The 41694-nt window shown below is 74.4% G+C and carries 38 protein-coding genes (1 of these 38 running past the window's edge); 21 read left to right on the top strand and 17 right to left on the bottom strand.

Annotation, left to right across the window (positions count from 1 at the left end):
• Positions 1–222: 222 nt before the first annotated feature.
• Genes ACRYRX_RS09120 through ACRYRX_RS09100 form a run of 5 tightly spaced genes read right to left on the bottom strand, consistent with a single transcriptional unit; the run spans position 223 to position 6195 of the window.
• The gene (locus ACRYRX_RS09120) at positions 223–1167 is read right to left on the bottom strand and encodes an ROK family protein (protein ID WP_432511535.1); all 945 of its coding nucleotides are present in this window, start codon (positions 1165–1167) and stop codon (positions 223–225) included.
• Between the two features lie 2 nt (positions 1168–1169).
• On the bottom strand, positions 1170–2963 hold the full coding sequence (locus tag ACRYRX_RS09115) for a family 20 glycosylhydrolase (RefSeq protein WP_432511534.1): 1794 nt from the start codon (positions 2961–2963) through the stop codon (positions 1170–1172).
• A gap of 30 nt (positions 2964–2993) precedes the next feature.
• Positions 2994–3899 carry a carbohydrate ABC transporter permease gene (locus tag ACRYRX_RS09110; protein WP_432511533.1) on the bottom strand — a complete coding sequence of 302 codons (906 nt, stop codon included), beginning with the start codon at positions 3897–3899 and terminating at the stop codon, positions 2994–2996.
• Entirely contained in the window at positions 3899–4861 is a 963-nt protein-coding gene (locus tag ACRYRX_RS09105; RefSeq protein ID WP_432511532.1) for a carbohydrate ABC transporter permease, read from the bottom strand. The genes ACRYRX_RS09110 and ACRYRX_RS09105 overlap by 1 nt, the downstream gene beginning before the upstream one ends.
• A 32-nt stretch (positions 4862–4893) precedes the next feature.
• Positions 4894–6195, bottom strand: coding sequence for an extracellular solute-binding protein (locus ACRYRX_RS09100; RefSeq protein WP_432511531.1), 1302 nt, complete (start codon positions 6193–6195; stop codon positions 4894–4896).
• A gap of 218 nt (positions 6196–6413) precedes the next feature.
• On the opposite strand from ACRYRX_RS09100, the gene ACRYRX_RS09095 reads away from it, so the two are divergent.
• Positions 6414–7595: an ROK family transcriptional regulator gene (locus tag ACRYRX_RS09095; RefSeq protein ID WP_432511530.1), complete on the top strand. Its 1182-nt coding sequence runs from the start codon at positions 6414–6416 to the stop codon at positions 7593–7595.
• On the opposite strand, the gene ACRYRX_RS09090 is transcribed toward ACRYRX_RS09095, so the two are convergent.
• From ACRYRX_RS09090 to ACRYRX_RS09075, 4 genes are read right to left on the bottom strand one after another with little or no spacing between them, the layout of a single operon-like run.
• A complete protein-coding gene (locus ACRYRX_RS09090; RefSeq protein ID WP_432511529.1) occupies positions 7588–8835 on the bottom strand; it encodes an FAD-dependent oxidoreductase in 1248 nt (415 codons plus the stop codon). The two genes, ACRYRX_RS09095 and ACRYRX_RS09090, sit on opposite strands and share 8 nt — an antisense overlap.
• A gap of 56 nt (positions 8836–8891) precedes the next feature.
• The gene (locus ACRYRX_RS09085; RefSeq protein WP_432511528.1) at positions 8892–9842 is read right to left on the bottom strand and encodes an LLM class flavin-dependent oxidoreductase; all 951 of its coding nucleotides are present in this window, start codon (positions 9840–9842) and stop codon (positions 8892–8894) included.
• Positions 9839–11047 carry an MFS transporter gene (locus tag ACRYRX_RS09080; RefSeq protein WP_432511527.1) on the bottom strand — a complete coding sequence of 403 codons (1209 nt, stop codon included), beginning with the start codon at positions 11045–11047 and terminating at the stop codon, positions 9839–9841. The genes ACRYRX_RS09085 and ACRYRX_RS09080 overlap by 4 nt, the downstream gene beginning before the upstream one ends.
• Positions 11044–11598, bottom strand: coding sequence for a TetR/AcrR family transcriptional regulator (locus tag ACRYRX_RS09075; RefSeq protein WP_432511526.1), 555 nt, complete (start codon positions 11596–11598; stop codon positions 11044–11046). Before ACRYRX_RS09075 ends, ACRYRX_RS09080 begins: the two co-directional genes overlap by 4 nt.
• A gap of 87 nt (positions 11599–11685) precedes the next feature.
• Here ACRYRX_RS09075 and ACRYRX_RS09070 point away from each other — a divergent pair, with 87 nt between their 5' ends.
• The 15 genes from ACRYRX_RS09070 to ACRYRX_RS09000 all read left to right on the top strand — a co-directional run bounded on the left by ACRYRX_RS09070 (position 11686) and on the right by ACRYRX_RS09000 (position 27001).
• On the top strand, positions 11686–11955 hold the full coding sequence (locus ACRYRX_RS09070; protein WP_432511525.1) for a hypothetical protein: 270 nt from the start codon (positions 11686–11688) through the stop codon (positions 11953–11955).
• A gap of 59 nt (positions 11956–12014) precedes the next feature.
• On the top strand, positions 12015–12611 hold the full coding sequence (locus ACRYRX_RS09065; RefSeq protein WP_432511524.1) for a biotin transporter BioY: 597 nt from the start codon (positions 12015–12017) through the stop codon (positions 12609–12611).
• A 4-nt stretch (positions 12612–12615) separates the two neighbouring features.
• Complete coding sequence (locus tag ACRYRX_RS09060; protein ID WP_432511522.1) at positions 12616–13290, top strand: energy-coupling factor ABC transporter ATP-binding protein; 675 nt, start codon at positions 12616–12618, stop codon at positions 13288–13290.
• Between the two features lie 28 nt (positions 13291–13318).
• Entirely contained in the window at positions 13319–13963 is a 645-nt protein-coding gene (locus ACRYRX_RS09055) for a CbiQ family ECF transporter T component (RefSeq protein ID WP_432511521.1), read from the top strand.
• A gap of 143 nt (positions 13964–14106) precedes the next feature.
• Positions 14107–14847, top strand: coding sequence for a sugar phosphate isomerase/epimerase family protein (locus tag ACRYRX_RS09050; RefSeq protein WP_432511520.1), 741 nt, complete (start codon positions 14107–14109; stop codon positions 14845–14847).
• Complete coding sequence (locus ACRYRX_RS09045) at positions 14844–15953, top strand: Gfo/Idh/MocA family protein (RefSeq protein ID WP_432511519.1); 1110 nt, start codon at positions 14844–14846, stop codon at positions 15951–15953. The genes ACRYRX_RS09050 and ACRYRX_RS09045 overlap by 4 nt, the downstream gene beginning before the upstream one ends.
• A gap of 117 nt (positions 15954–16070) precedes the next feature.
• Positions 16071–17267: a Gfo/Idh/MocA family protein gene (locus tag ACRYRX_RS09040; protein ID WP_432511518.1), complete on the top strand. Its 1197-nt coding sequence runs from the start codon at positions 16071–16073 to the stop codon at positions 17265–17267.
• Positions 17264–18271: a LacI family DNA-binding transcriptional regulator gene (locus ACRYRX_RS09035; protein ID WP_432511517.1), complete on the top strand. Its 1008-nt coding sequence runs from the start codon at positions 17264–17266 to the stop codon at positions 18269–18271. The genes ACRYRX_RS09040 and ACRYRX_RS09035 overlap by 4 nt, the downstream gene beginning before the upstream one ends.
• 125 nt (positions 18272–18396) lie before the next feature.
• Positions 18397–20004, top strand: coding sequence for a methyl-accepting chemotaxis protein (locus tag ACRYRX_RS09030; RefSeq protein ID WP_432511516.1), 1608 nt, complete (start codon positions 18397–18399; stop codon positions 20002–20004).
• Positions 20005–20278: 274 nt separating this feature from the next.
• On the top strand, positions 20279–20992 hold the full coding sequence (locus ACRYRX_RS09025; RefSeq protein ID WP_432511515.1) for a GntR family transcriptional regulator: 714 nt from the start codon (positions 20279–20281) through the stop codon (positions 20990–20992).
• Between the two features lie 67 nt (positions 20993–21059).
• A complete protein-coding gene (locus ACRYRX_RS09020) occupies positions 21060–22793 on the top strand; it encodes a GH39 family glycosyl hydrolase (protein ID WP_432511514.1) in 1734 nt (577 codons plus the stop codon).
• Between the two features lie 83 nt (positions 22794–22876).
• On the top strand, positions 22877–23662 hold the full coding sequence (locus ACRYRX_RS09015; protein WP_432511539.1) for an aldo/keto reductase: 786 nt from the start codon (positions 22877–22879) through the stop codon (positions 23660–23662).
• A 59-nt stretch (positions 23663–23721) separates the two neighbouring features.
• Positions 23722–24654 (top strand): carbohydrate ABC transporter permease, encoded by a 933-nt coding sequence (locus ACRYRX_RS09010; protein WP_432511513.1) that lies wholly within the window; start codon positions 23722–23724, stop codon positions 24652–24654.
• On the top strand, positions 24651–25517 hold the full coding sequence (locus ACRYRX_RS09005) for a carbohydrate ABC transporter permease (RefSeq protein WP_432511512.1): 867 nt from the start codon (positions 24651–24653) through the stop codon (positions 25515–25517). Before ACRYRX_RS09010 ends, ACRYRX_RS09005 begins: the two co-directional genes overlap by 4 nt.
• Positions 25518–25558: 41 nt before the next feature.
• Positions 25559–27001 (top strand): ABC transporter substrate-binding protein, encoded by a 1443-nt coding sequence (locus ACRYRX_RS09000; RefSeq protein WP_432511511.1) that lies wholly within the window; start codon positions 25559–25561, stop codon positions 26999–27001.
• Positions 27002–27029: 28 nt separating this feature from the next.
• Here the strand turns inward: ACRYRX_RS09000 and ACRYRX_RS08995 are convergent, their stop codons facing one another.
• A complete protein-coding gene (locus ACRYRX_RS08995; RefSeq protein ID WP_432511510.1) occupies positions 27030–27629 on the bottom strand; it encodes a TetR/AcrR family transcriptional regulator in 600 nt (199 codons plus the stop codon).
• Between the two features lie 22 nt (positions 27630–27651).
• On the opposite strand from ACRYRX_RS08995, the gene ACRYRX_RS08990 reads away from it, so the two are divergent.
• Positions 27652–28449, top strand: a complete 798-nt coding sequence (locus ACRYRX_RS08990; RefSeq protein WP_432511509.1) for an NAD-dependent epimerase/dehydratase family protein — start codon at positions 27652–27654, stop codon at positions 28447–28449.
• A gap of 1 nt (position 28450) precedes the next feature.
• On the opposite strand, the gene ACRYRX_RS08985 is transcribed toward ACRYRX_RS08990, so the two are convergent.
• A complete protein-coding gene (locus ACRYRX_RS08985; protein WP_432511508.1) occupies positions 28451–29512 on the bottom strand; it encodes a Gfo/Idh/MocA family protein in 1062 nt (353 codons plus the stop codon).
• A 51-nt stretch (positions 29513–29563) separates the two neighbouring features.
• Here ACRYRX_RS08985 and ACRYRX_RS08980 point away from each other — a divergent pair, with 51 nt between their 5' ends.
• Entirely contained in the window at positions 29564–30583 is a 1020-nt protein-coding gene (locus ACRYRX_RS08980) for a LacI family DNA-binding transcriptional regulator (RefSeq protein ID WP_432511507.1), read from the top strand.
• Here the strand turns inward: ACRYRX_RS08980 and ACRYRX_RS08975 are convergent, their stop codons facing one another.
• Complete coding sequence (locus ACRYRX_RS08975) at positions 30584–31198, bottom strand: LysE family translocator (RefSeq protein ID WP_432511506.1); 615 nt, start codon at positions 31196–31198, stop codon at positions 30584–30586. It lies immediately after the preceding gene.
• Between the two features lie 201 nt (positions 31199–31399).
• On the opposite strand from ACRYRX_RS08975, the gene ACRYRX_RS08970 reads away from it, so the two are divergent.
• Both ACRYRX_RS08970 and ACRYRX_RS08965 read left to right on the top strand, forming a co-directional pair.
• On the top strand, positions 31400–32368 hold the full coding sequence (locus tag ACRYRX_RS08970) for an alpha/beta hydrolase family protein (RefSeq protein ID WP_432511505.1): 969 nt from the start codon (positions 31400–31402) through the stop codon (positions 32366–32368).
• 162 nt (positions 32369–32530) lie between these two features.
• On the top strand, positions 32531–33163 hold the full coding sequence (locus tag ACRYRX_RS08965) for a TetR/AcrR family transcriptional regulator (RefSeq protein ID WP_432511504.1): 633 nt from the start codon (positions 32531–32533) through the stop codon (positions 33161–33163).
• 73 nt (positions 33164–33236) lie between these two features.
• Here the strand turns inward: ACRYRX_RS08965 and ACRYRX_RS08960 are convergent, their stop codons facing one another.
• Positions 33237–34103, bottom strand: coding sequence for a GmrSD restriction endonuclease domain-containing protein (locus tag ACRYRX_RS08960; RefSeq protein ID WP_432511503.1), 867 nt, complete (start codon positions 34101–34103; stop codon positions 33237–33239).
• A 676-nt stretch (positions 34104–34779) separates the two neighbouring features.
• On the opposite strand from ACRYRX_RS08960, the gene ACRYRX_RS08955 reads away from it, so the two are divergent.
• Positions 34780–37287: a SpoIIE family protein phosphatase gene (locus ACRYRX_RS08955; RefSeq protein WP_432511502.1), complete on the top strand. Its 2508-nt coding sequence runs from the start codon at positions 34780–34782 to the stop codon at positions 37285–37287.
• Between the two features lie 30 nt (positions 37288–37317).
• On the opposite strand, the gene ACRYRX_RS08950 is transcribed toward ACRYRX_RS08955, so the two are convergent.
• The 4 genes in view from ACRYRX_RS08950 to ACRYRX_RS08935 are tightly spaced (at most 28 nt apart) and all read right to left on the bottom strand, a layout consistent with a single transcriptional unit that may run on beyond the window.
• Positions 37318–37938 (bottom strand): TetR/AcrR family transcriptional regulator, encoded by a 621-nt coding sequence (locus ACRYRX_RS08950; RefSeq protein WP_432511501.1) that lies wholly within the window; start codon positions 37936–37938, stop codon positions 37318–37320.
• Between the two features lie 2 nt (positions 37939–37940).
• Positions 37941–38948: an agmatine deiminase family protein gene (locus tag ACRYRX_RS08945; protein WP_432511538.1), complete on the bottom strand. Its 1008-nt coding sequence runs from the start codon at positions 38946–38948 to the stop codon at positions 37941–37943.
• A gap of 28 nt (positions 38949–38976) precedes the next feature.
• Positions 38977–40593, bottom strand: a complete 1617-nt coding sequence (locus ACRYRX_RS08940; RefSeq protein WP_432511500.1) for an amidohydrolase — start codon at positions 40591–40593, stop codon at positions 38977–38979.
• Positions 40590–41694, bottom strand: the 3' portion of a protein-coding gene (locus ACRYRX_RS08935) for an APC family permease (RefSeq protein ID WP_432511499.1). Its footprint extends 341 nt past the window's final position; the window shows 1105 of its 1446 coding nt (coding positions 342–1446); the start codon falls outside the window, past its right edge — the gene reads right to left on this strand; its stop codon occupies positions 40590–40592. The genes ACRYRX_RS08940 and ACRYRX_RS08935 overlap by 4 nt, the downstream gene beginning before the upstream one ends.

The following is a 41694-nucleotide window of genomic DNA, read 5'->3' as shown; positions in this document are numbered from 1 at the left end:
ACGGCACCCCGCTGCACACCACGCACGCGCAGAACCAGCGTGACGTGACGGTGACGTTGCCGGCGAGCGGTCTGTACCGCGTCGACCTCAGCGACGACGTCCACTCCGGGTCCCAGCAGCTCACCCTGAGCATCCCCCGCCGCTGACCCGGGGGGACCGGACCACGGCGACCGCCGCCCCCGTGAGGGCGCGGCGGTCGCCGTCGTGGGTCCGGAGGTGCGTCTACGGCTGAGCGGCTGCCGCCCCGATCGCGGCCACCGGCCGCCCGGCCGGCAGCAGCCGCAGCCGCTCGTCCAGCGCGAGCCCGCGCAGGAACACCGAACCGCGGGCCTGGTCCCGCAGCGTCGTGGCGACCGCGTCCAGCAGCGGCTGCCCGACCCCGGCGACCCCACCGGCGAGGACGATGACGGCCGGGTCGAACGTCAGCGCCAGGGTGCGCACGGCCAGCGCGACCCCGCCGGCCCAGCGGGCCAGCACCGCCCCCGCGGCCCGGTCCCCGGCGGCGGCCGCGGCGAACAGGTGGTCGGCCGAGCGCCCCTCGTCGCCGTGCGGCCAGTCCCGCTGGAGGGCCGAACCGGAGGCCACCGTCTCCAGGCAGCCGCGCTGCCCGCAGTTGCACAGGTGACCCGCCGGGTCGAGGGCCAGGTGGCCGATCTCCCCGGCCGCCGACCGGGACCCGCGCAGGAGTTCCCCGCCGACCACGAGCCCGGCGGCCAGCCCGGTGCCCAGCGACAGCAGCGCGAGGTCGCCGTCGGGGGCGAGCAGCGAGTACGCGCCCAGGGCGGCGGCGTTGACGTCGTTCTCCACGACGACGGGGACGCCGCCCACGGCGACGCTGACGAGCCCGGCGAGGTCGACCGGTTCGGGCCCGAAGCCCAGGTTCACGGCGCTGCGCACGGTGCCGTCGGCGGGATCCACCAGACCGGGCACGCCGATCCCGATGCCGTCCAGCAGCGACGGGGCGCCGATCTCCTCGAGGAGCCCGGCCACCACCTCCGAGGCGGTCGTCACGACGTTCTCGACCCCGGCGGGGGTCAGGCGCCGGCCGGTGGCCAGCACCTGGTTCCCCGCCCCGAGGGCGACCCCGTCGATCTTCGTGCCGCCGATGTCCAGACCGATGCGCACGGTCGCGACCTGCGTGAGACCGAGCCCCGTGAGCACGGTCACGGTCAGCTCGCCGCGCGCAGCAGGGCGTGCCGCAGCTCACCGAACTCGGCGAGGCTGTCGGCGAGCCCGCCCGGGCGCGAGCGCAGCAGCCAGCAGGCGCGCTGCTCCTCCAGCAGCCCGTCGAGCTCGGTCAGCAGACCGGGCGCGGCGCCGGCCGCGAAGGAGCCGTCCTCGGCGCGGGCCTGCAGCACCCGCACGGCCAGTTCGCTCAGCCGCAGCGCCTGGGTCAGCTCGCGCACCACGACGTCCCCGTCGGCGGCCGCGGGCTCGGCGGTGCGCAGGTCGGCCAGGCAGGACCGCAGCGACTCCCCGACCGCGGCCAGCGCCTGCGGGGCGGGCACGGCCCACGGCTTGAGCTGGTCCGGCTCGCGCAGCACCAGGCACAGCGGGGAGGCGTTCAGCAGCGGGGTGCCGAGCTGCTGGCACACCTGCCCGGCCCGGACCAGCACGTCGCCGGTGACGCCCGTGGGGTCCAGCAGGAGCCGCTGGGAGAGCACCTCGGCGATGTCGACGTCGCGGTTGTCCTCCAGCGACCAGGACACCGCCCCGCCGAACAGGGCGGGGCCGAAGGCCACGACGGGCGGGTCCCAGTGGCCGTGGTCGCCCCAGGAGGTGTTCAGGTAGCCCTGAGCGGAGTTCTCCAGGCCGACCTCGGCGGCGTCGACCATGTTCGCGACGGCGTTGTCCCACCGGCCCAGCAGGGAGTTCCAGTTGCTGGCGCCGGGGGCCACCCAGAACGGGACGCCGGCGCCGAGCAGCAGCTTGGCGCGGTCGCGGAACCCGTCGCGCAGCGCGGTGACGTCGACGCCGAGCGAGCGCCACTCCTGCACCTGCCCGGGGGAGGCGGCGTCGACGACCTCGGCCAGCAGGGCGGGGGAGTCGTACTGCCACACGACGGGGACGGCCCCGGCGGGGACCTTGTCCATCAGCTCGGGGTGGTCGCCGAAGACGTCGGCCCAGAACTCCACGGTGTAGCCGCGGTCCAGCCAGGGCTGCATGATCGAGGTGACGTACTCGAAGTAGACGGTGCCGAGCCCGACCTCCTCGGCGCGCTGGGCGCTCTTGCCGGTGCCGAGCTCCCACGGTTCGTCGGCGCCGATGTTGACGCGCTTGGTGCGGAAGTGGGGGACGACGTCCTCCAGCAGGCCCTGCACGAACGCCGCGTTCTCCGGGGTGGGTTCCACGGTGCTCGGGGGCCGGTGCTGGCCGCGCATCGAGAACCCGTCCTCGTTCTCGGCGCGCTTGGCGTGCTCGGGGTGCTTGAGGAAGCGCTCCATGTGCCCGAGGGTGTTCTGGTTGCAGACCAGCTCGATCCCGCGGGAGGCGCAGAGGCCGTCGAGCCAGCGCAGGTCGTCGGCGGTGAGCGGGGAGGCGTCCTGCCAGACGGCCTGCTCCCCGGTGAACGCGAACGTGTGCTCGGTGTACAGCTCGAAGGAGTTGATCCGGGCCAGTTCGAGGACCTCGACCCAGCGGGCCAGCGTGCGGCGGGTCGGGACGCGGTCGCGGCTGATGTCGAGCATGAACCCGCGGACGGGGAAGTCCGGGTGGTCGCTCACGTCGTAGCCGGTGGTGGCGAAGTCGCGGTCGGCGCGCAGCTGGTCCAGCGTCGCGAGCCCGTAGCGCAGGCCGGCGGCGTCGGAGTGGGTGACGGTGGTGCCGTCCGGGGAGGTCTGGACCCGGTAGCCCTGGGGCGGGACCGAGGCGTCGAGCACGACGCGCACGGGGGCGTCGGGGGCGGGCCCGCTGCCGGTCGTCGTCGTCATCGACTTCGGGCGGGGGAACGGGGTGACAGGCACGGGGTGCTCCTGATCGTGGGGGAGGGGGTTTCAGCCCTTGACGGCGCCGGCGACCATGCCCTTGGTCATGGCGTTCTGCACGAGGACGAAGACGACGAGGACGGGGACGGCGATGAGGGTGGAACCGGCCATGACACCGGCCCAGTCGGTCTCCTGGAGGTTGGAGGAGAACGTCTGGAGCCAGACCGGCAGGGTCATGCGGTCGCCGGAGGCGAGGACGACGAACGCGAGGGTGTACTCGTTCCAGGCCACCAGGAAGCCGAACACGCCGGTGGCGACCAGGCCGGGGCCCAGCAGCGGCAGGGTGACGCGGAAGAACGCGGTGAACCGGGAGCAGCCGTCGACCGTGGCGGCCTCCTCCAGCTCCACCGGGATCCCGTCGACGAAGCCCTTGAGCATCCAGACGGTGAACGGGACGATCATGCCCATGTAGAGCAGCGACAGCCCCGCGACGGAGTTCAGCAGGCCCCAGCCGTCGAGCATCCGGTACTGGGAGATGAACAGCGCCTCGGCGGGGATCATCTGCACGATGAGCACCGCGATGAGCACGCCGCGGCGGCCGATGAAGGAGAACCGGCTGAGCGCGACGGCGCCGAACAGGGCGGCGACGACGCACACGGCGACCGACAGCAGCGAGGCGGCCAGGCTGAACCCCATGGACGTCCAGAACGCGTCGGAGGTCAGGACCTGCCCGAAGGCGCGGAAGGTCGGCTGCACCGGGGCCAGCAGCGGGGGGCTGGACCGCAGCCGGTCCTCCGGCATGAGCGCGGAGTTGACCATCCAGTAGATCGGGAAGATCCACACGAGGGCGAACACGAGCGTCAGGGCGTTCCACAGCGGCCGCCGCCGGTTCTTCGCCGAGCGGGTGCGGGTGTCGAACAGCGGGGTCCCGGTGGTGCCGGTGCCGGTCGTGGTGGTGGCGGCGGTGGTGGCCATCAGAGGTCTCCCTGCTTCATGAGCGTGCGCATGTACCGCCAGGTCAGCAGCAGGACCAGCAGCAGCATGACGGTCGCCAGCGCCGACGCGATGCCGTACTGACCGCCGCCGATGCCGACCTCGTAGACGTAGGTGCCCAGCAGGTTCGTGGCCCGGTTGTTCCCGGCGACCCCCTGCAGGACGTTGATCTGGGTGAACACCTTCAGGTCCCAGATGATCTCCAGCATCGTGACGAGCAGGATCACGGGGCGGATCATCGGCAGCACGACGTGGCGCAGCCGGGCGAGCCAGCCGGCCCCGTCGAGCTGGGAGGCCTCGACGACCTCCTCGTCGACCTGGTTGAGGGCGGCGTAGGTCATCATCGTGACGAGCGGGACCGAGGTCCAGATCACGGTGGTGGCCGCGATGGCGAAGAACGTCCACTGGTTGCCGGCCAGCCAGGAGAAGTTCTCGAAGGCGTCCAGGCCGATCGAGGTGAGGAACCAGTTCACGAAGCCGTAGCGCGGTTCGGTGAGCCAGATGTAGGAGGTCAGGGCGGAGATCGGCGGCATCGCCCAGGCCAGCACCAGGGTGATCTGGAGGGTGACCCGGAACAGCGGGGACACCTTCTGCAGCAGCAGGGCGAAGGCGATGCCGATGACCATGGTGAGGCCGGCGCTGACCGCGCAGAAGGCGACCGACCGGGCCGTGACGACCCAGAAGTAGGGGTCGGTCAGCACTTCGCGGTAGTTGGCCAGGCCGACCCACTCGGGGGGCTGCCCGAACTGCTGGGCCAGCCCGAACTCCTGGAACGACATGATGAACTGCCGGACCAGCGGGTAGCCCAGGGCCAGGCACACCAGCCCCACCGGCAGGACCAGCAGCAGGTAGGGCGCCGCGAGCGAACCCCGGCGGCGGCGGGGCCGCGCCGGTGGGGACGCCGCGGCGACTCCCGGCGGTGCGGTCGTGAGCTGCTCGGACACCACGTCTCCTCCTCCTGGTCCTGTTGCTCCGGTCAGCCCTTGTTGAGCGCGTCGGCGATGGTCGTGTCCAGCTCGGCGGCCACGGCCTTGACGTCCTCGCCGCGGGCGATGCGGGTCCAGAAGTCGCGCGGGACGTTGTTGCCGTCCAGGACGCCCCACTGCGGGGAGTTCGGGGTGAGGACGGAGTTCTCGATGATCTCCTGGGCGATGGAGCCGGTGGGGCCCTCCAGGGCCGACGTGAACGACGTCCGGCCCGGGATCCAGCCGCCGACGGCGGCCATGTCGGTCATGAACTCGTCGGAGTAGATGAGCTTCAGCAGGGCCTGCGACAACTCCAGGTTGTGGTTGTTGGCGGAGATCCCGATGCTGGACCCGCCGGAGAAGGTGTTGCCGATGCTGCCGGGGGTGAGGCCGGGCAGCGCCATGACGCCCACCTTGCCGGCGTCCCACATCGCCTGGTCGATCTTGGCGGCGGCCACGTTGAGCGCGCTGTAGATGCCGAGCTTGCCCTGGTTGAACAGCTGGTGGGCGGCCTGCACGTTGTCGTTGGAGTCCAGGGCGTACTTGGTGGCGTTGAGCATGAGGTCCTGCACCTGGGTCAGCGCCGCCTGCGACTCGGGGGTCGACAGCGTGCCCTTCCAGGTGTCGCCGTCCTGCTCGGCGTACTGCCCGCCGTGGGTGAACAGCCAGCCCTCGTTGGTGTGCGGGTCGGCGCCGGGCATGTAGATGCCGGAGAACTCCGGGGTGCCCTCGGGGTTGGCCGCGTCCAGGGCCTTGGCGGCGGCGACGAGCTCGTCGAGGCTGGTGGGGACGGCGATGCCCGCGGCGGCGAACAGGTCCTTGCGGTAGTAGTAGACGCGGGCCCCGGCGTACAGCGGGGTGGCGTAGAGCTTGCCCTCCCAGGAGCCGGCGTCGATGAAGCTCTGGATGAGGTCGCTGCCGCCGAGGGTCTCCTCCTGGTCGGAGATGTCGAGCAGGGCCCCCACGGAGGAGAACAGCGCGACCTGCGTGTTGCCGAACTCGACGACGTCGGGGCTCTCGTCCTCGCTGGCCAGGCTGGTCTGGAGCTTGGAGACGATGCCGTCCCACTGCTGCACCTCGACGGTGAGGGTGGCGCCCTCGTTCTGGCTCTCGAAGGTGGTCTTGAGCCAGTCGCGGGTCTGCTCGGGGATGGAGTCCTCCATGAACCAGATCTTCAGGTCCTTGCGGTCGCCCCCGCCCCCGCCCCCGCCGCCGCTGCTGCTGCCGGAGGAGTCGCCGCCGCAGGCGCTGAGGCCGCCGAGGAGGGCGGCGCCGGAGGCGGTGGCGAGCAGGGATCGCCGGGTGAGGTTCATGGTCGGCAGCCTTTCGGTTCGGAGTGCGGTTTCTGGTGCGGCGGGGAGGAGGTGCGGGCGTTCCGGTGGGGGACGCTCTCGACTCGGCCTTGAGTCTTCGCACCCCGATGTGCGGGTGACAAGTGTTAGGACACCTGCTTAACAGGAATGTAACCCTCCCTGCCCATCCAGGGGAAGGGGGCTTGCCGACTCATTCGTCAGTGGGGGAAACTAATGCGGTGACCGTCCCCGCCGTCCCCGCCGTCCGAGGCCCGCGACCGCACCCGACGCCGTGGCGCACCTCGACCCGGGCGCTGCGGCCCAGCGCCAAGGTGCTGCCCTCCCAGGCCCGCGCCCACAACCGCGCGGTCGTGCTGGGGCTGCTCTTCCACGAGGGGCCGGTGTCGCGGGCCGACCTGGCCCGCGCCACCGGGCTGACCCGGGTGACCGTCTCGGAGATCGTCGCCGACCTCCTGGCCGACGAGCTGGTCGCCGAGCTGGGCCTGCGCCCGGAGGGGCGGGTCGGCAAGCCCGCCATGATGGTCGGCCTGCGGACCTCCGACCACCACATCGTCGCCGTCGACCTGCAACGGCTGCCCTCGGCCCGCGTCGCGCTGCTCGACCTCACCGGCACCGTCGTCAGCGAGCAGACGGCCGACTTCTCCGGCCTGCGCGGCGAGGAGGCGCTCACCGCGCTGGAACGCCTGTGCCGCAGCACCGTCGACTCCGCGCCCGGACGGGTCGTGGGGGTCGGCATCGGGACCCCCGGCATCGTCGACGCCACCGGCGGCATCGTGGAGTCGGTCCGGCTGGGCTGGAAGTACCTCCCGCTGGGCCAGCGGCTGTCCGAGGCGCTCGGGCTGGGGGTGCACGTCGCCAACGACGGGGACGCGGCCGCGCTGGCCGAGTTCACCTACGGCGAGGCGTCGTCCTCGGGGTTCATGGCCGTCGCCGTCGGCCAGGGGGTCGGGGCCGGGATCGTCCTGGACGGGCACCTCGTGCGCGGGCACCGCCTGGCCGCGGGGGAGATCGGCCACCTCACGGTCGACCCCCGGGGCGAGGAGTGCCAGTGCGGCCGGCGCGGCTGCCTGGAGACCATCGTCGCCCCCACCTACCTCGCGCGGACGCTCCAGGGCCTCTCGCCCGTCCGCCGCCGCACCGCGCTGCGGGACGCCGGCCGGCGCCTGGGCGCGGTGCTCGCCCCGGTCGTCGCCGCCCTCGACCTGGAGGAGGTGCTGCTCATCGGCCCCGCCGACCTGCTCGACGGCCCCCTCCTCGAGGCGGCCGCCGCGACCGTCGAGGGGACCCTGCTGCCGGCCAGCGGCCCCTCGGTGCGGGTCCGGATGGGCAACCGCGGCGAGGACGGCGTGCTCCAGGGCGCCGCCGCCCTCGTGCTCGCGGGCGAGCTCGGGTTCAGCTGACCCGGGCCCACGCCGGGACGCGCTCGGGGCGCGGGCCGATCCCGATGAACGCCGCGGGCACCGCCGACAGCGCCGGGAACCGGCGCAGCAGGCGCAGCGCGCCGTCGGGGACCGCACCCGCGCGGCCGGCCAGGGCGGGGGCGACGACCCGGCGGTGCAGGACCCGCTGCACGCCCTGCACGACGACGGTGGGGAACCCGCGGCGCCGCTGCACCCGGGCCAGGAGCCGGCGCGGGCGGCGGGACGGGGCCGCGCCGCCGAACGCCCCCTCCCGCAACGGCGCGGCCAGCAGGCGGGCGGTGGCGATCGCGTCCTGCACGGCCAGGTTGATCCCCACCCCGCCCACGGGCGACATCGCGTGCGCGGCGTCGCCGATGCACAGGACGCCCGGGGCCCACCAGCGCCGCAACCGGTCCAGGCGGACGTCGAGCACCTTGACGTCGTCCAGCGACCTCAGCCCGCCCAGTTCCCCGGCCAGTTCCGGCAGCAGCCCGGCGACCCGCTCCCGCAGGTCCTCAAGCCCGCGCCGGCGCAGGTCGGCGTCGGTGCCCTTGGGGCCCAGGTAGGCGACCTGCACGTACCCCTCGCGCGGGATCGGGATGAGCGCCCCGCCCCGCCCGGCCCGCGGCACCAGCGCCTCCGGGGCCCGCCGCCCGGTCGGGACCCGGAACCACCACACGTCGAAACCCACGCCGAACGTGCGCGGCCGCAGGCCCGCGGCCCGGCGCACGACCGACCCGCGGCCGTCGCAGGCGACCACCAGGTCGGCCTCCAGGCGGCCCGGGCCGGCGGGGCCGCTGAACTCGACCCCGTGCACGCGTCCGCCCGAGCGCACCAGGGCGGTCACCTCGTGCTCGCGCAGCAGCGTGAACCCCGGCTCCCGCGCGGCCTGCCCGGCGAGCAGGTCCAGCAGGTCCCACTGCGGCACCATCGCGATGTAGGGGTGGGCCACGCGCAGCCGCCCGAAGTCGGCCAGGACGGCGGTGCCGCCCGCGCCGTCCGGCAGCGCCACCCGCTCCACCCGCGAGTGCGGCAGCGCGTCGAACCGCGCGAACAGGCCCAGGTCGTCCAGCGCGGTGAGGGTCGAGGGGTGCACGGTGTCCCCGCGGAAGTCGCGCAGGAAGTCCGCGTGCTTCTCCAGGACGGTCACCGCCACCCCGGCGCGGGCCAGCAGCAGGCCGAGCACCAGCCCGGCCGGGCCGCCGCCGACGACGGCGCAGGTGGTGCGAGCAGATTCCACCCGGCCATCGTCGCGCCGGGCGGCGCCCGGGCGCCAGGGCCGGGAGCTCGCCGCCCCTACCGTCCGGGCAGGACCGTGGCCAGGCTCGCCAGCGCCCCCAGCCGGTCGGCGCCGGTGGGGAACAGCACGACCTCGTCGAGCCCGGCCTCGCGCAGCTCGCCGATCCGGGTCCGCACCCGCTCCGCCGTCCCCGCCAGCGTCAGGTCGTCGACCCACGCGTCGGGCAGGCGGCGGGTGAACTCGACCGGGTCGCCGGCCGCGTCGCGCAGTTCCCGCAGCTCGGCGGCGTAGGGCGAGTGCGCCACGTGCACGGCGGCGTCGGGCGTCCCGACCCAGACGAGGCCCGGGCGCACGTCGGCGCGGGCGCGGGCGGGGTCGGCGTCCACGGCGGCCAGCTCGTACCCGATGAGGGCGTGGTCCGGGCCGGCGCCGATCTGCGCGCGGGCGGTGCGGGCGTACTCGGGGGTCACGGGTTCGGCCAGCAGCGTGCCGTCGGCGACCCGGCCCGAGACGGCCAGCGACTTCGGGCCGCGCACGCCGGTGACCACGCGCGGGGGAGTGCGCGGCGGGGACTCCAGCCGCACCCCGTCGAGCCGGACGTAGCGCCCCTCGACGGTCACCGTCTCCCCGTGCAGCAGGCGGCGGACGGCGTCGACGTGCTCGGCCAGCGACGTCAGCGGGCTGGCCCCCCAGGCGCCGACCTGCCGCATCCACAGCGGGACGCCGTGCCCCAGGCCGAGGGTGAACCGGCCGGGGAACTGCTCGGCCAGCGTCGCGGCCTCCATCGCGGTGAACGCCGGGTTCCGGGCCGCGGCCGGGGCGATGCCCAGCCCGACGTGGATCCGCCCGGTGACCGCCAGGGCGGCCCCGGCCTGCGCGAAACCCCCGCGGAACCCCAGGTCCTCGATGACCCACAGGCTCGAGAAACCGAGTTCCTCGGCCCGCCGGGCGAAGGGCAGGACGTCGGCGGCGGGCAGGTCGCGGGGCAGGGCCACGCCGGTGCTCACGGTCGGACCACCTCTCGGGTCGGGTTCGTTCGGGGACGGGTGACGGCGCGGGCCGAGCAGCCCGAGACGACGACCACGGCGAGCACGAGCAGGATGGCACCGCGCAGGCCGACGTGCTCACCGACCAGGCCCAGGACCGGCGGCCCGACCAGGAACGCCAAGTACCCGGCGGTGGCGACCGCGCTCACGCGGCGCGCGGCCCCGACCGGGTCGTCGCCCGCCGCCGACAGCGCGACGGGGAAACCGAGGGCTGCGCCCAGACCCCACAGCAGCACCCCGGCGACGGCGAGGGTGATCCCGGGGGCGAAGGACACCAGGGCGATCCCGGCGACGGCGGCGACCGCGGAGACGGCCACCACCGGGGCCCGGCCGCAGCGGTCCAGGACGGGGCCGCCCGCGAAGCGTCCCGCCGCCATCGCCGCGCCGAAGAACGCGTACACCAGCGCCCCGGTCGTGGCGGTGAGCCCGAAACCGTCGACGACGATCAGCGGCAGCCAGTCGCCCGCCGACCCCTCGGCCAGGGCCATGCCCAGGACCACGACCCCGATGGCCAGCGTGCGGGGCTCGCGCCACACCGACAGGAAACCCCCGACGGTCTGCCGCAGCGGGGTGCGCGCGGCGCTGCGCGGTTCCCGGCCGGTGGCGGCCGGCAGGTTCCGCACGAGCCACGCCGTGGCCGCGGCGGTGAGCGCGGCGACGGCCAGCAGGTGCACCGGGACGGGCAGGTCCGCGGCGTTGGCCGCCAGTCCCAGCAGCGCCCCGGCGCACAACCCGGCGCTGTACGCGCCGTGCAGGCTCGGCACGACGGTCCGGCCCAGGGCCGCTTCGAGCGCGACGCCGTCGACGTTCAGCGCGATCTCGCCCGAGCCCATCCCCACGCCCAGCAGCGCCAGGCCGAGGGCGACGACCGGGGCGAGCCCGAGCAGCGCGCCGACGGCCACGACGAGCGACCCGGCGGCGATGCAGGCCATGCCGGTCCGGATCACCGCCCGCGCCCCGGACCGGGCCACGTACGTCCCGCCGATCGCGATGCCGACCATCGAACCGGCCGACAGCCCGGCGATGACCAGTCCCATCCCGGCCGTGCTGGAACCGGTGAGGTCGCGGATCGCGGGGGTGCGGGACACCCACGTCGCCATCGACAGGCCGGTGCAGGCGAACGCCGTGGTCAGCGCGGCGCGGACCCGCAGGGGGGTGGTGGTCACGGGAAACCCTCCAGGGGGCCGGTGAGCCGCCGGACGGCGGCGCGGACGCGGTCGAGGTCGAAACCCTCGGTGGAGATCCAGCTGTGCAGGACCAGGCCCTCGTACAGGGCGTCGATCATCGGGGCGAGGTCGGCGGGGAAGTGGCGGGCGAGGGAACCCCGGGACCGGTGCATCCACTGCTGCACGAGTTCGCGGTACCGCTCGTCCCGAACGGCCAGGGCCCACAGCTCGGTCTGCAGCACCGTGTCGCGCCGGTGCTCCACGCCCTCCCCGGCGATGATCCGCACGACGCCCTCGCGCGGGTCGCTGCCGGGGGGGAGTTCGGCCAGGACCCGGTCGAACCGCGCGTGCATGGTGTCGGCGAGGTGGGTGAACGCGGCCAGCAGCAGGGCGTCGCGGGTGGGGAAGTGGTACGTCATCGAGCCCAGCGGCACGTCGGCCGCCGCCGCGACGGTGCGGTAGGTCGCGCCCTGGGTGCCGTGCTCGGCGATGACGTCGAGGACGGCCTCGACGATGCGGTCCCGGCGGTCGGGGTCGGTGCGGCGGGCCACGTCGAGGAAGCTATCAGAACGTCCGTACGAACTGGGGAGGACCCGGGCCGACGTGCACCGTCCCGGCGCCCCGCCGATCATGGACCGATGAGGACGCACGAGGACGGCCACTACGAGAGGGCCGGGCACGACGTGCCCAACGCCGAGGCCGAGGTGGCGGACCTGCGCCGGGCGCGCGACCCCGGTGAACCCGGCGCCCAGCACGAACCCGACGGCTACCCCGAGGAGGTCGACCCCCGGCTCGGGCCGTTGCAGGGCCGCGACCCCGGGCTGCTCGGGGACCTGCGGCACCCCGGGGCGCCCCACCGCGAGAGCCACCCCGAGGAGTCCGCCGAGGCGTCCGGGCCACCGGCCTGAGCCGCCGCGGGCCCGTCAACGGCACCGGGCCCCGGACGCGGCTCCGCTAGATTCCCCCGGTGACCTCCACGCGTGCGACGTCCACCCCGTCCGGCATCCGTCGGCCGGTCGAACGGTCCCGCGACCTGGCCCTGGTCGCGGTGTTCGCGGCCCTGGTCTGCGCGCTGGCGCTCACCCCGGGCATCCCCGTGGGGGTCCTCGCCATCCCGATCACCCTGCAGACGCTCGGCGTCATGCTGTGCGGCGCCGTCCTCGGGCCCTGGCGCGGAGCGGCCGCGGCCGCCCTCTACCTGCTCGTGGGCGCCCTCGGCATCCCCGTGTTCGCCAACGGCGCCTCCGGCCTGGCGTCGTTCGCCGGCCCCGGGGCCGGGTTCCTCCTGTCCTACCCCTTCGCGGCGTTCGTCGTCGGCTGGCTCACCCGTGCCGGGACCCGCCGCGGCCGGCCCGCCCTGGGCACCGCCCTGGGGGCCGTCGCCGGCGGCATCGGCGTCGTCTACCTCGGTGGCGTCCCGGGCATGGCGATCGCCGGGAACCTCACCCTGGCCCGCGCCGCCGTGGTCTGCGCCGCCTACCTGCCCGGCGACCTGGTCAAGGTCGTGCTCACCGTCCTCGTCGCCTCCCCGGTGCACCGCGCGTTCCCCCGGCTGAACCGCTGAACGGGTGATCCGGTGCGAAGGGGTCCGGGTCGACGCCGAGGAACGCGTCGTCCTGCACCCGCTGGACCTGGAGCTCACCGACCCCTTCACGGTGCTCGTGGGCCCCAACGGGTCCGGCAAGTCCACCCTCCTGCGCCTGTTCGACGGCCTCGTCCTGCCCTCGGCGGGGCGGGTCCTCGTCGACGGGCTCGACCCGGAGGTCTCCCTGCGCGCGCTGCGCCGGCACGTGGGGTTCGTCTTCACCGACCCCGACGCGCAACTGGTCATGCCGACGGCCGTCGAGGACGTCGCCCTGTCGTTGCGGCGCACCGGGACCCGTGACCGGACCGGCCGGGCCCGGGAACTGCTCGCCGCGGCCGGGCTGGGGGAGCTGGCCGACCGCTCCGTCCGGGACGTCTCCTCGGGGCAGCGGCAGCTGCTGGCGCTGACGACGGTCCTGGCCACCGAACCCGCCGTCCTGCTGGCCGACGAGCCCACCACCCTGCTGGACCTGCGCACCGGGCGGCGGGTCGCCGAGGTCCTGCGCCACCCGCCCGCCCACGTCGCCCAGGTCGTCGTCGCCACCCACGACCTCGACCTCGCCGCCCGCGCCGACCGCGCCCTGTGGATCGAGGACGGCCGGGTCCGCGCCGACGGCCCGGCCGCCGAGGTCGTGGACGCCTACCGGGCCTCGGCCTAGGTGGGTGCGACGTGGGTGTGACGTGGGTGTGAGGAGGGGGCTGGCCGCCCCGCCCCCGCTGCTGGGCCTGGCCGAACCCGGCACCTCGGCCCTGCACCGCGCCGGCCCGGGCGCCAAGCTGCTGGGCCTGGTCCTCGTCGGGGCGGTCGTCGGCCTCGTCCGCGGGTTCGCCCCCGGCTGGCCCGCCGCCGCGGGGTTCACCGCGCTCCTCGCGCTCCTCGCCCTCGCCGCGCGCTCGGCCCGGCTGCGGCCGGGCCTGCTGCGCGCGCAGGTCCGCCGGACGTGGTGGCTGCTGCTCGCCCTCGCCGCGCTGCAGTGGTGGCTGGCCGGCCCGGCGCTCGCCGCGACCGTCGTCACCGGCCTGCTGGGCTGCCTGTGGGCCGCGACGCTGGTGACGGCCACGACGCCCGTCCCGGACCTGCTGGAGGCCGTCGTCCGGGCCCTGGGCCCGTCGCGGCGCGTCGGGGTCGACCCCGAGCGGGTGGGGTTCGCGTTCACGCTGACCCTGACGAGCATCCCCGTCGTGGGGCGGCTGCTCGCCGAGTCGCGCGAGGCGGCCGCGGCGCGCGGGCTGTCCGGCGACCCGCGCGCCCTGCTGGTGCCGACGGTCGTGCGGACCGTCGCGCACGCCGAGCGGCTGGGCGAGGCCCTCGCCGCGCGCGGCCTCGACTGACCACCCCTCGCCGGGGAGCGGGCACCGGTGAATACCTTCCACTGGAAGGTTCGCGTGTAGGCTGGCGCCGCGTCGCGGTCGACGCCACCACTGGTGGCCGGGGCCGCCGGCGCTCCCCGTCCACGGAACGAAGGAGTCTCGAGGTGCCCCGGAAACCCTCCGTGCAGCTGTACTCGGTGCGCGACGCCGCCGAGCAGGACCTGGCCGGTGCGGTCGCCCGCCTGGCCGCGACCGGCCTGACGCAGGTGGAGCCGTACGCCTTCCACACCCGCGCCGCCGAGCTCAAGGACGCCCTCGCCGCGGCCGGGGTCACCGCCCCGTCCGGGCACGCCTCCGTCATCGACGCGCAGAACCCGCGCGAGGTCTTCGAGGCCGCGAACCTCCTCGGGATCACCACCGTCATCGACCCGTTCATCCCCGCCGAGCGGTGGCGGACCGCCGACGACGTCGCGCGGATCGCCGACCGGGTCAACGAGCTCAGCGCCCTGGCGCCCGAGTACGTCCTGGAGTTCGGTTACCACAACCACCACTGGGAGCTCCAGACCTCGATCGAGGGCCGCTCGGCCCTGGAGGTGTTCGCCGACCGGCTCGCCCCCGAGGTCGTCCTGGAGATCGACACGTTCTGGGCCACCGTCGGCGGCGCCGACACCCCGGCGCTGCTCACCGCGCTGGGCGACCGGGTGAGGTTCATCCACGTCAAGGACGGCGCCAGGAGCACCGACACCTCCACGCAGCAGCCCGCCGGCCGGGGGGAGATCGACGTCCGCGCGATCCTCGCCGCCGCCCCGCAGGCCCTGCGCGTCATCGAGTTCGACGCTTACGCGGGGGACGTCTTCGACGGCATCGCCGCTTCCTTCGAGTGGTTGCAGGAGAACGACAAGTGAGCCGTGGTTCTGGTGTGGTCGGTGTCGGGGTCATCGGGGCGGGGAACATCTCGACCCAGTACCTGGAGAACCTGACGAAGTTCCCCGACCTGGAGGTCCGGTTCGTCGCCGACATCGCCCTGGACCGCGCCGCGGCGCAGGCGCAGGCGTTCGGCGTCGCCGCGTCCGGGACGGTCGAGGAACTGCTCGCCCGCGACGACGTGGAGATCGTCGTCAACCTCACCATCCCCGCCGCGCACGCCGAGGTCGGCCGGCAGGTGCTGGCCGCCGGCAAGCACGTCTGGAGCGAGAAACCTCTCGCCCTGGACGCGGAGTCCGGGCTGGCGCTGCTGGCCGACGCCGAACGGCTGGGGCTGCGGGTGGCCTGCGCCCCCGACACCGTGCTGGGCGCCGGGATCCAGACCGCGTTGCGCGCCATCGCCCGCGGCGACATCGGGCAGCCGCTGACGGCGACCACGATGTTCCACGTGCCCGGGCCCGAGGCGTGGCACCCGAACCCCGACTTCCTCTTCGCCCACGGGGCCGGTCCGCTGTTCGACATGGGGCCGTACTACGTGACGACCCTCGTGCACGCCTTCGGGTCGGCCAGCCGCGTCCAGGCCGTGTCGTCGAAGTCCGCCGAGCGCCGCACCATCGCCTCCGGCCCGCGGGCGGGGGAGACGTTCCCAGTCGAGGTGCCCACGCACCACGCCGCCCTGCTGGAGTTCGACGGCGGGCAGTCCGCGCAGTCGACGTTCTCGTTCCAGCACGCCATGCCGCGCATGGGCCTGGTCGAGATCAACGGCACCGAGGGCACGATCTCGCTGCCGGACCCGAACACGTTCGAGGGCGACTCGACCCTGTGGCGCTACGGGCAGGACGAGCCGACGACCCTCACCGCCGTCGGGTCGACGTACGGGCGCGGCTCCGGCGTCCTGGACCTGGCCCGCGCGATCCGCACGGGCGGGACCGAGCGGGCCTCGGGGGCCGTCGCGGCCCACGTCCTGGACGTGCTGCTGGCGATCCGCGACGCCGCCGCGCAGGGTTCGGCCGTCGAGATCACCTCGAAGGTGGCGCCCGTCGCGCCGCTGCCGGAGGACTGGGACCCCGCTGCCGCCACCCTCTGATCTACCCGTGTCACCTGGCACCGGCCCCCTCGCCGCAGTCCCGTGCAGCGAGGGGGTTGTCACGTGTAGATCCGTCTGCGAGGCTCGGTTCGTCCCCGTAGAACGGAGCAGTTCTCCATGGTCACCCTCGGCATGGTCGGCGCCGGTCAGTTCGCCGGTCAGTTCGCCAAGCTCTTCAACGTCCACCCCGACGTCGACCGCGTCCTCGTCACCGACGTCCTGCCCGAACGCGCGAAGGAGCTCGCCGACCGCGAGCACCTCGCCGGCACCTTCGACAGCTTCGAGGCGATGCTCGACTCGCCCGACGTCGACGCCGTCGCGATCTTCACCCAGCGCTGGACCCACGGCCCGCTCGTCGTGCAGGCCCTGCGCGCCGGCAAGCACGTCTACTCCGCGGTGCCCATGGCGATCACCGAGGAGGAGATCACCGAGATCGTCGCCGAGGTCCGCCGCACCGGCCTGTCGTACATGATGGGCGAGACGAGCCACTACAACCCGGCCACGGTGTTCGCGCGGCAGCAGGTCGCCCGCGACGCCTTCGGCCGCGTGTTCTACGCCGAGGGCGACTACGTCCACGACATGGACCTGGGGTTCTACGCCGCCTACCAGTACTCCGGCGGCGAGGACTGGAAGCGGACCGCCAGCTACCCGCCCATGCTCTACCCGACGCACTCCATCGGCGGGGTCCTCGGCGCGATCCCCGGGCACGCCGTCAGCGTGAGCTGCCTCGGCGTCACCGACGACCGCGGCGACGGCGTCTTCGACAAGGCCGTCAGCCAGTTCGGCAACGACTTCTCCAACGCCACCGCCCTGTTCGAGCTGAACACCGGGGCCGTCATGCGCATCAACGAGATGCGCCGCGTCGGGTACCCCTCGCACCTGCGCGAGTCCCGGTTCCGGTACTTCGGGACCGAGGGGAGCTTCGAGCAGCTCGCCACGATCAGCGTGTGGCAGGACAAGCAGGGCGTCACCGACGTCAGCGACCGCATCCACACCCGGCCCTCGATGGCCCACGACGACCCGCGGCTGGCGCACGTCGCCCCCGAGCTGCGCGACGCGTTCGTCTCCGGGTACGCCGAGGTCCACGACACCGCGCGGCTGCCGAAGGAGTTCGCCGGCGTCCCCACCGGCCACGAGGGCAGCCACCACTTCCTCGTCGACGACTTCGTCCGCTCCGTCGTCGACGGCACCCTGCCGCCGGTCAACGCGTGGGTCGCGGCCCGCTACACGATGCCCGGGATCATCGCGCACCGGTCGGCCCAGCAGGGCGGGCAGCGGCTGCCCGTCCCCGACCTCGGTGACCCGCCGGCGTGAACCCGCGCGTCACCCGCGCCGACGTCGCCCGGTACGCGGGCGTGAGTTCCGCGGTCGTCAGCTACGTCGTCAACGGCGGTCCGCGCCCGGTCGCCGAGGCGACCGCGGCGCGGGTCCGCGAAGCGGTCGAACTGCTGGGGTACCGGCCCAACCCGAGCGCGCAGGCGTTGCGGCGCGGGTCGTCCCGGCTCCTCGGGCACGTCGTGCCGGACCTCGGGAACCCGCTGTGGGCGCAGTTCGCGCTCGCCGTCGAGGACGTCGCCGCGGGCCGCGGTTACGACGTGCTGCTGGCCAGCACCGACGGCGGGGCCGAGGCCGAGCACCGGCGCATCGACACCCTCGCCGCCCGCGGCGTCGAAGCGCTCATCGTCACCAGCGTCCTGGCCCGGCCCGACCTGGTGGCCCGTTCCGGCCCCCGGGTACCGCTGGTCCTGCTCAACACGTTCTTCGAGGTGCCGGGGTTCCCCAGCCTGGGGGTCGACGCCTTCGGCGGGGCGCGCGAGGGCACCGCGCACCTGCTCGGCCACGGGTACGGCCCGGTCGGCCTGGTCATCGGCGGCGAGGCGGGGGAGCTGCGCGAACAGGGCTGGCGGGCCGCCGCGCGCGACGCCGGCGCCGGGGAGGGGCCGATCGAGCGCGGGGAGTTCTCCCGGGCCGGCGGGTACGCGGCCGGGACCCGGATGTTCGCCCGGCCCGACCGCCCCCGGGCCGTGTTCGTCGCCTCCGACCTGCAGGCCGTCGGGGTCCTGCGCGCGCTGTTCGAACTCGGGCTGCGCGTCCCGCGGGACGTCGCCGTCGTCAGCTTCGACGGGACGGTCGAGACGGAGTTCACCACCCCGCAGCTGACGACGGTGCGGCAGCCGGTGGCCGCGATGGCCGCGGCCGCCGTCGCCCGCGCCCTGGCCCCGGCCGAGACGCACGACCGGCAGGTGCTGCCCGCCGAGCTCGTCGTGCGGGCGTCCTGCGGGTGCGGGTCCGCGCCCGCGGCGGCCGGCTCCCGCTGAGGAGGCCCGCCGCCCGTCGTCGAGACCGTGATCGTCCCGGCTCAGGTGGTCCCCCGCGCCGTCGATGGTCAGCAGGGAGCACTCGCTCCTGCGTGCACCCGTGCACGTCTCGAGGAGGAGCGACGATGCCTGCAGCACCCGAGAGCGGCCGCCAGCGGTCCTGGATCTCCGACCGCCCGGTCGGAGCACGCATCGGCGCCGGCGTCGCGGTGGGCGCCCTCGTCGCCCTCGCCGTCGGCGGGGTCGCCACGGCCCGCCTGGTGGAGCTGCGGGACACCACCGCGACCACCTACTCCCAGAGCGTGCAGCCGCTGGTGGACCTGGCCGCCGCCCAGCGCGGTTTCCAGGCCGCCCGCGCCCGGGTCGTGGAGTACTCCGCGGCCGGCCCCGAGGTCCGCGCCGACCTGCTGACGCAGTTCGAGGAGAAGTCCGCCGACCTCGCCGAGGGCCTGGACGCCTACGCCCCCGACGCCGCGGACCCCGAGCAGGTGCAGGCGGTGCGTGACGCGCAGGAGCAGATCGACGCCCTCTTCCACGACACCCTCGTGCCCCTGGCCGACGCCGGTGACGTCGCCGGGGCGGCGACGGCCTACCGCGAGCAGATCCTGCCGGTGGTCTCGGCCGGCAGCGACGCCATCGAGGCGGCCGGCCAGGCGGAGGAGGCGCGGGCCAAGGCGCGCACCGACGCCGCGACCGGGTCGGCCCGGTCGGCCCTGGTCCTCGTCCCCCTCGTGCTCCTGGCCGGGCTGCTGCTCGCGCTCGCGGTCGCCGTCGTCGTCGTGCGCGGCATCACCCGTCCCCTGGGGCGCGTCTCGGCCGTCCTGGACGCCGTCGCGGCCGGTGACCTCACCCAGGACGCGGGCATCGACTCCCGCGACGAGATCGGCCGGATGGCCCAGAGCCTGCGCCGCGCCACGACCAACGTGCGCGCCGTCGTGCAGTCCATCACCACCACCTCGGCGGCCCTGGCCGGGGCCAGCACCCAGCTGTCCTCCACGAGCGCCGAGCTGGCCGGCAGCGCCGACTCCGCGGCCACCCAGGCGGGGCTGGTCTCCGGTGCGGCCGAGGAGGTCTCGCGCACGGTGGCCACGCTGGCCGCCGGCAGCGAGCAGATGGGGGCCAGCATCCGCGAGATCAGCGTGAGCGCCGCCGACGCGGCCCGGGTCGCGGAGCAGGCCGTGGACACCGCCTCGGCGGCCGACGAGACGGTCAGCAAGCTCGGGGACAGCTCGCGCGAGATCGGTGACGTCGTCAAGGCGATCACCGCGATCGCCGAGCAGACGAACCTGCTGGCGCTCAACGCGACCATCGAGGCGGCCCGGGCCGGGGAGATGGGCAAGGGTTTCGCCGTCGTGGCCGGTGAGGTGAAGGAGCTGGCGCAGCAGACCGCGCGGGCGACGGAGGACATCACCCGTCGCGTCGACACCATCCAGGCCGACACCGGTCACGCGGTGAGCTCCATCGCGCAGATCCGCGAGGTCATCGCCCGCATCAGCGACTACCAGACGACGATCGCCTCGGCGGTCGAGGAGCAGACGGCGACGACCTCGGAGATGAACGGCAACGTGAGCGAGGCGGCCGGCTCCTCGCAGGACATCGCCCGCAACATCTCCGCCATCGCCGACAGCGCGGCGGCGACGACCCGGGCCGCGGGCCAGACCCGCGCGTCGTCGTCGACGCTGGCGGCGCTGTCGGCGGAGCTCGGTGAGGCGGTGGGCCGCTTCCGCGTCTGACCGTCCCGGCGCCCTCACGGCGCCCGAGGGGACCCGCCCCGCGATCGAGGGGACCCGCCACGAGCCGGGTCCAGCCGTCCTCGACCGGGGGGCGGGTTCCCGCGTCCTGGGGGAACCCGGACGATCCAGGGGGGGGAAACCCTTGACCATCGATCGTGCACGATCTACGGTCGATGACAGGCGCTCACCGCAGAGCCCCGAGGAGGTGAACCAGGTGCCACGCCCCCCGCCCGACGACTCACCGTCCCCACCGCCACCGGAAGGGCTGTCTACGATGACGCTCGTGGACCGGACGACGACGCGACGTTCCCTGGCGCCCAGCCGTCAGATGCTCGCCGACCACGTCTACGACGCCGTCCTCGACCTCCTCATCGACGGTGAGCTGAAAGCCGGTGCGGCGCTGGGGATCGACGCCCTCGCCCGGGAGTTCGGGGTCTCCCAGACCCCCGTCCGCGAGGCGCTCGCCCGGCTGGAGTCCACCGGGCTCGTCCGCCGCACGGCCCTCAAGGGCTACCGGGTCGCACCGGTGGCCACCCCCGAGGAGCTGGTCCGCCTCATGCAGGCCCGGCTCCTGCTCGAACCCGCGCTGGCCGAACTGGCCGCGCAGCAGCTGACCCCGACCGTCCTGGCCGACCTCGAGCGGGCCGTCCACGACCTCGCGACGGCCCCGCTGGGACCGTCGTTCCACGAGTTCCGGCAGTACTGGGAAGCCGACGAGCGCTTCCACCGCATCATCGCCGAGGCGACCGGGAACGAGTTCCTGATCTCCGCCTACCAGGCCCTCGGTGGCCAGATCCAGCGGTTCCGCCTCTTCGGCGGCGGCGGGGTCACCGACTCCGAGCACTGCGTCGCCGAGCACACCCGCGTCCTGCAGGGCCTGCGGACCGGGGACCCGGTCACGGCCCGCGAGGCCATGGCCGCGCACATCACCGAGGCGCGGGACCGCGCGCTCGAGGCGTACGACACGCCCGACGCCGCCCACGCCTGAACCTCCTCCACCACCCGAACCCCCGCCGACCGCACCGCCGCGGTCCCCCACGCCCGGAAGGCGAACCATGAGCACCAGCACTGCTCAGCACCCGGCCCACAACCCGGGCCTGTCCTCCGACACCAACCACTTCCCCCGCTCGGCCCCGAGCGACCCGACCGCCCCGCACGTCGAGACCGCGACGGTCGTCGTCGACGCCTCGAGCGATCGCGGGCCGCTCACCCGGCTGTGGGAGAGCATCGGATACGACGAGATCAACTGGACGTACACCCCGACCGGCCGGCAGTTGCTGAAGACCTTCGGGGAGTTCTCCCCCCGTCCGTTCCTGGTCCGCCCGCACTACGTGTTCTGCTCGGGCACCGGGTTCGGGATCCCGCACTGGGGCAACGGGAACGTCTACCACGAGGACGCCGACGGGAACCCGTTCTACGACTTCACCATCGCCGACCAGACGTACGACGCCATCGTCGAGGCCGGGCACCACGTCCTGGTCGAGCTCGCCTTCACCCCGCGCGACCTGCTGCCGCCGGAGGCCGACGAGCTGGAGGTCGTCCCCAGCCCCACGGTGTACAGCAACTACGAGGCCGGGGCCTGGGCCTACCCCCCGAAGGACTACGGGATGTGGGGCGGCCTGGTCGCCGCGCACGCCCGGCACTGCCTGGAGCGGTACGGCGCCGACGAGGTGCGCGAGTGGCTGTGGGAACTGTGGAACGAGCCGGACATCTTCTACTGGAAGGGGACCCCGCAGCAGTTCTACGACCTCTACACCGTCACCGCCGAGGCCGTGCGCAGCGTGCTGCCCGACGCGAAGGTCGGGGGACCGGCCGTCACCGGCGGCGGGGTCGAGTTCCTGCGCGGGTTCCTGGAGCACACCTCGACGCACGACGTCCCGCTCGACTTCGTCTCCTTCCACACCAAGGGGTCCGCGTTCACCCCGTGGCGCGTCTACGGCCCGACGGGAGCAGCCGCGCCGGAGCAGCAGAACCCGTCTGCGCACAAGATGCTCTACGAGATCCGCCGCATGCAGCGGGTCGTCGCCGAGTTCCCGCAGTACCACTCGCTGCCCGCGATCGTCGACGAGTGCGACGCCGGGGTGCCCGCCCACTACAGCGTCTACGACAACGCCAACTTCGGGTTCCAGAACACCGAGTACTACCCGGTGTTCCAGGTCAAGTTGTTCAAGAAGATCCTCGACCTCAACGAGTCCGAGGCCGTCACCGTCGAGCAGGCCACGTCCTGGAGCTTCTACTTCGAGGGCGAACGGTACTTCGAGGGCACCCGCGCCTTCCTCACCGCCGGCGGCGTCGAGAAACCCCTGCTGAACGCCTACCGGATGGTGTCGCGCCTGGGTGGGCGCCGCCTGGACGCCACCTCGACCGCGATGAGCCCCGTGGAGGACCTCGACGCCGGTGACGGCCGCAGCATGCGCGAGGAGGTCGACGTGCTGGCCTCCACCGACGCCGCGGGCCGGGTGACCGTCCTGGTGTGGCGGCACACCGACGACCAGTACCGCACCGACGACGGTCCGGTCGCCGTCGACCTGCGGGTCGAGGGCCTCACCGGCACGGCGTACTCCGTGAGCCACCACCGCATCGACGCCACCCGCAGCAACGCCCACACCGTCTGGGTCGGGCAGGGCCGCCCGCAGAACCCGACCGCGGAGCAGGTCGCGGCGATGAAGGAGCGGCAGGGCCTGGAGGAGCTCGAACCCGCGCGGACGGTCGAGGTCGACGGGACGTTCAGCGCGGTGGTCGAACTGCCGCTGCCGTCGGTCTCGATGCTCGTGCTGGAACCCCGGTGAGCGCGCCGGAGCTGTCGCCGGCGGTCCGCCTGGCGGACGGCGGGGCGGACGGGGTGGCGGGCGGGGTGGCGGGCGGGGTGGCGATGCCCCAGGTCGGGATCGGGGTCTTCCAGGTCCCGCCGCAGGAGGCCCAGCGCGTCGTCGAGGACGCCCTGGAGCTGGGGTACCGGCACGTCGACACCGCCGCGGCGTACGTCAACGAGGCCGGTGTGGGCGCGGCGCTGCGGGCCTGCGGCCTGCCGCGCGAGGACGTGTTCGTGACCTCGAAGCTGCGCAACGGCGACCAGGGGTACGACCGGGCGCTGCGCGCCTACGACGACACCTGCGCCCGCCTGGGCGTCGAGGCGCTCGACCTCTACCTCGTGCACTGGCCCAACCCCGCGGCCGGGCTCTTCGCCGACAGCTGGCGGGCGCTGCGGCGGTTGTGCGACGAGGGCCGGGTCCGCGCGGTCGGGGTGTCGAACTTCCTCACCGAGCACCTCGACGCGATCGACGGGGTACCGGCCGTGAACCAGGTCGAGCTGCACCCGACGTTCCAGCAGCGCGACCTGGTCCGCACCTGCCGGGAGCGGGGGATCGTCGTCGAGGCGTACTCCCCGCTCGGGCAGGGCGCCGACCTCGACGACCCGGTGGTCCGGGCGGTCGCCCGGGCCCACGGGGCCACCCCGGCGCAGGTCGTGCTGGCCTGGCACCTGCACCTCGGGCACGTCGTCATCCCGAAGTCCGCGCGCCGGGAGCGGTTGCGGGAGAACCTGTCCGCCACCTCGATCCACCTGAGCGACGACGAGGTCGCCTCGATCACCGCGCTCGAACGGGGGCACCGCACCGGCGGTGACCCCACCACCTTCTCGCTCAGCCAGATCCGGTAGGGAGGTCACCCTCGATGGCGAGAACGATCACCCCCACGCCCACCGCAGCGCCCACGGCCTTGGCCGAAGCACCCCGGGCGACCCGGCGCGGGATCGACACGAGACGACAGACGATCTGGATCTGGGCGTTCCTCACCCCGACCGTCGTCCTGTACGGCCTGTACACGCTGTACCCGATCGTCGCCAGCTACTGGTACTCCCTCGTCGAGTGGAACGGGTTCTCCTCGGGCCAGCGGTTCGTGGGCGTCGACAACTACCGGGCGGTCCTGGCCGACCCGGCGTTCTGGGCCTCGGTGAAGATCACCCTGGTGTTCATGCTGCTCGTCGCGCCGGCCCGGATCCTGCTGAGCCTGCTCCTGGCGATGGTCCTGAACTCCCCGAAGCTGCCGCTGCGCAACCTGTTCCGCACCGTGTACTTCCTCCCCGTCGTCACGACGACCGCCATCGTCGGGGTCGTCATGCAGTTCGTGTTCGACCCGGCCAGCGGGCCCTTCACGGCCTTCCTCAAGGCCTTCGGTGCCGAGGTCGGGATCGACTTCCTCGGGGACTCCAGCACGGCGCTGGTCACCGCGGCCGCCGTGTACGTGTGGAAGTTCTTCGGCATCACCATGGTCTACTGGCTCGCGGCGCTGCAGACCGTCCCGACCGAGCTGTACGAGGCCGGGCGCATCGACGGGGCCGGGTCGTTCCAGCTCTTCCGGTACGTGACCCTCCCGCTGCTGATGCCGTTCCTGCTCATCATCACGGTCCTGACGGTCGAGGACACCTTCCACGCCTTCGACCTCATGCAGACCATGACCGGCGGGGGACCGTTCTTCTCCACCGAGATCATCGAGATCTACATCTACCGCTGGGCGTTCAGCGCCTCCATCCCGCAGCTCGGGTTCGCCTCCGCGGCCGCCGTCCTGTTCGGGTTGTTCGTCATGGTCGTCGGGGCGCTGCAGGCGTGGGCGCTCGTCGTGGCCCGGCGCAGCCGGAAGGAGCTGTCGTGAGCACGTCGGTGCCGTCCGCCCCCAGGGGGCGCCGCCTGGCGCAGCGGGCTCCGTGGTGGGGTGTCGTCCTGCTGCTGGCCGTGCTGGCGGTGATCTGGGTCTACCCGTTCGTGTGGATGGTGTCGGCGTCCCTGAAGAGCTCCCTGGAGGTCTTCACCGCCGGGCTGCGCATCGTGCCGGACGAGTTCGCCTGGGAGAACTACTCCCGCGCCTGGACGGACGCCAACTTCGGCCGCTACATGGTCAACACCGTGATCCTCACGGTGTCGACCGTGGTGATCGTCGTGGTCCGGTGCGCCCTGGCCGGGTACGTCCTGGGCCGCTTCCGGTTCCGGGGGCAGCGCATCGTCGTAGGCGTCCTGGTCGCCACCTTGTTCGTGCCGACCGGGTACACGATCATCCCCATCGTCAAGCTGTCGATGGAGCTGGGGCTGCTGAACTCCCTGACCGGGATGGTCCTGGCGCTGTCGGGGGCGGCGAACGTGTCCGCCATCCTCATCTACGCCGGGTACTTCCGGCAGCTGCCGAAGGAGCTCGAGGAGGCCGCGACCGTCGACGGTGCGGGGTTCCTGCGGGTCTTCTTCCAGATCATGCTGCCGCTGTCGATGCCCGTCACGGCGACCGTCGCGCTGCTGACGTTCCTGGCCACCTGGAACGCGTTCTTCCTGCCCCTGGTGTTCTCCTTCAGCGACCCCGACCTGCGGACGCTGTCGGTCGGCATGCAGGCCTTCGTGGGCGAGAACGCCACCGACTGGTCCGGCATGGCGGCGGCCGGGGTCATCTCGATCCTGCCCATCGTGGCGCTCTTCCTGTTCCTCCAGCGGTACTTCGTCGAAGGCATCGCCGGCGCCGTCAAGTCCTGACCACCCGTCCCGCACGACCACTCTCGATGAGGAGAACCGTCATGCCCCAGATCTCCCGCCGCTCGCTCCTCGCCGGTGGCGGCGCCCTGGCCGGAACCTCGCTGCTGACCGCCTGCGGCGGCGGCAGCGGAGGCAGCGGCGCCGGCCCCGGTGCGCCCGTCAGCCTGCGCTGGTGGGACCACTTCAGCGCCCTGCAGAAGTTCCACCGCGACTGGGCCGCGACCGAGTCCACCGACCTCGGCGTGTCCATCGAGTACACGTACAACGACGTCAGCAAGTCCACCGAGGCGCTGCAGCTGGCCAACCAGAGCAAGCAGCTGCCCGACGTCTACAGCAACGTCGTCGGCCTGCCGCTGCCCGCGCTCGTCGCCGAGGGCTGGCTGCACGAGATCGTGCTGTCGGAGGAGGCCAGGGCCGCGCTGCCCGAGGGGGCCTACACCGAGGGCATCACGACCATCGACGGGAAGCTGTACGGCCTGCCGCTGTTCAGCTACCAGCAGTACGCCGCGGCGCACTGGTTCAACGTCGACCTCGTCACCGCCGCCGGTCTGGACCCCGACGACCCGCCCGCCTCCTACGACGACTTCCGGGCGAACCTGCAGAAGGTGAAGGCCGCCGGTGGGGACGCCGCGCCCATGGTGCTGGCCCTGGGCGGGGTGGCCCGCATGCGGGAGCAGATCGACGACCTCGCGCAGGCCGCCGGTTTCCCCGGGTTCCAGGGGATGAAGTACGCGACGGGGGAGTACGCGTACGACGACGACACCTACGTCGACGCGATCGAGTTCTGGAAGGAGCTCAACGACTCCGGGCTGATCCTGCCCGGCTCGGGCAGCCTCACCGTCGCCGATGCCCGGACCCGGTGGGCCTCCGGCGTCGCCGCGTACTTCCCCGACGGGCCGTGGTGCGCCGGGGGAGCCAGGAACGTCGTGCCGGAGTTCGTCGACAAGATGGGCGTCGGCCCGATCCTGACCCCCGACGGCCGGCCCGTGGTGACCTACCGCGGGACGCCCGCCGCGCAGTTCTTCATCGCCGGAAACACCGCGCACCCCGAGGAGGCGACCGCCGTCATCGAGTCCATGACGACCACGGAGTACCAGAAGGGGCTGGCCAGCGGCATGGACCAGCCGCCCTCGGACCTGTCGGTGGTCGAGTCGGCCGACGTCATCGAGCCGTACAAGCAGCTCGCCGTCTGGTTCGCCGAGTCGGTCAGGCGGGCCCCGGAGCCGATCGTCCGCAACCCCGCCGTCGCCCAGGTGCAGGCCGCGCAGAAACCCGTCAGCCCCCACCTGGGAGACATCGTGCAGGGGTACCTCGGCGGGGACGTCACCGACCTGCGCGCCGCCCTGCGCGACCTCAACGGCCGGTTCGACGCCGACCTCGACGCTGCCATCGCGACGGCCGCCGCGGCCGGCGCGGCGGTGACGCGCCAGGACTACGCGTTCCCCGAGTGGGTGCCGGGGCAGGACTGGACGCGCCCGGCCTGACGGGGCCCTGCCTGCCCGGCCCCGCGGTTCACGTCCCGGAGGGGCCGGGCAGCAGGCGTTCCAGCAGTTCCAGGGACCGGCGGACGTCCACGTCCTGCGGGTCCAGCAGCCACTGCACCTGCAGGCCGTCGGAGGCGGCGACGACGAGGGCGGCCGCGTCGACAGGGTCGACGTCGGCGGCGATGCGGCCCTCCCGCTGACCCGCGGCGATCCGCTCGGCGAGCTCGGCGCGGACGCGGGCGAAACGTTCCCGGATGAACCGCCGGGTCAGCGGGTGCTGTTCCTGGAGGGCGTCGGCCATCAGCGTCGAGTACAGCTGCACCAGGCCGGGCACGACGCGGTTGCGGTCGACCGACCGCGCGATGCCCTCCACCGCGCCGTGCTCGGCGTCGGGGTCGGGGGGCAGTCGGCGCTCGTGCTCGCGGTAGGCCTCGACGAGCAGTTCGTCGCGGGAGGGGAAGTAGTGCCGCAGGGCGGCGTGCGAAACCCCGATCGCGTCGCCGACCGACCGCAGCGACGCGCCGTCGACGCCGCGGCTCGCGAACAGTTCGATGGCGTGGTCGAGGATCTGCTGCCGGCGCTCGATCCCCTTGCGGTATGAGCGGCGCTGCTCGGTTCCCTCAGGCACCGGCCCATGCTATGACCTGATCATGACCGATCTCCCCTCCCTGCTCGTCACGGGTTCGGCCGGCGGCCTGGGCCGTGAACTCGTGCCCCGGTTGCGCGCGGCGGGCCACCGCGTCCGCTGCCTGGACCTCCAGCACCCCGAGGGGGCCGGGGCCGAGGCGGTCACGGGGTCGGTGACGGACCCGCAGGTCGTGGAGGCGGCGCTGGCGGGGGTCGACGCCGTCGTCCACCTGGGCGGCATCAGCCGGGAGGCGGCGTGGGCGGACGTCCTGGACACGAACGTCCACGGGACGTGGGTGCTGCTGGACGCGTGCGCCCGGCTCGGGGTGGGCAAGGTCGTGTTCGCCTCCAGCAACCACGCCGTCGGTCTCACGCCCCGGCCGGCCGACGGTTCCGCGCTGCCCGCGGACGCCGAACCCCGGCCGGACAGCTACTACGGCTGGAGCAAGACGGCGGGTGAGTCGTTGTGCCGCCTGTTCGCCGAGCGCGCCGGGCTCGACGTCGTGTCGGTGCGCATCGGGTCGTGCTTCGAGCGTCCCGGCGACGTGCGGGGGCTGGCGACGTGGATGTCGTACGACGACTGCCGCCGGCTGGTGAGCGCGGCGGTGGACCCCGCGGTGACGGGCTGGCACTCGGTCTGGGGGATCTCCCGCAACACCCGCCGCTGGTGGTCGCTGGCCGAGGGGGAGGCCATCGGGTACCACCCGCAGGACGACTCCGAGCGGTTCGCGGAGCAGGTCCTGGCCGACGCCGACCCCGACGAGGTCGTGGACCTCGTCGGGGGCTCGTTCACGGCGAACGCGCTGGGTCGGCCGAACTGAGTCAGGCGCGGGCCGACGCCTTGGCCTGCGCGTAGGAGACGCCGACCTGGCGGGTGATCTCGTCCAGGGCCGCCAGGTTGGTGAGCACGGCCTCGGTGCTGTGCAGCGGGGTCTGCAGCTCCCCGGCGCCCAGGCGCAGCGCGACCTCGACGGCGGTGTGGTGCAGCGCCCCGTGGCCGACGGGCTGGGGGTCGGTCCACCCGATCGTGCGGGTCCCGTCGGCGGAGGTGAGCAGCACGTCGCCGGGCATCATCCACGAGCCGGGCAGGAAGAGGGTGCCCTCGGTCCCGCCGACGGTGGCGGTGGTCGGGGTGCGCGCCTCGAGCGTGGTGTGCAGGGAGCTGCGGGCGCCTCGGGCGTGGGTGAGGACGGCGGCGGTCTGCGCGTTCACCCCCGTGGGGCCGGGCTCGCCGCTGGCGAACACCGACGTCGCCGGGCCCAGGACCCACGTCGCGAACGTCGTCAGGTACGTCCCGAGGTCGAGCAGCGAACCCCCGGCCAGGGCGGGGTCGAGGATGCGGTGCGGGGGGTCGAAGTGCTCGCCGTGGTCGGCGACGACGGTCCGGACGTCCCCGAGCCAGCCGTTCTCCAGGACCTGCCGCACGACGTCGGTGCGGGGCAGGAACGCGGTCCAGTAGGCCTCGACGGCGGCGACCCCGGCGGCGGCGGCCGCGTCGAAGACCTCCTGCGCCTCGGCCCGGTCCAGCGCGAGGGGTTTCTCCACCAGGACGTGCTTGCCGGCCGCGATCGCCTGCAGCGCAGCGCCGCGGTGCAGGTGGTGGGGGAGCGCCACGTAGACGACGTCGACCTGGGGGTCGTCCACGAGCGCCTCGTAGGAGCCGTGCGCGGTGGCGATCCCGGCGGCCGTCGCGAACCGCCGGGCGGACTCGGTGGTGCGCGACCCCACGGCGACGACCTGCTGGTCGGTGTTCGCCCGCAGGGACGCGGCGAAGCGCTCGGCGATCCAGCCGGTGCCCAGCAGGCCCCAGCGCAGGACGGGGACCGAGCGGGGGTCGGGGCGTCGGGAGTCGGGCAGCGCGGTCAGCGAACTGGGGAGAGTCACGGCGACACTGTCTACTAGATCGATCTAGCAGTCAAACGGTACGCTCCGGCCGTGCCCCCCGACCCGCCCGCCGCCGAGCGCCGCCCGACGATGAAGGACGTCGCCGCCCGCGCCGGGGTCTCCCGCGCGCTCGTCTCGATCGTCTTCCGCGACGCCCCCGGAGCCGGGGAGGAGACCCGCCGCCGCGTCCTGCGCGCCGCCGCCGACCTCGGCTACGTCCGCGACCAGTCCGCCCGCTCCCTGCGCACCGGGCGCAGCTACCAGCTCGGCGTCGTCTTCGAGAGCCGCGACGACTTCCACGTCGACCTGCTCGACGCCGTCTACCGCGCCGCCGACGATCGCGGCTACGAGCTCCTGCTCAGCGCCGCCACCCCCCGCCGGACCCAGGACCGCGCCCTGGAGACCCTCGTCGGCGCCCGCGTGCTCGGCGTCGTCGTCTTCGGCGCCCGCCAGGCCCCCACGCTGCCCGAGACCGCCCGCGACCTGCCGCTCGTCCTCGTCGGGCACCAGGAGGACGGCGGCGCCGACCGCCGCGAGGACGTCGTCCGCAGCGACGAGGAGGGCGGCGTCCGCGCCGCCGTGCAGCACCTCGTCGACCTCGGTCACACCCGCACCGCCTGCCTGGAAGCCGTCGACCACCGCGGCGGGCTGGCCCGCGTCCGCGCCTACCGGGCCGCCGTCGCCGACCACGGCCTGCCCGCCCGGGTCCTGCCGTCGGGGTTCACCCAGCTCGCCGGGGCCACCGCCGCGCAACGGCTCCTGGCCGAGCCGGACCTGCCGACCGCCGTGATCGCCGCGAACGACCCGTGCGCGGCCGGTGTCCTGGCCACCCTCACCTCCGCGGGTGTCGACGTCCCCGGGCGGGTCTCGGTGGTCGGGTTCGACGGCACCCGCGACGACGCCATCCGCGCCGTCGACCTCACGACGGTCCGCCAGGACGTCGACGTCCTCGCCGCCGAGGTCGTGCAGCTGCTCGTCGACCGCTCCGAGGGCCACCGCGGTCCCGGGCGCGAGCGCGTCGTCCCCACCCGGCTCGTCGTCGGCGCGACCACCGGCCCCGCCGCCGGCTGATCAGCGCGCCGTCGCGATCGTCCCCACCCCGAAGGCCGTCAGCACCGCCGCGCTCACCCGGTCCAGCGCCCGGGTCACGCGCGGGCGCCGCAGCCACGCCACCGCCCGGGCCGCGCCGTGCGCGAGCACCGTCAGGTACGTCAGCGCGACCGCCGCCTCCACCGCGCCCAGCAGCAGCGTCGCACCCACCCCCGCCCCGGCGGGGACGAACTGCGGGACGACGGCCAGGAAGAACAACCCGACCTTCGGGTTCAGCACGCACGAGACCAGCCCGGACCGGAACGCCACCGGCGCCCGGACCGCCCCCGCCACGACCGGTGCGGCGGCGGCGCGGCGGCGCGCCCAGAACGTGCGCAACCCCAGGTAGACCAGGTAGGCGCCGCCGGCGACCTTGAGCACCTGGTACGCCTGCGCCGACCGCTCCAGCAGCGCCGCCAGCCCGACCGCGACCGCGCTCGCCCACACCAGCGCCCCGACCGCCGACCCCAGCGCCGTCAGCACGCCGGAGCGGGCGCCGTGCAGGCTGTGCCGCAGGACGAGGAACGTGTTCGGGCCGGGGGTGAGTTCCAGCAGCAGGCACAGCGCGCAGAAGGCGAGGACGGCTTCGAGGGTCACCAGCCGACCGTAGCCAGTCGCCGGTGCGGTCGTCGCCGACCGCGCGGCGGACGGTGGTCGCGGGGCGGACGGTTCGCAGCGAAGGGTTGACACCTTCTGGCTACGTTAAATAGCTTATGGGTATTGCCACTAGCTTCAGTCGTCGCCGCCGGCTCCCGGATCCGCGCGACGGTGCCCATCCGCCGAATCGAAGGACTCCCCATGAGCACACCGTTCACCGACGCCGGCATCGTCCCCGTCGACGAGTCGCAGCCGGTCATCACCTACCACCCCGTCACGGTCGACGCCCCGGGCCGTCCCAGCCCCCTGCAGGTCAAGGTCTCCGTGCCGGCCACGGGCAGCGACCTGCCGGTCATCGTCCTCTCCCACGGTCACGGCGCCTCCAACTTCCTGGCCTCCATGAAGGGCTACGCCCCGCTGGTCGAGTTCTGGGCCGCCCACGGGTTCGCCGTCATCCAGCCCACGCACCTGGACGCCGGCGAGCTCGGCCTGCGCGAGACGGAACTCCCCGACGCGCCGCTCTTCTGGTACGACCGGGCGCGCGACGTGCGCCACGTCCTCGACCACCTCGACGACATCCAGGAGCAGGTGCCCGGCCTCGCCGCCCGCGGGCTCGACGCCGAACGGGTCGCCGCTGTCGGTCACTCCCTGGGAGGCATGACCGTCGCGTCCCTGCTGGGCATGCAGGTCGTGGACCCCGCCGACCAGCGCGCCAGGGACCTCTCCGACCGCCGGGTCAAGGCCGGCGTGCTGATCGGCGCTCCCGGGTCCGGTCACGACCTGGCGGACTGGGCCCGCGAGAACTACCCCGTCCTGCAGCACCTGGACTTCAGCACCATGACGGGCACGGCTCTCGTCGTCGCCGGCGACGCCGACCTCAACCCGTTCTTCTCCGAACGGATCAGCTACCGCTCCGACGCGTTCACCCTCAGCCCGGGCCCCGGCAAGACGCTCCTGACCCTCCCGGGGGCGGAGCACATCTACGGAGGCGTCTCCGGCTACGACGCGGCCGAGACCTCGGACGAGAACCCCGAGCGGGTCGCCACGCTCCGGGCCCTCGTGTGGGCGTACCTGCGCAGCCGCCTGTTCGCCGACGACCCCGCCTGGCGCGACGCCCTCGACGCCCTGGCCGACGCCGAGCAGCCCCTGGCCGAGATCGAGGTGAAGTAGCAGCGGTCGCGCGCACCCGCGCCCGCTCCGCCCCGCCGCGACTAATCGTGCTAGTTTGCGGCTAATCCCCGTACCCGTCGCCGGGTGCGGCCACCACACCGATGCGACTGGTCCCGATCATGAGGCTCCCGAACTGCACGAACCCTGCCGCGCGGGCCCACCGTGCCTAGGGCGGGTCTCGACGCCGCCACCGTCACCCGCGCGGCAGCCGAGGTCGTCGACGAGGTCGGCTACGCCGGCCTCACGATGGGACTGGTCGCGGACAGGCTCGGGGTGCGGGCGCCGTCCCTCTACAAGCACGTCGCCGGGCAGGCGGACCTCAGCCGCCGCATCGCGGTGCTGGCGGTCACCGAGATCGGCGACGCCCTCCGCGACGCGATGCAGGGCGAGGCGGAGCGTCAGGCGCTCGAAGCCGCCGCCCACGCGACGCGGCGGTACGCCCGCGAGTTCCCCGGTCGCTTCGCGGCCACCTTGCACAACACGGCGACCGGTCCCGAGGATCCGCTCCACCTCGCGTGGGCGCGGGTCGTGGAATCCCACCTGGCCATCCTGCGCGGGTACGGGGTCGGCGAGAAGGACACGCGGCACGCCCTCCAGATGCTCCGCAGCTTCCTGGACGGGTTCTCCCTGATCGAACCGGCGGGCGAGATGCACACCGAGGACGAGATCGACGCCGGTTTCCGGTGGTTGATCGCTTTCATCGACCGCGGCCTGCGCGAACTGCCCGGCGTCAGGCGAGGAACTCGATCGAGGACGGCGTCGACCTCCACGAGCACGCCCGGCTCGAAGAGGTAGCCGGGCCCGGCGGCCCGTCGGAGTCGCCGGCTGCCCGGACCCGGTGCGGAGGACCTGACGGACGACCGCAGGCTCACTCGCACACCGTGCCGTCGCCGTCCGTGTCCCGGTACCAGTCGTACTCCGGGTCGGTCCCGGCGACGTACGGGCCGTGCCCGGCGGCGTTCGCGTCCCGGCACGACGCGAACCGCGGGTCCGGCCCGTCCCCGGCGGCGCCGGTGGGAGCGGGGGAGGACGCCTGCGCGACGGGCTGGTCCGGGCACGTGTCCAGCACCCGCGCGATCGCGTCCCGCTCGGCCGGGGTCACCCACAACCCGTAGGCCGCCTTCACCGCCACCTGCCGCGCCACGTACGCGCAGCGGAAACCCGTGTTCGGCGGCAGCCAGGTCGCGGCGTCCCCGTCGCCCTTGGCCGAGTTCAGCGGCCCGTCGACGGCGAGGAGTTCCAGGGGGTCGTTGGCGAACCGCGCGCGCCGGTCCGCGTCCCACTGCTGCGCGCCGGTCTGCCACGCGTTCGACAGCGCCACGACGTGGTCGATCTGCACGGCCTCGCTGGTCCCCTCGCCGCGCACGAACGCGACGGTCCCCCCGCCGTACGGGTCGGCCAGGGTCCCGCTCGCGATGACGCAGTCCCGCGTGCCGGGCCGGAACGCGACCGCCGTCAGGTCCCGGGCGAGGACGTCGTTGCGGGTGTCGCACCCGTTGCGGTCGGTGTCGACCCAGCCGTCGCCGAACGCCTCCCGGCTGTACCCCGTCTTCGGGGCGCGCCCCTTCACCGGCAGCGCGGCCAGCTGCTCGGCCGCGGTCCCCGCCGCGGGCGGGTCCGCCGGGACGGGCGCGGGGGAACAGCCGCCCAGCAGCAGCGCCGCGACGGCCCCCGCGACCGCGGCGGCCCCCGCGACGGTCGGTCTGCGGTGCGGCGGGGCGGGAGTGGTCGGCACCCCCGCATCGTCCCCCGGGCGGCCCCCGGACGCGGGACGTGGCCGCGGACGCGTCCGACGGCGCCGTCGTCGACGCGCTCGTCCCGTGAGGCGCCGCCACGTCGCGGCCGTCGACGACGGGAGCGACCGCGAGGTCGACCGCCGTCAGCGCGTCGACGCCGAGAACTCTGCGCTGCGACGGGTACGCCGAGCCGCGGGCCACGGCGACGAGCAGCGTCACGGTCAGCGCCGCCGCCACCGCGGTCGGGGCGCCGGCGAGGGAGTCCCCCAGCGGTTCGCGGTCGTCGACGGAACTCCCGCGGTCCACCCCGTCGTCGGCCCGGCCCGCCTCCACGCCCACCCCCGGCCCGCCAGGGCGCGGGTCGCGCGTCGAAGCAGCGCACCCGGTCGGAGGGGACGACCAGTCCCGTCGGCTCCCGCACCTCGGCCGCCGCGCCCTGCCGACGCCGCACGCCGATCAGACCGACTGCGACGGGCGGAACGACGACACCAGGACCTCCCGGGCCGGTGCGGGGAGTCCCCTCCCCGCGGGAGTCGGCACGTCCGGCGCCCGCCCCGGGCGTCCCGCGGCGCCGTCGGCGGACGGCGCACCGGTCCGGACGTGCGATAGTCGGATGCCCGCTGAAGCCCCCGGCGGCGTTCATCGCGCCCCATCCCCCCGCGAGGAGACGCCTCCATGGACGCAGTCGACCGGGTCGACGCCCCGCGGCCGGCGGCTCTGCCGACCCCGGACGCGGCCCTCGGCCGGCTGACCGCCCTCACCGCCCGGCTGCTGGGGACCCCCGCCGCCCGGTTCCGCCCGCTGCCGGCGCCCGCGGCCACCCCGGACCCCCTGGACACCCTGACCGACCACCTCGCCCCGGGACCGGACGGCCCGCTCGTCGTCCCCGACACCCGCGCCGACGCCCGCCTGCGCCACCTGCCGCCCGTCACGTCCGGGACCGTCGGCAGCTACCTCGGCGTCCCGGTGCGCCACCCGGACGGCGCCCTCGCCGGTGTCCTGTGCGTCACCGACCCCGCGCCGCGCGCGTGGACCGCGGCCGACGTGTCCCTGCTGTCCGACCTCGCCGCCGCCGCCGCCACCGAGCTCGGGCTGGCCGCGCTCGCGGCGGACCTGGAGACGGCCCGGGTGCGTTCGGAGCTGGCGATCAGCGCCGGGGGGGTGGGGACCTTCGACTGGGACCTGGAGTCCGGCACCCTCACGTGGGACGCGAACCTGCTGGAGATGTTCGGCTACGCCGCCGACGACTTCGGCCGCACCATCGCCGACTTCGACCGGCGGCTGCACCCCGACGACCTGCCGCGGGTCCAGGCCGCGCTGCGCACCTCCGTCGAGGGGGTCGGGCAGTTCGCCGCGGAGTACCGCGTCGTGCGGCCCGACGGCAGCACCCGGTGGGTCCGGGCCCGCGGGCAGGCGCTCGCCGACGAGTCCGGGCGCGCCGTCCGGCTCCTGGGGGCGGCCTACGACACCACCGCCGCGCACGACGAGGACGCCCGGGTGGCGCGGGTGCTGGAGTCGATGGGCTCGGCGTTCTTCTCCCTGGACCGGCAGTGGCGGTTCAGCTACGTGAACTCCGAGGCCGAACGGGTCCTGGGCCGTTCGCGCGCCGAGCTCCTCGGCGGCGACGTGTGGGAGCTGTTCCCCGACGCCGTGGAGTCGCCCTTCGAGGAGCACTACCGGGGCGTCGCGGAGTCGGGGCGGCCGGCGACGTTCGAGGCGTTCTACCCGGCGCCGCTGAACGCCTGGTACGAGGTGCGGGCCTGGCCCGACCCCGATGGGGTGTCGGTGTACTTCCTCGACATCACCGAGCGCCGCCGGGCGCAGCGGACCCTGGAGGCGGCGCACGCCGACGCGGCCGCCGCCGCCGAGCGGCTGCGGCTGATCGTCCGGGTGAGCGAGGACCTGTCCTCGACGCTGGAGGTCGAGGAGGCCTACGCGCGGCTGGCCCAGCACCTCGTCCCCGAGCTGGGGGACTGGTGCCTGGTGACCCTGGTGGACGAGGCCGGCGGGTTGCGCGACCTCGGCTGCCACCACGTCGACCCGGCCCGCCGGGACCTGGTGCGGGCCTACCGCGAGGCCCGGCTGACGGCGCTGCTGCCGGACTCCTACCTGTTCCGCGTGTGGCGGACCGGGCGGCCGGTCGCGATCCCCGTGGAGGCGACCGAGGCGATCGCGGCCCAGCTCGACGAGCACGGACCGGCCCGCGACCTCATCGCCGCGCTGGCCCCGCAGGCGTTCGTGTGCCTGCCGGTGCGGGCCCGGGGCCGGACCGTCGGGCTCATCACCCTGTTCCACGACGACTCCGGTGACCGGCTCTCGCCCGAGGACCTGCTGCTGGCCTCCGAGGTCGCCGACCGGGCCGGTCTGGCGCTGGACAACGCGCGCCTGTACTCCCAGCAGCACCGGGTGTCGGAGGGGTTGCAGCGCAGCCTGCTGACCGACCCCGTCCAGCCCGACCACGTGCAGGTCGTCGTGCGGTACCGGCCCGCGGCGCGGGCCGCGCGGGTCGGCGGCGACTGGTACGACGCCTTCCTCACCCCCGACGGGGCGACGGTGCTCGTCATCGGCGACGTCATGGGTCACGACGTCGACGCGGCGGCCGCGATGAGCCAGGTCCGCTCCCTGCTGCGCGGGATCGCCTACAGCACCGGGGGGAGCCCGGCGCGGGTCCTGTCGGGCCTGGACGCGGCCATGCAGGGCCTGGAGGTGGGCACGACGGCGACGGCCGTGGTGGCGCGGCTGGAACTGCTCGAGGACTCCCGCCGGCTGCGGTGGTCCAACGCGGGCCACCTGGGCCCGGTGCTGGTGGGCCCGGACGGTGCGGTGAGCACGCTGGAGGGGGAGCACCCCGAGCTCCTGCTGGGCATCGACCCGGCGGCGTCGCGCTCGGACACCGTGCGCACCCTGCCGGACGGCTCGACGGTCCTGGCGTTCACCGACGGGCTGATCGAGCGCCGCGACCGGCCCCTGGAGGAGGGGCTGCACCTGCTGCACGCCGCGCTCGCCGACCTCGCCGGCGCCTCGCTGGACGACCTCGTCGACGGCGTGCTGCAGCGGATGGTGCCCGGTGAGCACGAGGACGACGTCGCGGTCCTCGCCCTGCGGCTGCACCCGCGCGAGGGCGAGCGGCCGCCCGAGGCGGGCCCGGAGTCGGTGCCCGCGGTGCTGCCGCCCGTCCCCTGACCCGCCGCGGTCCGGCGGTCGGCCCTGGGCTCAGGTGCGGGCGCGCAACCGTTCCAGGCCCACCAGGAGGCTCTCCAGCCCCAGCCGGAAGGCGCGCTCGGACCGGTCCCCGGGCTGGGCGCGGGTGGCCCGCACGGCGCGGGCCAGGCGGGAGCCGGGGTCGGGGGAGTCGGCCCAGACCTCCACGGGCGCGCCCGCGTCGAGCGCGGACCCGAGCACGAAGTCGTCGAGGACGGTGACGGCGTGCAGCAGGTCGTCGTCGGAGAAACCCGCCTCGTGCAGGACGTCGGCGAGGGTCTCGTAGGACGCCAGCGTGGCGGGGTGGCTCACCGTCTGCGCCGTCAGGAGCGGCACGACGGCGGGGTGGGCGGCGAACGCGGCGCGGTACCCCGACGCCCACCGGTCCACGAACCGCGCCCAGTCCTCCCCGGGGACCCGGTCGGTGACCATCCCCTCCTGCGACAGCAGACCCCGGATGCCCTCGACGACCTCCTCCCGCCCGCCCTTGACGTGGTGGTACAGCGAGGAGGTGCCGACCCCGAGGTCCTTGGCCAGCCGGGGCAGGGCCAGCGCGCCGGTCCGGTCGAGCTGGTCGAGCGCGGCCCGGACGATCTGGTCGCGCGAGAGCAGGGGTGTGGTGGGGCGCGCCATCGTCAGGCGGGCTGCTGCTGGGTGATGCAGTGGATCCCGCCGCCGAACGCGAACACGTCGCGCGCGTCCACGGCGACCACCCGGCGGCCGGGGTAGGCGGCCTCCAGCACGGCCGCGGCCTGCGCGTCGCGGGCGTCGTCGAAGGCGCACGCGACGACGACGGAGTTCGCGACGTAGTGGTTCACGTAGGAGTAGTCGACCAGCTCGCCGTCGACCTCGGACGTCTCCGGTGCGGGGATCTCGGTGACCCGCAACGGGTTGCCGCGTGCGTCGGTCGCGGACCGCAGGACCTCCGCGACCTCTCGGCTCACCTCGTGGTCGGGGTGGCCGGGGTCGGCCTGGGTGTGCACCAGGACCTGCCCGGAACTGGTGAACGCCGCGACGATGTCGACGTGCCCGCGGGTGCCGAACTCGCCGTAGTCGGCGGTCAGCCCGCGCGGCAGCCAGATCGCCGTCGTCGTGCCGAGCTGGGCGTGGACCTCGGCCTCGACCTGCTCGCGCGTCCAGCCGGGGTTCCGGTGCGGGTCCAGCTGCACGGTGTCGGTCAGCAGGACCGTCCCGCGGCCGTCGACGTGGAAACCCCCGCCCTCCTGGGTGAGGGGGGAGGAGCTGACGGGGGTCCCGGTGAGGTCGGCGACGGCGCGGGCGGCGCGGGCGTCGTCCTCCCAGCGGGCCCACGACTGCGCGCCCCAGCCGTTGAACACCCAGTCCACGGCGACGGCGGAACCGTCGGCCGCGCGGGCGAACGTGGGACCGGAGTCCCGGAACCAGGCGTCGTCGATCGCGACGTCGGCGAGGTCGACGCGCGGGTCGAGGAGTTCGCGGGCCGCGGCCCGGTCGCCGGGGTTCACCAGGATCGTGACGGGTTCGTGGGCGGCGACGGTGTTCGCGACGGCGCTCCAGGCGCGGCGGGCCCGGGTGAGGTCGGGGCCGCCGGCCTCGCCGAAGGTGGGGTTGGGGGTGGGGAACGCCATCCAGGTGCGCTGGTGCGGCGCCCACTCGGCGGGCATGTGCTGTCCGGTCACGTTCTTCTCCAGCTCAGTTCCGGTGGACGACGGTCCCGGCGACGACCGTCAGGGGGACGGGGGACTGCGCGAACTCGTCGGGGCCCACGACGAGCGGGTCGAGCGCGAACGCGGACAGGTCGGCGCGGGCGCCGGGACGCAGGCTACCGGCCACCCCCTCCAGCCCGGCCGCGCGCGCGGCCTCGGTGGTGTACCCCTCCAGGGCCATCCGGGCGCTCAGCGCCTGCCCGGGCAGCACGGGTTCCTCCTCGGGGCGGCCCGCGGTCCGCCGCAGCCGGGCGTCGGCGATGACCGCGCGCGGGTCGTACGGGGCGACCGGCCAGTCCGACCCCAGCGCCAGCCGGGCCCCGGCCTCGCGCAGGTCGCGGGTGCGGAACGCCCGGTCCGCGCGCACCTTCCCCAGCCGCTGCGACCAGTTGTCGCTGTGGTCGGCCTTCGTGTAGTGCGTGCAGTGGGTGGGTTGCATGCTGGCCGTCACGTCGAGCTCGGCGAACCGGCCGACGAGGTCGTCGGGCAGCGTCTCGATGTGCTCGACGCGGTGCGGGACACGGGGTTGCCGGTCGAGCCCGGCGATCGTGCGCAGGACGTGCCGGACGCCGGCGTCGCCGATGGCGTGGGTGACGGTCGGGACGTCGTGCGCGGCCAGGAACGCGACCGCCTCGGTGTACTCGCGCGGGTCGGGCCAGAACGGGGTGGTCGACTCCCCGTGGGTGTCGGCCTCCTCCAGCCAGGCCGTCCCGCCGTCGACGGTGCCGTCGATCATGAACTTCGCCCCGTCGACGTCCCAGCGGCGCCCGCCGAGGCGTTGCAGGTCGACGACGTGCCGCAGGTGCTCGCGCCCGTGCGCGGGCATGACGAACGGCGCGAACCGCAACCGGACCGGCAGTTCGTGCTCGGCGGCGACGGTGCTCACGAGGTCGCGGGAGTCGCCCTCGAAGTCCATGACGTTCGCCGCGGTGAGGCCGGTGGCCGCCATGCCGCGCAGGATGCCGAGGAACCGTTCGCGGCGCTGCTGCGGGGTGTCGGCCGGCAGGTGCGCGGAGACCAGGTCCATGGCCTCGAGCTCGAGCAGGTGCCCGGTGGGGGTCCCGTCGGCCAGGACGACCTGGGCCCCGGAGCGGAACGGGCGGGCGCCGGTGACGCCGGCGATCTCCAGGGCCCGCGGGGAGACGAGCGCGGAGTGGGCGTCGAACATCACCACGTGCGCCGGGACGTCGGGCCCGAGCGCGTCCACCAGCGGCGCGTGGGTGATCGGCGCCCCCTCGAAGGCGTTGGGGTCCAGGCCCCAGCCGCGGACCCAGCTCCCGCGCGGCAGGTTCCGGGCCCCGGCGCGCAGCGCCCGGACGAGGTCGTCGCGGGTGCGCACGCCCGACAGGTCGGTCCCGGCGGTGAGGTCGACGCCCATGACGGGGTGGGTGTGGCCGTCGACCAGGCCGGGGGTGAGGGTGGCCCGCCCGAGGTCGACGACCTCGGTGCCCTTCCCGCGCCAGCCGGCGACGTCGGCGCGGTCACCGACGGCCGTCACGGTGCCGTCGGTGATCGCGACGGCCTGCGCGGTGGGCCGGGCGGGGTCGAGGGTGTGGACGGTGTCGGCGACGACGACGAGCTGGGGGGCCGGGTGGGACGTCACGGGTTTCCTCCGATGCGGGTGTACAGGTCGGGGCGGCGGGCGCGCAGCACCCGGGCGAGGACGACGCCGACCCCGAACACGAGCGGGACCAGGACGACGAGCACCGCGTTGGTGCCCGTGCCCGCACCGGTCAGCAGGCCGATGTTGCGGATCAGCACGACCAGCGCGGCGCCGAGCAGCACCGTGGCGGCCAGCGCGGTCCAGCGCACCAGCGGGTGCACCGAGCGGTGGCGGCGCAGGTGGGCGACGACCGCGACGGAGGTCACGGCCTGCAGCAGCAGCACCCCGATGGCGCCGGGGGTGTTCACCAGCAGCACCAGCTGCCGGTAGGGGTCGGCGCCGACGAGGGCGAACCCGGCGACGACGGCGGCCGCGAGCAGGGTCTGGAGCGTGCCGGCGCGGGCGGGGGAGGCGAAGCGGGGGTGGGTGCGGGCCAGACCGGCCGGCAGCAGGCCGTCCCGGGCGAGGGTGAAGGTGTACCGGTTGGCGGCGTTGTGGAACGCGGTCTGCGAGGCCATGACGCTGGTCAGCACGAACACGTCCATCAGGTGGGCGGCCCACGGGCCGACGTAGGTCCCGATGACGGTGAAGAACAGCCCCACCGGGTCGGCGCCGGCGACGGCGACCGCGTCGGCGTCCCCGACGGCCTGCACGACGGCCCACACGACGACGGCGTAGAACAGCCCGAGGAAGGCGACGGCGGCGTAGGTGGCGCGCGGGATGGACCGGTCGGGGTCGCGCGCCTCGCGGCGGTACAGCGCGGTGGACTCGAAACCGGCGAACGCGGCGAAGCAGAAACCCAGGACGCCGAGCAGACCGGGGTGGGACAGGGCGCTGGGGGTGAACGTCGTCAGGTGCAGGCCGTCGTGGCCGCCGTGGGCGACGACGCCGACGACGAGCAGGGCGAGGATCGCGGTCTCGGCGGCCAGCAGCACCCCCAGGACCTTCGCCCCCACGTCGATGCCGCGCCGGCCCAGCGCCCACACCACGGCGATCGCGGCGAGGGCGAACACCCACCAGGGCAGCTCGATCCCGGTGGACCGGGCGCAGGCGGCCTGGAACTGCACGCCCAGCAGGCCGTAGACGCCGATCTGCAGGACG

Origin of the sequence: Kineococcus lubricus (genome assembly GCF_050871965.1) — a bacterium.
Taxonomy (GTDB): domain Bacteria; phylum Actinomycetota; class Actinomycetes; order Actinomycetales; family Kineococcaceae; genus Kineococcus.
Note: the sequence above shows the minus strand (reverse complement) of the source record. Positions and strands in the feature narration are given on the sequence as shown.

Bases quoted from the DNA above. Each gene is read 5' to 3' on its own strand.
- ACRYRX_RS09110 (WP_432511533.1), bottom strand. From the start codon at position 3,899: ATGGCCACCACCGCCGCCACCACCACGACCGGCACCGGCACCACCGGG.
- ACRYRX_RS09100 (WP_432511531.1), bottom strand. From the start codon at position 6,195: ATGAACCTCACCCGGCGATCCCTGCTCGCCACCGCCTCCGGCGCCGCC.
- ACRYRX_RS09070 (WP_432511525.1), top strand. From the start codon at position 11,686: ATGAGGACGCACGAGGACGGCCACTACGAGAGGGCCGGGCACGACGTG.
- ACRYRX_RS09040 (WP_432511518.1), top strand. From the start codon at position 16,071: ATGGTCACCCTCGGCATGGTCGGCGCCGGTCAGTTCGCCGGTCAGTTC.
- ACRYRX_RS09030 (WP_432511516.1), top strand. From the start codon at position 18,397: ATGCCTGCAGCACCCGAGAGCGGCCGCCAGCGGTCCTGGATCTCCGAC.
- ACRYRX_RS09025 (WP_432511515.1), top strand. From the start codon at position 20,279: ATGACGCTCGTGGACCGGACGACGACGCGACGTTCCCTGGCGCCCAGC.
- ACRYRX_RS09020 (WP_432511514.1), top strand. From the start codon at position 21,060: ATGAGCACCAGCACTGCTCAGCACCCGGCCCACAACCCGGGCCTGTCC.
- ACRYRX_RS09015 (WP_432511539.1), top strand. From the start codon at position 22,877: ATGCCCCAGGTCGGGATCGGGGTCTTCCAGGTCCCGCCGCAGGAGGCC.
- ACRYRX_RS09000 (WP_432511511.1), top strand. From the start codon at position 25,559: ATGCCCCAGATCTCCCGCCGCTCGCTCCTCGCCGGTGGCGGCGCCCTG.
- ACRYRX_RS08990 (WP_432511509.1), top strand. From the start codon at position 27,652: ATGACCGATCTCCCCTCCCTGCTCGTCACGGGTTCGGCCGGCGGCCTG.
- ACRYRX_RS08970 (WP_432511505.1), top strand. From the start codon at position 31,400: ATGAGCACACCGTTCACCGACGCCGGCATCGTCCCCGTCGACGAGTCG.
- ACRYRX_RS08955 (WP_432511502.1), top strand. From the start codon at position 34,780: ATGGACGCAGTCGACCGGGTCGACGCCCCGCGGCCGGCGGCTCTGCCG.
- ACRYRX_RS08950 (WP_432511501.1), bottom strand. From the start codon at position 37,938: ATGGCGCGCCCCACCACACCCCTGCTCTCGCGCGACCAGATCGTCCGG.
- ACRYRX_RS08945 (WP_432511538.1), bottom strand. From the start codon at position 38,948: ATGCCCGCCGAGTGGGCGCCGCACCAGCGCACCTGGATGGCGTTCCCC.